This window comes from Crossiella sp. S99.2 (assembly GCF_023094165.1).
Classification (GTDB): Bacteria; Actinomycetota; Actinomycetes; order Mycobacteriales; family Pseudonocardiaceae; genus Crossiella.
In genome coordinates this window covers 761,973-819,643 of the sequence record NZ_JALMDK010000002.1, presented here as the reverse complement: position 1 = coordinate 819,643, position 57,671 = coordinate 761,973, and the positions used below count along the sequence as shown (strand labels likewise).

At 67.7% G+C, this 57,671-nt stretch carries 46 protein-coding genes (2 of these 46 cut by a window edge); 14 read left to right on the top strand and 32 right to left on the bottom strand.

From position 1 onward, the window contains the following. On the bottom strand, positions 1–491 hold the beginning of the coding sequence (locus MZC64_RS10375) for an AraC family transcriptional regulator (protein ID WP_247763224.1). The gene continues 553 nt to the left of window position 1, outside the view; the window shows 491 of its 1,044 coding nt (coding positions 1–491); the start codon lies at positions 489–491; the stop codon falls past the left edge of the window. 131 nt (positions 492–622) lie between these two features. Between MZC64_RS10375 and MZC64_RS10370 the strand changes: the two genes are divergently transcribed. Next, positions 623–1,288, top strand: coding sequence for a DNA-binding response regulator (locus MZC64_RS10370; RefSeq protein WP_247763223.1), 666 nt, complete (start codon positions 623–625; stop codon positions 1,286–1,288). Here the strand turns inward: MZC64_RS10370 and MZC64_RS10365 are convergent. Then, positions 1,272–2,558, bottom strand: a complete 1,287-nt coding sequence (locus tag MZC64_RS10365) for a beta-ketoacyl synthase (RefSeq protein WP_282105001.1) — start codon at positions 2,556–2,558, stop codon at positions 1,272–1,274. The two genes, MZC64_RS10370 and MZC64_RS10365, sit on opposite strands and share 17 nt — an antisense overlap. 192 nt (positions 2,559–2,750) lie before the next feature. Between MZC64_RS10365 and MZC64_RS10360 the strand changes: the two genes are divergently transcribed. Both MZC64_RS10360 and MZC64_RS10355 read left to right on the top strand, forming a co-directional pair. Next, the gene (locus MZC64_RS10360) at positions 2,751–4,463 is read left to right on the top strand and encodes a fatty acyl-AMP ligase (RefSeq protein WP_247763222.1); all 1,713 of its coding nucleotides are present in this window, start codon (positions 2,751–2,753) and stop codon (positions 4,461–4,463) included. An 8-nt stretch (positions 4,464–4,471) separates the two neighbouring features. Then, complete coding sequence (locus MZC64_RS10355; RefSeq protein WP_247763221.1) at positions 4,472–6,172, top strand: fatty acyl-AMP ligase; 1,701 nt, start codon at positions 4,472–4,474, stop codon at positions 6,170–6,172. Positions 6,173–6,231: 59 nt separating this feature from the next. Here the strand turns inward: MZC64_RS10355 and MZC64_RS10350 are convergent, their stop codons facing one another. Both MZC64_RS10350 and MZC64_RS10345 read right to left on the bottom strand, forming a co-directional pair. Further along, entirely contained in the window at positions 6,232–7,014 is a 783-nt protein-coding gene (locus tag MZC64_RS10350; RefSeq protein WP_247763220.1) for a polysaccharide lyase, read from the bottom strand. Between the two features lie 259 nt (positions 7,015–7,273). Beyond that, on the bottom strand, positions 7,274–7,831 hold the full coding sequence (locus MZC64_RS10345) for a phosphoribosyltransferase (protein ID WP_247763219.1): 558 nt from the start codon (positions 7,829–7,831) through the stop codon (positions 7,274–7,276). Between the two features lie 252 nt (positions 7,832–8,083). Here MZC64_RS10345 and MZC64_RS10340 point away from each other — a divergent pair, with 252 nt between their 5' ends. From MZC64_RS10340 to MZC64_RS10315, 6 genes are all read left to right on the top strand, one after another. Beyond that, positions 8,084–10,129 carry a hydantoinase/oxoprolinase family protein gene (locus tag MZC64_RS10340; protein WP_247763218.1) on the top strand — a complete coding sequence of 682 codons (2,046 nt, stop codon included), beginning with the start codon at positions 8,084–8,086 and terminating at the stop codon, positions 10,127–10,129. Next, positions 10,126–11,787: a hydantoinase B/oxoprolinase family protein gene (locus MZC64_RS10335; protein ID WP_247763217.1), complete on the top strand. Its 1,662-nt coding sequence runs from the start codon at positions 10,126–10,128 to the stop codon at positions 11,785–11,787. Before MZC64_RS10340 ends, MZC64_RS10335 begins: the two co-directional genes overlap by 4 nt. A 66-nt stretch (positions 11,788–11,853) precedes the next feature. After that, a complete protein-coding gene (locus MZC64_RS10330; protein ID WP_247763216.1) occupies positions 11,854–13,185 on the top strand; it encodes a hypothetical protein in 1,332 nt (443 codons plus the stop codon). Then, positions 13,182–14,273 (top strand): DUF917 domain-containing protein, encoded by a 1,092-nt coding sequence (locus MZC64_RS10325; protein ID WP_247763215.1) that lies wholly within the window; start codon positions 13,182–13,184, stop codon positions 14,271–14,273. The genes MZC64_RS10330 and MZC64_RS10325 overlap by 4 nt, the downstream gene beginning before the upstream one ends. After that, a complete protein-coding gene (locus tag MZC64_RS10320; protein WP_247763214.1) occupies positions 14,270–15,751 on the top strand; it encodes a CdaR family transcriptional regulator in 1,482 nt (493 codons plus the stop codon). Before MZC64_RS10325 ends, MZC64_RS10320 begins: the two co-directional genes overlap by 4 nt. A 291-nt stretch (positions 15,752–16,042) precedes the next feature. Further along, positions 16,043–16,756, top strand: a complete 714-nt coding sequence (locus tag MZC64_RS10315) for a leucine-rich repeat domain-containing protein (RefSeq protein WP_247763213.1) — start codon at positions 16,043–16,045, stop codon at positions 16,754–16,756. A gap of 14 nt (positions 16,757–16,770) precedes the next feature. Here MZC64_RS10315 and MZC64_RS10310 read toward each other — a convergent pair whose 3' ends face one another. After that, positions 16,771–17,631: a hypothetical protein gene (locus tag MZC64_RS10310; RefSeq protein WP_247763212.1), complete on the bottom strand. Its 861-nt coding sequence runs from the start codon at positions 17,629–17,631 to the stop codon at positions 16,771–16,773. A 687-nt stretch (positions 17,632–18,318) separates the two neighbouring features. On the opposite strand from MZC64_RS10310, the gene MZC64_RS10305 reads away from it, so the two are divergent. After that, positions 18,319–18,582, top strand: a complete 264-nt coding sequence (locus MZC64_RS10305) for a hypothetical protein (protein WP_282105000.1) — start codon at positions 18,319–18,321, stop codon at positions 18,580–18,582. 89 nt (positions 18,583–18,671) lie between these two features. Here the strand turns inward: MZC64_RS10305 and MZC64_RS10300 are convergent, their stop codons facing one another. The 11 genes from MZC64_RS10300 to MZC64_RS10250 all read right to left on the bottom strand — a co-directional run bounded on the left by MZC64_RS10300 (position 18,672) and on the right by MZC64_RS10250 (position 41,262). Beyond that, a complete protein-coding gene (locus tag MZC64_RS10300; RefSeq protein WP_247763211.1) occupies positions 18,672–18,932 on the bottom strand; it encodes a hypothetical protein in 261 nt (86 codons plus the stop codon). A gap of 71 nt (positions 18,933–19,003) precedes the next feature. After that, positions 19,004–19,795, bottom strand: coding sequence for an IS21-like element helper ATPase IstB (gene istB / locus MZC64_RS10295; RefSeq protein WP_247763210.1), 792 nt, complete (start codon positions 19,793–19,795; stop codon positions 19,004–19,006). Beyond that, positions 19,792–21,408: an IS21 family transposase gene (gene istA / locus MZC64_RS10290; RefSeq protein WP_247763209.1), complete on the bottom strand. Its 1,617-nt coding sequence runs from the start codon at positions 21,406–21,408 to the stop codon at positions 19,792–19,794. The genes istB and istA overlap by 4 nt, the downstream gene beginning before the upstream one ends. Positions 21,409–21,978: 570 nt before the next feature. Beyond that, a complete protein-coding gene (locus tag MZC64_RS10285; protein ID WP_247763208.1) occupies positions 21,979–23,445 on the bottom strand; it encodes a hypothetical protein in 1,467 nt (488 codons plus the stop codon). A gap of 2 nt (positions 23,446–23,447) precedes the next feature. Then, entirely contained in the window at positions 23,448–24,938 is a 1,491-nt protein-coding gene (locus MZC64_RS10280) for a DUF4365 domain-containing protein (RefSeq protein ID WP_247763207.1), read from the bottom strand. Between the two features lie 157 nt (positions 24,939–25,095). Next, the gene (locus MZC64_RS10275; RefSeq protein WP_247763206.1) at positions 25,096–25,929 is read right to left on the bottom strand and encodes a hypothetical protein; all 834 of its coding nucleotides are present in this window, start codon (positions 25,927–25,929) and stop codon (positions 25,096–25,098) included. A 121-nt stretch (positions 25,930–26,050) separates the two neighbouring features. Then, positions 26,051–27,226, bottom strand: coding sequence for an McrC family protein (locus tag MZC64_RS10270; RefSeq protein WP_247763205.1), 1,176 nt, complete (start codon positions 27,224–27,226; stop codon positions 26,051–26,053). Next, complete coding sequence (locus MZC64_RS48590) at positions 27,223–29,463, bottom strand: AAA family ATPase (RefSeq protein WP_247763203.1); 2,241 nt, start codon at positions 29,461–29,463, stop codon at positions 27,223–27,225. Before MZC64_RS48590 ends, MZC64_RS10270 begins: the two co-directional genes overlap by 4 nt. A gap of 2 nt (positions 29,464–29,465) precedes the next feature. After that, positions 29,466–33,392 (bottom strand): Eco57I restriction-modification methylase domain-containing protein, encoded by a 3,927-nt coding sequence (locus tag MZC64_RS10260; RefSeq protein ID WP_247763201.1) that lies wholly within the window; start codon positions 33,390–33,392, stop codon positions 29,466–29,468. After that, positions 33,392–36,208 carry a helicase-related protein gene (locus tag MZC64_RS10255; RefSeq protein WP_247763199.1) on the bottom strand — a complete coding sequence of 939 codons (2,817 nt, stop codon included), beginning with the start codon at positions 36,206–36,208 and terminating at the stop codon, positions 33,392–33,394. Before MZC64_RS10255 ends, MZC64_RS10260 begins: the two co-directional genes overlap by 1 nt. Continuing rightward, positions 36,205–41,262, bottom strand: coding sequence for a DEAD/DEAH box helicase (locus MZC64_RS10250; RefSeq protein WP_247763197.1), 5,058 nt, complete (start codon positions 41,260–41,262; stop codon positions 36,205–36,207). The genes MZC64_RS10255 and MZC64_RS10250 overlap by 4 nt, the downstream gene beginning before the upstream one ends. Before the next feature lie 829 nt (positions 41,263–42,091). Here MZC64_RS10250 and MZC64_RS48585 point away from each other — a divergent pair. Next, positions 42,092–42,721: a NucA/NucB deoxyribonuclease domain-containing protein gene (locus tag MZC64_RS48585; protein WP_247763195.1), complete on the top strand. Its 630-nt coding sequence runs from the start codon at positions 42,092–42,094 to the stop codon at positions 42,719–42,721. Further along, positions 42,718–43,230, top strand: a complete 513-nt coding sequence (locus MZC64_RS10240) for a hypothetical protein (protein WP_247763194.1) — start codon at positions 42,718–42,720, stop codon at positions 43,228–43,230. The genes MZC64_RS48585 and MZC64_RS10240 overlap by 4 nt, the downstream gene beginning before the upstream one ends. Before the next feature lie 41 nt (positions 43,231–43,271). On the opposite strand, the gene MZC64_RS10235 is transcribed toward MZC64_RS10240, so the two are convergent. Both MZC64_RS10235 and MZC64_RS10230 read right to left on the bottom strand, forming a co-directional pair. After that, positions 43,272–43,511 carry a hypothetical protein gene (locus MZC64_RS10235; protein WP_247763192.1) on the bottom strand — a complete coding sequence of 80 codons (240 nt, stop codon included), beginning with the start codon at positions 43,509–43,511 and terminating at the stop codon, positions 43,272–43,274. Between the two features lie 87 nt (positions 43,512–43,598). Further along, positions 43,599–44,369: an NYN domain-containing protein gene (locus MZC64_RS10230; RefSeq protein WP_247763190.1), complete on the bottom strand. Its 771-nt coding sequence runs from the start codon at positions 44,367–44,369 to the stop codon at positions 43,599–43,601. Positions 44,370–44,591: 222 nt separating this feature from the next. Here MZC64_RS10230 and MZC64_RS10225 point away from each other — a divergent pair, with 222 nt between their 5' ends. Next, positions 44,592–45,557, top strand: coding sequence for a hypothetical protein (locus MZC64_RS10225; RefSeq protein ID WP_247763188.1), 966 nt, complete (start codon positions 44,592–44,594; stop codon positions 45,555–45,557). A gap of 92 nt (positions 45,558–45,649) precedes the next feature. On the opposite strand, the gene MZC64_RS10220 is transcribed toward MZC64_RS10225, so the two are convergent. The 12 genes from MZC64_RS10220 to MZC64_RS10165 form a co-directional block, all read right to left on the bottom strand. Next, positions 45,650–45,997 carry a hypothetical protein gene (locus tag MZC64_RS10220; RefSeq protein WP_247763181.1) on the bottom strand — a complete coding sequence of 116 codons (348 nt, stop codon included), beginning with the start codon at positions 45,995–45,997 and terminating at the stop codon, positions 45,650–45,652. A 695-nt stretch (positions 45,998–46,692) separates the two neighbouring features. Further along, positions 46,693–46,950 carry a helix-turn-helix transcriptional regulator gene (locus tag MZC64_RS10215; protein ID WP_247763179.1) on the bottom strand — a complete coding sequence of 86 codons (258 nt, stop codon included), beginning with the start codon at positions 46,948–46,950 and terminating at the stop codon, positions 46,693–46,695. A 31-nt stretch (positions 46,951–46,981) separates the two neighbouring features. Beyond that, positions 46,982–47,329, bottom strand: a complete 348-nt coding sequence (locus tag MZC64_RS10210) for a phosphotransferase (RefSeq protein WP_247763176.1) — start codon at positions 47,327–47,329, stop codon at positions 46,982–46,984. A gap of 639 nt (positions 47,330–47,968) precedes the next feature. Next, entirely contained in the window at positions 47,969–48,796 is an 828-nt protein-coding gene (locus MZC64_RS10205) for an inositol monophosphatase family protein (protein WP_247763174.1), read from the bottom strand. 82 nt (positions 48,797–48,878) lie between these two features. Then, positions 48,879–49,220 (bottom strand): hypothetical protein, encoded by a 342-nt coding sequence (locus MZC64_RS10200; RefSeq protein ID WP_247763173.1) that lies wholly within the window; start codon positions 49,218–49,220, stop codon positions 48,879–48,881. 61 nt (positions 49,221–49,281) lie between these two features. Beyond that, entirely contained in the window at positions 49,282–49,716 is a 435-nt protein-coding gene (locus MZC64_RS10195) for an NUDIX hydrolase (protein ID WP_247763171.1), read from the bottom strand. A gap of 87 nt (positions 49,717–49,803) precedes the next feature. Next, positions 49,804–50,511 carry a 7-carboxy-7-deazaguanine synthase QueE gene (locus MZC64_RS10190; protein ID WP_247763169.1) on the bottom strand — a complete coding sequence of 236 codons (708 nt, stop codon included), beginning with the start codon at positions 50,509–50,511 and terminating at the stop codon, positions 49,804–49,806. 11 nt (positions 50,512–50,522) lie between these two features. Further along, a complete protein-coding gene (locus MZC64_RS10185) occupies positions 50,523–51,086 on the bottom strand; it encodes a 6-carboxytetrahydropterin synthase (RefSeq protein WP_247763167.1) in 564 nt (187 codons plus the stop codon). Positions 51,087–51,380: 294 nt separating this feature from the next. After that, on the bottom strand, positions 51,381–51,782 hold the full coding sequence (locus MZC64_RS10180; protein WP_247763165.1) for an RNA polymerase-binding protein RbpA: 402 nt from the start codon (positions 51,780–51,782) through the stop codon (positions 51,381–51,383). Further along, entirely contained in the window at positions 51,783–52,037 is a 255-nt protein-coding gene (locus tag MZC64_RS10175; protein WP_247763163.1) for a helix-turn-helix domain-containing protein, read from the bottom strand. Positions 52,038–52,064: 27 nt separating this feature from the next. Next, the gene (locus tag MZC64_RS10170) at positions 52,065–52,319 is read right to left on the bottom strand and encodes a hypothetical protein (RefSeq protein WP_247763161.1); all 255 of its coding nucleotides are present in this window, start codon (positions 52,317–52,319) and stop codon (positions 52,065–52,067) included. Then, positions 52,316–54,493, bottom strand: a complete 2,178-nt coding sequence (locus MZC64_RS10165; RefSeq protein WP_247763159.1) for a hypothetical protein — start codon at positions 54,491–54,493, stop codon at positions 52,316–52,318. Before MZC64_RS10165 ends, MZC64_RS10170 begins: the two co-directional genes overlap by 4 nt. A gap of 362 nt (positions 54,494–54,855) precedes the next feature. On the opposite strand from MZC64_RS10165, the gene MZC64_RS10160 reads away from it, so the two are divergent. Continuing rightward, entirely contained in the window at positions 54,856–56,133 is a 1,278-nt protein-coding gene (locus tag MZC64_RS10160; protein WP_247763157.1) for a helix-turn-helix transcriptional regulator, read from the top strand. A gap of 11 nt (positions 56,134–56,144) precedes the next feature. Here the strand turns inward: MZC64_RS10160 and MZC64_RS10155 are convergent, their stop codons facing one another. Further along, the gene (locus MZC64_RS10155) at positions 56,145–56,789 is read right to left on the bottom strand and encodes an HAD family hydrolase (protein ID WP_247763156.1); all 645 of its coding nucleotides are present in this window, start codon (positions 56,787–56,789) and stop codon (positions 56,145–56,147) included. 56 nt (positions 56,790–56,845) lie between these two features. Further along, positions 56,846–57,671: the 3' portion of a methyltransferase, FxLD system gene (gene fxlM, locus MZC64_RS10150; protein ID WP_282104997.1), read on the bottom strand. It continues 395 nt past the right edge of the window; only the last 826 of its 1,221 coding nucleotides appear in the window; its start codon lies off the right edge, out of view — the gene reads right to left on this strand; it ends in the stop codon at positions 56,846–56,848.

The window sequence follows — 57,671 nt, the reverse complement described above, 5'->3', positions numbered from 1 at the left end:
GCCGCGGTCAGTTCCCGCTCCACCACGAACCGGCGCAGCGGCGGCGGTAACGCCTGATCGGCCACGGTCATCCGCACCTCGTCGGCCACCTCGCGGACACCGATCCCGGCCAGCGCGTAGGTCAGTCCGAGGTGCCGCACGCCCAGCACCGCCGCCTCCCGCAGCGTCGCGCTGGCCAGCATGGCGAACCCCCACACGCCGTAGCTGGGCAGCCGTAGCCTGCCGCCGACGGCGAGGCCGAGTCCGGGCGGATTCCCGGTGGCGCGCACCAGGTTCCACGCCACCAGCAGTTCGGCGCCGGCCGGGATCCGGGCCGCGCCGTCACCGAGGGCGGACTCGGCGACCCCGCTCTCCCGCAGGCAGTCCGCGGGCGGCACGCCGTGCTCGGCGCCCACCTCCAGCAACGCCCGCACTCCCGCCAGCCCGCGCCGCGCGGCCGGGGGCTGGCTGAAAAAGTCCGCATCCTGTCCGGCAAGGCCACTGGCCGACACGGCCGATCTCCCTAACGTCGAAAGGGCAGCCGACCCGGCGAAGTGTATCGGGAATTCGGCCACCCGGGAGTCGCCGCCGAATGGAGCAATGACGTTTGCGCACGGCTCGAATGCTGACAGGAGAAAAGCACATGGAAACACAGACTTCATTACCGGCGATTTCCGGAAACATCCGGCGGGTGGTGCTCGTCGACGACGAGGACGTGGTGCGCCGCGGGTTCGGGCACGTGCTGGGCGCGACCGCGGACCTGGCCGTGGTGGCCGAATGCCGGGCCGACGCCGCCGCGTTGCGCCTGCTCGGCCGCTGCCGGCCGGAGGTGGTGCTGGTGGACGCCGAACCGGAGTTCCTGCACGCGGTGGCCGAGGCCGCCGGCGCCGCCGGGATCATCGCGCTGGGCCGCTCCGAGGAACACCTGTTCCGCCTGTTCGCCGCCGGGGCCAGGGGTTTCCTGCGCAAGAGCGTCGGACTGGCCGAGCTGGTCTACGCGGTGCGCGCGGTCGGCGACGGCCAGAGCTTCGTCTCCCCCTCGGTCACCCAGCTGGTGCTGGACCACCTCGATCTCCCGGCGCACGGCCAGGACTACCTGGCATTGAGCACGCTGAGCCCGCGGGAGACCGAGGTGCTGCGGGCACTGGCCGACGGCCGGTCCAACCGGGAGATCGGCGCGGAGCTGTACCTGGCCGCGGCCACGGTGAAAACGCACGTCTCCCGCATCCTGCGCAAACTCGGCCTGGCCAACCGGATGCAGGCCGCGCTGCTGGCGCACCGGCTCGGCCTGGTCAAGCCGCCTTGGTGAAGGCCAGCACCACGTTGTGGCCGCCGAAGCCGAAGGAGTTGGACAGCGCGGCCGGCACCGGGGTGTGCCGGGGCGCGCCGGTGACGATCTCCAGGCCGACCTCGGGATCGGGGTTGTCCAGGTTGCGGGTGGGCGGCACCAGGTCCTCGCGCACGCTGAGCACGGTGCAGATCGCCTCCACCGCACCGGCCCCGCCGATCAGGTGGCCGGTGATCGACTTCGGTGCGGTGACCAGCGGATGGGTCCCCACGGCGGTGCGCACCGCGGCGGCCTCGATCCGGTCGCCGACCTGGGTGCCGGGCGCGTGCGCGTTCACGTGCGTCACGTCCTGCCTGCTCAGCCCGCTGCTGTGCAGGGCCTCCTGGATCGCCCTGATCTGCCCGTCCGGGGCAGGCGCGGTCATGTCGTGCGCGTCCGCGCTCATCCCGGCCCCGGCCAGCCGGGCGTGCCCGCGCCGGCCCCTGGCGCGGGCGAACTCGGCGCGTTCCAGCACCAGCGCGCCCGCGCCCTCACCCATGACGAACCCGTCCCGGCCCAGGTCGAACGGCCGGGACGCGCCGGCCGGATCGTGGTTGCGCCGGGACAGCGCGCCCATCCGGGCGAAGGCCGCGATGGACAACCGGCCCACGCACGCCTCGGTGCCGCCGGCCAGCACCACGTCCGCCCGCCCGGCCCTGATCATCGCCAGGCCCAGCGCGACCGCCTCGGCCCCGGAGGCGCAGGCGCTGGTCGGGGCGTGCGCGCCACCGCGGGCGCCCAGCGCGAGGCTGACCGCGGCGGCGGAACCGTTGGGCATCAACATGGTCACCGCGAACGGCGAGATCCGGTCCGGGCCCCTGGCCGCCACCACCTCGTGCTGGTCCAGCAGGGTCCGGCCGCCGCCGAGGCCGGTGCCCAGCACCACCGCGAACCGCTCCGGGTCCACCTCGGGACGGCCCGCGTCCGCCCATGCCTGCCTGGCCGCGACCAGGGCGAGCTGCTGGCAGCGGTCCAGCCTGCGCAGCTCGATCCGGCCCAGCTCGGCGTCGGGTTCCCGGCGCAGCCGCGCGCCCAGCCGGACCGGGAGGTCGCTGGCCCAGTCCTCGGCCAGCGCGGTCACCGGCGAGCCGCCGTCGAGCAGGCCCTGCCAGGTCTCGGCCACGTCGCCGCCCAGCGGGGTGGTCATGCCCAGCCCGGTGACCAGCACCTCGGGGCCGGCGGCCAGTTCCGGCAGCAGCCGGTGGCCGAGGGAGAACTCGATGAACTCGGAGACGGAACCGCCGTGCGACATCGGGTGCTCCTTCAGGGAAAGCGAATGGCGAGTGACCCCGAAGCTAGTGAATTCCGGCGCGGCCCCGGCAGTGGCCATCGGATTGACCCGGATCGGCCAGTACGCCTATTCCTGGCCAGCCCAGCGACCGATTCCGCGCGATTCCGCCGGGAAATACGGTCGAGGCAGCGACGAACAGAACTGGAGTTGTCCATGACGCTGGTCGAGCTGTGCCGGGCCCAGGCGGCCCGACGAGGCGAACAACGGCAGTTCACCTTCCTCGACGACACCGGATCGCCCGCCCAGACCCTGACCTGCGCCCAACTGGACCTGCGGGCCAGGGCGATCGGCGCGGTGCTGGCCGGGCGGGCGGCGCCGGGCAGCCGCGCGGTGCTGGGCTACCCGCCGGGCCTGGACTTCGTCACCGCGTTCTTCGGCTGCCTCTACGCCGGACTGGTCCCGGTGCCCGCGCCCGCACCGGTGCGCACCCGCGGCGATGCCCGCCACTTGCGACTGCGGGCCATCTTCGAGGACTGTGCCCCCGACTTCTTACTGTCCACAGTGGACGCTCTAGCGCGGGCCGACGCGCTGCTCACCGACACCGCACCAGAGCACCGGCCGAAACCCTTGGCCACCAACGAGATCCCGGACAGCGCGGCCACCGGCTGGCAACCGCCGGCGATCACCGGCGACAGCATCGCCTACCTCCAGTACACCTCCGGCACCACCGGCCGGCCGCGCGGGGTGGTGCTGACCCAGCGCAACGTGCTGCACAACCTGTCCCTGATCACCGCCAACGGCTCCCGCCCCGAGGAGGATCTGGACACACTGCCGCCGGTGGTGTCCTGGCTGCCGGTCTTCCACGACATGGGCCTGGTTTCCGGGGTGCTGCAACCGGTCTACCTCGGCTTCGGCTCGGTGCTGATGTCCTCCCAGTCCTTCGTGGCCGCGCCGGTCCGCTGGCTGCGGGCCATCTCCGAGCACCGGGCGGCGGTCAGCGTGGCGCCGGGTTTCGGCTACGAGGAATGCCTGCGCCGGGTGCCTGCCAGCGCGGCCGAGGGCCTGGACCTCAGCTCCTGGCGGCTGGCGGTGATCGGCGACGAACCGGTGCGGGCCAGCACGATCGAGGAGTTCAGCCGCCGGTTCGCGCCGGCCGGATTCCGGCGCTCGGCCTTCTTCCCCAGCTACGGCATGGCCGAGTCCACCGTGATGGTCAGCGGCGGACCGGTCGAGCCACCGCCGATGATCCGCGGTTTCGACGCGGCCGCGCTGGCCCGCGGGCAGGTCAGGGTGGCTGGGCGGGGCAGGCTGGCCCGGCGGCTGGTCGGCCTCGGCCAGGTGCGCGCCGGACTGGACGTGGCCGTGGTCGACCCGGCCACCCGCGCGCCCTGCCCGCCGGACGTGGTCGGCGAGATCCTGATCTCCGGGCCCAGCATCGGCCAGGGCTACTGGGACACCCGGCGCGCGGCGGCCACCCCGTTCGGCGTCGGCGTGCCCGGCCGGGACGGCAGCACGTTCCTGCGCACCGGCAGCCTCGGTTTCCTGTGGGAGGGCCAGCTCTTCGCCACCTGCCGGGTCGGCGACCTGATCATCGCCGACGGCCGCCAGCACTACCCGTACGACCTGGAGAGCACCGCAGGCCTCGCTCATCCGGCCATCCGCGGCAACCGGTGCTGCGCCTTCGCCACCCCCGAGGGCGTGGTGCTGGTGGCCGAACTCGGCCGGTCCGCGGGCGTGGTCCCGGCCGCGGTGGTCGAGGCGGTGCGGATCGCGATCCGGATCGGGCACGGCCTGGACCTGGCCGCGGTGGTGCCCGCCCCGTTCGGCGCGTTGCCGTACACCACCAGCGCGAAGCTGCGCCGGGCCGAGTGCCGGGCCCGCTACCTGCGCGGCGTGCTGCCCGTAGTCACCTCCGGACCGAAGTGAGGGCCGTGATGCACACCGAGTTCAGCACCCTGGTCGAACTGTGCCGGGACCGGGCGGAGCGCGCGGGCAACCACCGGTTCCGGTTCCGCGCCGACGGCGAGGTGGAGACCGACAGCGTGTCCTTCGCCCAGCTCGACGTGGCCGCGCGGGCGGTCGGCAGGCGGCTGGCCCAGCTGGCCCCGCCCGGCTCCCGGGTGCTGCTGAGCTTCCCGCCCGGAATCGAGTTCCACCTGGCCTTCTTCGGCTGCCTCTACGGCGGGATGATCGCGGTGCCCGCGCCGGAACTGCTGCCGGACCGGCACGCGCTCAAGCTGTCCAAGGTCGAGTCCATCACCTGGAACGCCGCCCCGGCCATCCTGATGTCCACAATGGACAGACTGACCGCGCTGAACGGGTTGCTGCGCCGGGGCGCGCTGGCCGGCCTGACCGCGCTGGCGGTGGACGGCATCGACCTCGACCTGGCCGGGCAGTGGACCCCGCCGCCGACCACCGCCGACTCGGTGGCCTACCTGCAATATTCCTCCGGCTCCACCGGCGATCCCAAGGGCGTGGTGATCCGCCACCGCACCGTGCTGGCCAACCTGAAACTGTTGTGCGACAACACCCGCAGGCCCAGCGAGGACTTCGGCGCGCCCCGGCCGCCAGTGGTCTCCTGGCTGCCACTGCACCACAACATGGGCCTGGTCGGCAGCGTGCTGCTGCCGCTCTACGCCGGGCACGACGCGATCCTGTTGCCGCCGTTGACCTTCGTGCAGCGGCCGAGCACGTGGCTGCGCACCATCTCCGGCCTGGACCGGGCGGACAGTCCGGCGCCGAACTTCGCCTTCGAGCTGTGCACCCGGCGGATCACCGCGGACCAGCGGGCCCAACTGGACCTCAGCGGCTGGGAGGTGGCCCTGGTCGGCGGCGAGGCGGTGCGCACCGAGACCCTGGACGACTTCGCCGAGGCATTCGCCGACTGCGGATTCCGCCGCGAGGCGCTGCTACCGGGCTACGGCCTGGCCGAGTCCACCGTGATGGTCACCGGCGGCCCGGCCGGGCGCGGGCCGGTGCGGCTGCGGGTGGACGCGCTCGCGCTGACCGAGGGCCTGATCCGGCAGGTGGTGCGCGGTGGCCGGGTGCTCACCGCCTGCGGACAGGTGCACCCGGACAGCACGGTGTGCGTGGTGGACCGGGACAGCGGCGCCGAACTCGGTCCGGACCGGGTCGGCGAGATCCTGGTGCGCGGACCGGGCGTGGCCGCCGGGTACCACAACTCCGGTGAGTCCGACGCCTTCACCGCCACCGTGCCCGCCCGGCCCGGCGAGCTGTTCCTGCGCACCGGCGATCTCGGCTTCCGGCACAACGGCCAGCTCTTCGTCACCGGCCGGGCCAAGGAGGTGATCATCATCGCCGGGGCCAACCACTACCCGCAGGACATCGAGGCCACCGTGGCGGCCAGCCACCCGGCCGTGCGCGAGTTCGGCTGCTGTGCCTTCTCGGTGGACGACGGCAGCCGGGAGAACCTGGTGGTGCTGGCCGAGATCGCGCCGGAAGGACCGGTGCCGCCCAACGAGATCGACCTGGCCATCCGGGCCGCGGTGCACGGCGAGCACGGCCTGCGGGCCGGTACCGTGCGGCTGCTCGCCCCCGGCACACTCCCATTCACCGCCAGCGCGAAGATCCAGCGCGCCGAATGCCGCACCCGGTTCCTGGCAGGCACCCTCTAGAACGCCCGGTGGGCGGGCAAGGGACGCGCCGGCCTGGGTAACCGGCGCGTCCCGTCCGCTCAGACCTGCTGGTACGCCTTGAGATCGCGCAGCAGCAGGTGGGTGTCGTTGATGTTGGCCGCGTCGCTGAGCGAGCGATAGATGCCCCACTTGGGCCGCAGCCGGTCGCCCAGCCAAGTGTCCACATTGGACTTGCGCACGTCCAGCACGGTGGCGCCGCCGTTGCGCAGCACCCAGCGCACCGAGCCGTTGCCGTCGCCCACCTTGATCTCCACCTCGGTGTCGATCCACCTGTTCTGCAACGGCGCCAGGTCGGTGTCCCCGACCGTCACGTCGCCCTCCCACACCTTGAACTCGATGGTCGAGCGGGTGCCCTTGCGCCGCAACGACATCACCGTCACCGGCGCGGAACCCAGGCCGGGCATCTTGGTCTGCATGATGTGGGTGAAGCTGGTGGTGGCCTTCAGCGAGCTGGGGATGAACATCGAGTAGGTGAACCGCCAGGTCTGGCCGTTGAACAGGTCGACGTTGGCGCCGCCGCTGCGCATGCCGCGGACCTCGTTGCGCTGCCGGTCGGTGGAGGTGTCCCGGTCCCGCTTGTGCATGTCGAAGCGGTAGGTCTCGCCCGAGGCGTAGATGTGCTTGACGCCGGGGTGCGAGTTCGCCCGGTCGTCCTCCACCCCCTCGAACGCGCCCAGCCCGTCCCGGCTGGGCACCGGCGCCCAGCGCTGCTGCCAGGCCAGTGGCGCGGCCAGCGCGCTGGGACCGGCCAGGGACAGCGCGGCGGCGCCGCCGAACAGGGACAGCGCGGTGCGGCGGCTGACTTCGCGTGCGTTGCTCACGGTCTTCTCCTCAGTTCCGTCGTCAGGGATGGCGGCGGACCCTGAGTAAGCGCTTACATGCTGACGGCACAAGGAAAAGACTGTCAACGATTCACGGTTCTGAACGCACCGCCCGTGGACCCGCACCCCGCTTGTGGGGAGGTCAGCGCGCGTGAGCACGGGACCCACGGACGGTGTGGCGCCGGTGCCAGGAGCTGGGGGTCCCCGGACACCGGGTGCGGCCTGACCCCATTCCCCGTCGGGGCAGACCGCCGTCGGTTCAGCGCATCCTGGTGAGCGAGACCAGGGGAACGCCGGTGGACTCGATGTGCATCCGGCTGCGGCCGTCGGCGTCCTCGGTCAGCGCGGCCACCCCGACCACGTCCGCGGCCTCGTCCCGCAGCACCGAGATGAGGCTGCCGATCGCGTGGCAGTGGGTCAGCGCGGAATCGACGATCAGTACCCGGCGGCCCTGCAGCCTGCCGTAGGTGAAGATCTCCGCACTGCGCCGCCGCGGCACGCCGTGCCGTTCGGTGTCCAGCTTCCAGGCCAGGTGGTACGGCAGGCCGGAGGCCATGGCCACCGCCAGCGTCGGCACGATCCCGCTGGTGTCGAAGCCCAGCAGCACGTCCGGCCGGTCGTGGTGCGGATCGCCCAGCCAGCTCTGCCAGAGCGCGTGGCCCACGGCCAGCAGCCGGGACGGCTCCACCGGGTGGGCCACCCCGTCCAGCTCGTGCACCACCCTGGCCGGTGGCACGTCGGAGGGAAGGTCGAGGCACAAGATCTGGCACGCCTGGAAGTCCACGCCCGGGGCGGGAACCTCCTCCAGGGTCGTCATGGCGGTCCGACCTCCTCCTGCCTCGCACCGAGGCGCCTGCACACCGGTCGAACTGTAGGGACCGGGCGCGAGAGCCGGATTGGGCAGCGAGCACACCTGGGACCAGGCCGACTGTGCGCCGGGCTAGTCATGGGATGTCTGGGCGTGATCAGGGTCTCCTATTCCCGCATATGCAGGCTGCCCTGCCCGCCCGCCCACACCTGGTCCGATTGCACAGCCTGGAAGAACGCGCTCTCACTATGGTTCACCGCCATGGGTCGTCTCCGGGTCTCCATGGACATCGGCGGCACGTTCACCGACGTGGTCGCCTACGACGAGCAGACCGGCGGGTACCGGGTCGGCAAGCGCCCGACCACCCCGGGTGAGCTGGCCACGGGGGTGCTGGACGCGCTGAACACGGTGGTCGATCCGCTGTCCGGGATCGGCTTCCTGGTGCACGGCACCACCCAGGGCCTCAACGCGCTGCTGCAGCGGCGCGGCGTCCGGGTGCTGTTGCTGGCCTCGGCCGGCGCGGCCGACGTCTACCACATCGCGCGCGGTCCCCGGTCCCGGATGTACGACCTGCATTACCGCAAACCCGAGCCGCTGGTGCCGCGCCGGGACATCGTGCCGGTGCCCGGCCGGATCGACCCCGAGGGCGCAGAACTCACCCCATTGGACGAGCAGGCAGTGCGGGCCGCGGCGGCCAGGGTGCGCGCGGAGGGCTTCGGCGCGGTCGCGGTGTCCTTCCTGTTCGGCTACGCCAACCCGGCGCACGAGCTGCGCGCCGGCGAGATCCTGCGCGAAGAACTGGGCGCGGACTTCGCCATCTCGCTCTCGCACCAGAGCGCGAACGAGTGGCGGGAGTACGAGCGCACCTCCTCCGCGGTGGTGGAGGCATACATCGGCCCGGTGGTGCGGGACTACCTCGGCGGCCTCACCCGCGACCTGGCCGCACAGGAGGTGGCCGCGCCGCTGCACGTCATGCAGTCCTCCGGCGGCATCATCTCCGCGCACTCCGCCCGCGAACGCCCGTTGCAGACCCTGCTCTCCGGCCCGGTCGGCGGCACCATGGGCGGGGTCGCGCTGGCCGCGGCGCTGGGCCGGGACAACCTGATCTACGTGGACATGGGCGGCACCTCCTTCGACGTCTCCCTGGTCATCAACGGCCGGCCTGATATCACCCCGGAGATCCGGCTGGATGGCCTGCCGATGTTGCTCAGCGCGGTGGACATCCACACCGTCGGCGCCGGTGGCGGCTCGGTGGCCTGGACCGAGGCCGGCGGCCTGCGGGTCGGCCCGCGCTCGGCCGGGGCCGCGCCCGGACCGGCCTGTTACGGCAACGGCGGCAGCGAACCCACCGTCACCGACGCCAACCTGGTGCTCGGCCGGATCGAACCCGGCTCCTTCGCCGGCGGCGAGCTGACCCTGCGCCCGGAACTGGCCGAGGCCGCGATCACCAAGCTGGGCGCGGAATTCGACCTGGGCACGCCGGAGATGGCCGAGGGCGTGTGCGCGGTGGCGAACGCGACCATGGCGGGCGCGATCCGCACCATCACCGTCTCCCGTGGCATCGAACCCCGCGAGTTCACCCTGGTCGCCTTCGGTGGCGCGGGCCCGATGCACGCGGTGTTCCTGGCCCGCGAGCTGGGCATCGGCGAGGTCGTGGTGCCGCGCTTCCCCGGCGCCTTCTCCGCCTGGGGCATGCTGCAGACCGAGATCCGCCGCGACCTGGTCGAACCGCATTTCCGGCTGGACGCCGACCTGGACGGCGCGGCCATGTCCGCCCGCCTGTCCGCGATGGCCGGCACCGGACTGGCCTGGCTGGCCCAGGAACAGGTCCCGGAGGCGGCCCGGCGCAGCACGCACTCGGCCGATATCCGTTACGCCGCACAGGAATACACCCTCACCGTGCCGCTGCTCAGCGCGACCGAACCCACCGGGCCGGACTTCCTGACCGCCATCGCACAGCGGTTCGCCCAGGTGCACCAGGCCCGCTACGGCCACGCCAACCCCGGCGCGCCGATCGAGTTCGTCGCGCTGCGCACCACCGTGCAGGGCGACCTCGGCCGCGCCGCCCCCGAACAACTCGCCGCGGCGACCGAACCCCTTGGGCCACAACGACAACGGCCTGTCTTCTTCGACGGCGCCTGGCACGACACCCCGATCCTGCACCGCGCCGACCTGGCCGCCGGGCACACGCTGGCCGGTCCGGCGATCGTGCTGGAGGACACCGCGACCACCGTGGTGCCACCGGGATTCACCCTGTCCGTGGACTCGCTCGGCTCGCTCGTGGTGCGCAGGGAGGACCAGCCATGACCGTCGACCCGGTCACCGTGGAGATCATCCGCAACGCCCTGGCGGCGGCCGCGGAGGACATGAACGCCACCCTGATCCGCTCCGCCTACACCCCGGTGATCTACGAGTGCGGGGACTGCGTGGTCGCCCTGCTCGACGACGAGCACCAGGTGCTCGGCCAGTCCGCCGGCTTACCGATCTTCCTGGGCAACCTGGAGATCTGCACCAAGGCCACCGAGGAGCGCTTCGGCCGGGACGCCTGGAAACCCGGCGACGTCTGGATCCTCAACGACTCCTACCTGGCTGGCACCCACCTCAACGACGTCACCCTGTTCGGCCCGGTGTTCGTCGGGGAGGAGCTGGCCGGGTTCACCGCCACCCGCGCGCACTGGATCGACGTCGGCTCCAAGGACCCCGGCGGCTCGATGGACTCGGTGACCATCTTCCAGGAGGGCCTGCGGCTGGGCCCGCAGAAACTGCTCGACGGCGGTGTCCCGGTGCACAACGTCATCGACACCATCACCACCAACGTGCGCTTCCCCTACCCCACCGCCGGCGATCTGCGCGCGATGACCGCGACCATCGAGATGGGTCAGCGCAGGCTGGCCGAGATCGTGGCCCGCTTCGGCCTGGCCACCGTGCGCGCGGCCAGGGACGAGATCTTCGCGCAGACCGAACGCCTCGAACGCGAGGTCATCCGGGCCATCCCGGACGGCGTCTACCGCGCGGAAGGCTTCCTGGACAACGACGGCATCGACCTGACCACCCCGATCCCGGTCCGGCTCACCGTCACCGTCGCGGGCGAGTCCCTGGACTTCGACGTGCGCGATTCCGCCGACCAGACCGTGGGCCCGATCAACTGCGGCGCGGCGCAGACCGTCTCCGCCTGCCGGGTCGGCTACAAGCTGCTGGTCAGCCCGGACGTGCCCGGCAACGGCGGCTCGTTCCGGCCACTGACCGTGCAGGTGCGGCCAGGGTCGGTCTTCGGCGCGCAGGCCCCGGCGGCCTGCCAGTGGTACTTCTCCCACCTGGGCCTGCTCATCGACCTGGTCGCGCGGGCCCTGGCGCCCGCGCTGCCGGACCGGGTGGCCGCGGCCAGCCACGGCGACTCGATGATCGTGATGTACGCGGGCGTGGACCCGCGCACCGGCCGCGAGTACGTCAGCCAGGAGGCCACCGTCGGCGGCTGGGGCGGCTGGCAGGGCAGCGACGGGGAGAGCGCGTTGATCAACAACGTGAACGGCTCGCTGCGGGACATGCCGATCGAGGTGCTGGAGAGCCGGTTCCCACTGCGGATCACCCGGTACGAGATCCGGCCGGACTCCGGCGGCGCGGGTCGCTGGCGCGGCGGCAACGGGGTGCTGCGCGAGTACATCGTGCTCGCCGACTGCACGGTCTCGCTCTGGTTCGAGCGCTCGGTGACTCCGGCCTGGGGATTGTTTGGCGGTAATCCCGCCGAACCTCCGGAGGTGACGATCAATCCGGGTCGCGCCGATGAACAGCGAATGCTGAAATGCAACGGTTTGCATTTACGCGCCGGCGATGTTGTCCGCTGTGTCACCGGTGGTGGCGGCGGATTCGGCGCGGCGCACAAACGCGCGCCGGAAGCGGTCCGGGCGGATGTGCTGGACGGTCACCTGACCGCTGAGCACGCACAAGAGGTGTACGGCGTCCACTGAGGACTTTCCGGCAGACAAGCCGATCCGGCATTCGACAACGCCCGCATTCCGGTGTACTGATCAGGAATGCGCATCGGAGTCCGTCTCGGGGTGAACCGTGCGCACGGTGCGCTGGCCCATGAGGGCCGGGTGCTGGCCACCGCGGCCGACGTGGTGGCGGGCCGCGGCGGGCGCCAGCTCAGCGGACTGCTGAAACAACTCGCCGCCTCCTCGCCGTCCATCGTCGATTCGGTCACCTGGGACGTCTCCGCGTTGTTCGAGCGCGCGCTGCGCCGCACCAGCGGAGTGCAGCCGGTGGGCGCGATCCGGGTGCTGCCGCGCGCGCCCCAGCACCGCGGCCATCCGTTCGAGCTGGTCCGCGCGCTGATCGCGTGGGAGGCCGTGGTCACCGGCGGGCACGACATCTTCGGCGCGGAGATGGCCGCGCTGGACCTGGACGGCGCGCTGAAGCAGGTGGAAACCGCCTACGCCCAAGGCATTCGCACGCTGACGATCACCGCCACCGGCGCCTCCGGCAGCGCCGAGCACGAGCAGGCCATCGCCGGCCGGGTCGCCGAGGAGTTCCCGGACCTGCGGGTCTGCCTCTCGCACGAGGTGGGCGGGCTCGGCCTGGTGGAACGCGAGGCCACCAACGTGGTCAACGCGGCCCTGCTGGACTTCTGCGAGGACCTGGTGGACCGCTGCGAGCGGATCACCGCCACCCTGGACGGCCCGCCGAGCTGCTGGTTCGCCACCGGCGACGGCGGCAGGGTGTCCGCCCGCCGGATGCGCTCGGTCCCGGCCCGCGGCCTGGCCGCCACCGCCGCGGCCGCCCTGCGCGGCGCGGCCCTGCTCTCCGGCCGCGCCGACGGCCCGATTGTGTTGACCGGCCCCAGGGAACTGCTCGTCGGCGAGGTCCGCGCCGGACTGCCCAGGGTCGAGGGCGATCTGCTCGGCGCGCTCGGCGTCCGGCTGGTCGCCCCGCAGGCGGTGCTCAGCACCCGCCCGGCCGCCACCGCCGACGCCGTGGCCGCGCAACTGCGTGAGCAGGAGGGCGCGGGCGCGGTCGGCGTGCTCGACGAAGGTGGCGAGGAGCTTGCCGAGCGCCTGCACCGGAAAACCCGTTCGGTGCTGGACCTGGTGCGCACCCCGGCCGACCTGTGCGCGGTCGGCGCGGCGGTGAGCGAGCCCAGCGCCTGGCTGGACCTGGTGGTCACCGCGGACACCGCCGAGGACCTGCAACGCCGCCAAAGCATGCTGGAACGGCAAGCGCTGTCCCTGGTCGCGGCCAGCGGCGCCCGGCCGGGCCGGGAACGGGTGATCCGCTCGGTGGCCACCTCGCTGGCCTTCCTCGGCCGCGACGCCTACCGGCTCTGGGTCTATGTGGGTAGCCGCCCAGAGCCGGAGCAGCGGGCATGACGATCACCCAGATCACCGCCGAGGACATCCCGGTGCTGCTGGCCGGGGCCCAGTTGCTGTGCTCCTCGGCAGGCTCGATCGCACTGGACGGCTACCGCACCGCGATCGAGGAAGTGTTGCGCCGCAACGGTCCGGTGCCGCTGGTGGCGCTGGACGACCTGCCGCCGGACGCGCTGTGCGTGTCCATCGGCGCACTCGGCGGCTTCGCCCCGATGATCGAACTGCCGCCCAACGGCGACGAAGGCGTGCTCGCGGTCCGCGCGCTGGAGGAACGCCTGGGCCGCAAGGTGGACGCGATCGTCTCGCTCAACTCCGCCGGTCCCAACGCGATCTTCCCGGTCGCCTCGGCCGCCGCGCTCGGCCTGCCGCTGGTCGACTGCGACGGCATGGGCCGGGTGCTGCCACTGATGATCCAGACCACCTACGCGCTGGCCGGCCTGCCGATCGGCCCGCTGGCCGGGGTCGGGCTGGCCGGGGACGTGCTGGTGCTGGACAGCAGTGAGCACCGCTCGGAGTTGTTGCTGCGCGCGGCGATGAAGGCCGCGGGCGGCTGGCTGCTGTGCGCCAGCTACCCGGCCACGGTCGCCGCGCTGCGCCCGGCCGCACTGCGCGGGGCGACCAGCCGCGCGCTGACCGTGGGCCGGATGCTCACCACCGCCGATGACCGCGAGGCGCTGCTGGCCGGGCTGACCCGGATCATGGGCTCGCGAGTGCTGGGCAGCGGCCGGGTGATCGAACTGGGCCACGCCACCCGCACCGTCGGCCCGCGGATCTACCCGTCCGTGCCGACCAGCATCGTGGTCGGCGAGTACGGCAGCGCGGGCAGGCTGATCCGGCTGGAAGGCCACAGCGAACTGCTGCTGGCGGTGATCGACGGCGCGGTCGCCGCGGCCGTGCCCGATGTGCTGTGCCTGCTGGACCGGCACGAGCTGAAGGTGGTCGGCATGGAGACGGTCGGCCTTGGCCACCACGTGGATGTGCTGGTGCTGCCGGTGTCCCCGATGTGGCACACCCCGGCCGGGCTGGCCATGGCCGGTCCGCGCGCCTTCGGTTTCCCGGTCCGGCACCCGCGTGAGGAGGACGCATGAGCCGCAGCCGCCTGCCCGAGCCGTTGAGCGTGGCCGAACTGGTGCATTTCGGCCCGCTGGCCAAGGCCCAGGTCTTCGCCGCGGACGATCTGGACCGCCAGGTCGCCGCGGTCGCGCTGGTCGCCGAACTGGACCAGATCCACCAGTGCGAACCGCATTCCGCGGTGGTCCTGCACGGCGCCGCGGCACTGGGCGCGTGGGCGCTGGAATCCGCGCTGCGGCTGGCCTGGGAACGCAACGCGGCCTGTCTGCTCGCCCCCGCCGAGATCACCGTGACCACCCCGACCGCCCAGCTCGCCGAACGCCTGCGGGTGCCGCTGTTCGTGGTCGCCGACCCGGCCAGGAGCGCACTGGAACTGGCCGCCGCGATCTCCGACACCGAGGCCGCCCGCGCCCGGCTGACCGCCCGCTGCGCGGTCCTCTTCGGCGAACGCGCCACCGCCCGCGACATCGTCGGTGTGATCAACACCGAGGTTCCCGGCGTGATCACCGCCCTGGTCACCGAGGACGGCCACGTGCTGGCAGGCCGCTCCGCCGCCGACCGCTCCCAGGGCAGCCACCGCGTCGAGGTCGCCGTCCCCGGCCCCGACGGCAGGCCCTGGGCCACCCTGGTCGCCCAGCTCGCCGCCTGGTCCCCCTCCTGGGTCGAAACGGTCCGCACCATCCTCCGCCTCGCCAGAGCCCCCCTCGCCGCCACCGTCGGCCGGGCCTGGCTCACCCCCGTTTTCCAAGCAGCCAAAGAAAAACTCCTGCTGCACGCCCTGCTCACCGCCCCCGACACCAGCACCGAACGCCAGGCCCGCGACATCGGCTGGCGCCTGGACGGCGACCACATCGCGGTCTTCCTCAAGCCCTCCGAACGCGTCCCCGGCCCCGCCGAGGTCGCCACCCCCGGTGTCGTGGTCGCCTGGCGCGAATCCTTCGGCGACCTGCCGCTGATCCCCCGCGAGGACGGCTGGCTGAGCTGGTGGACCGCGGTCCCCGGCGGCCCGGCCGAGATCGCCACCCGGGTGCACGACCACCTGGCCGCCGCCGCCCTGCCCATCCCCCTGGTCGCGGGCATCGGCGTGCCCGGCAAGGACCTGCCCGGCCTGACCCGCTCGATCAGCGAGGCCATCCTGGCCGCCGCCGTGGCCAGCCGCCCCGGCGGCAACCCGGTCGAACAGTTCGGCGACCTCGGCCCCCGGGCAGTGCTGGCCTGTCTCCCGGTGGACGACATCGCCGCCGCCGCCAGGGTCGCCCTGGCCGACCTGATCAACGCCCCCGACGCCGAAGTCCTGCTGACCGCCCTCACCGCCCTGCTGGACTGCGCCGGCTCCACCGGCCAGGCCGCCACCCGCCTGGGCGTGCACCGCAACACAGTGCTGGGCCGCCTGGAACGCATCCGCGCCCGCGGCATCGACCTGGACTCCCCAGACCAGCGCCTGGCCCTGCACCTGGCCTGCTACGCCCTGCTCAGCGCCGACACCCCGACATGACGAAGCGCCCCCTGGCGGGAGGCCAAGGGGCGCTGCGGTGGCAACCGAGGGAGTCGAACCCTGTGCGGCTTATGAAGGCGGCACCCATAACCGGCCCAGACCCTTCGGTGGGCGACGGTTGCCTTGCTGTGTTGTCCTGCTGTTCTGCCTTGTACAACGGTGGAGACGCCCCAGGTATTCATCGCTTACGCGGTTTTCCCCGGTGACCTCAGCCACTTCGCGCGAAGAAGCCTACCAACCAGTACGACCCACTCCGACACCGGGTCGAACTTTTCGATCGGACCCCCGCACATGATCCTCAACCTGGGCCACCGCAACCTCACCGCGGTCCCCCAGCTCCCCCCTGCCCTCACCGAGCTGTACCTGCACAACAACGCCCTGGAAACGATCCCCGACACCCTCGGCGACCAGTCCGCCCTGCGCATCCTCGACCTGGGCCACAACCAACTCCGCAGCCTGCCCACCTCCCTGGGCAACCTGACAAACCTGGAGTTCCTCTACGCCAGCGACGGCCACCTGACCGAGGCCCCCGACACCCTGGGCAACCTCACCAACCTCCGCTACCTGAACCTGACGCACCAGCAGCTCACCGAGTTCCCCTCCGCCCTCGGCAACCTGCGAAACCTGGTCGAACTCCGCCTCTACAACAACAAGGCGCGCACCATCCCCGCCACCTTCACCAACCTGCACGCCCTCCGCGAACTCCACCTGGACGACAACACCCTCACCGAACTCCCACCCCTGCCCGGCCTGACCGCCCTGCACACCCTGTCCCTGCGCAACAACGCCCTGACCACCTTCCCCGCCGCCCTGCTGACCCTCCCCCGCCTCCGCCACCTGGACCTGCGCGCCAACGGCATCAAGTCCCTCCCGCACGGCCTCCCCACACCCCCAGCCCTGGAAAAACTCGACCTCCGCTGGAACCCCCTGCAAGCCGAACCACCCTGGATCGCCGCCCTGGAGTCCGGCGGCTGCCTGGTCTACCGCTCCGGCGCCGCCGACTGACCCACACGATCGGACTACGACTTCAGCTCGAGCTGCACACCGACCGGCTTGCTCACCGGCATCCGGCGAACGTCAACGGTGAACTGCATCCGATCGGTCGCCTCGTCGACCTGGAGCGAGGCCACGTCACCACCCCTGGTGAAGCCGATCGGATCCCAGTACGCCTTGACCCCGGGCGGCAGCAGGATCCGGTACACGGCGTGCTCCACTGGTCTACCGAATTTGAAGGTGAAGCTGTCGGTCTGCTTCGACACCATCAGTGGAACGCACTTCCCTGGCCAGAACCACTCGACTCGGAATCGAACGTCGGCACCCGCTCCAACCGTGGTGTCAAAGTGCGACATTACGCTGATCCGCCCATCCGAACGCCAGTCCTTCGTCACACGGAACTGGGTCCCGATCCGACCGTCCGCATCCACCCTGCGCACCACGACCGACATCCTCTTTTTGTAGCGAAGGGGCTGCGGCCAGCCCGCGCCGAAGAACAGCCGGATGAATCGGGCATCGCCACCCTCGATCACCGCGTGGATCAGAATGTACTCCCGAGTGTCCCCATTCGACTCGATGATCGCTGTCTGTTCCCAACTCACCACGCGAAAGTTGCGCTCCCACGCCGCATCACCATAGGCGTGTACCAACTGCTTCTGCCCCTCAAGTTCGACGAGCAGCCTGCGCCTATCACTGACCAATGCGATCAGAAGCGACAGCACAATCAGAATCGTCGCGATCATGACCCCGGCCCGCACCGCCGTGTTGCCGAACAACACCCCGAGCACCGCTCCGAAGGACATCAGCCCCAAGGCTGCCCGAACGATGCCCCGAGCCCCCTCCTCAAGCAGGAAGCCGTCAAGCCAGTCCACGAACTTCTGAAACATGACCACCCCCACCCGCCATGCCTGTAACAAGCATTGTGGCGGAAGTAGCCAGCAAACCTGGCAAAAAGCACCCACCCGGCGCAGTCCACCTAATAGATCAGTCGCGCCGCTCAGCCCAAGCCCCTACTTCACCACCCTGAGCCCAGACCGCTCCCTCCGTCCCGCGCCACCTACCTCACCTCCACCCAGCCGAGCCAAATCCCACCGAGCCCAATACCCACCCCGCCCCCGATAATCCTCAACACCCTCGGCAAATGCCCGAGTCCCATAACGCTTCTCCAACCGCCAAAGATCACGCCGCAATGCACCGCAGGCGATCCCTCCCGTCGATCAACCCACGTCACCCGCCGAGGAGCCCCACCGACCCGAACCCGATAAACAACATCCCGAGGCCAAACCAAACCCGTCGAAACGGTATCGACACCAGGCCCCACCAACCGAATTTTGCCACCAACCGACAATAACAATTCAACCCAATCACCCATACCAGGCAAGGCACAACAAAGAAGGACCCAGGAAAATAAGACAGAACCAATTAACCAACCCAGGTGGCAACTTCCAGCAAACCCAACCCCGCTGGTTCAGAGCCGCTCGCACCGTGGGGGTCCGGGGGCTCGGGCCCCCAGGTCAAAGAACCCAACAAACAGCGAAAGCGCCCCGCGCTAAGCAGGGCGCTCCCGTTGTTGGGTGGACCTTGGGGGAGCTTACTACAACACAAAACCCCAGGTAGAAGCCCTGGAGGGGCTCCTCCGGAAGCTACCCGACCCCACCACACCCCCTCCGCCGGCCGTCGACCGGCTGAAACCAGGCCGGGCACGGCAGCTTGACACCGACCAGATCCAAGCGCTGATCGAGGGCTACCTGGCGGGCGCCACAACCTACGAGCTGGGTGCCCGGTTCGGCATCGACCGACGAACGGTCAGCAACATCCTCCACCGGAACGGCGTGTGATTTTGACGGTGTGAAGCGACGTCACTTATTCGTCGATTCGGACGTCACTTCCTCTCCCAAGCCATGATCGATGTCGGTGAAAGATGACGTCACTCGCGCCGACTCGGTGGCGTGGTCCGGAGGCCGTGTGCGGTGAACTCCAGGATGTCGAGGTAGGCGTCTAATCCGGTCTTGGCATGCCATCCGTGCCGGGTGGTGAGGAAGAGTGCGAGTTCGGCGCGAACCTGGGGGCTTGCTTGCCGGAAGAAGCCCGCGGTGAGTTCAAGCAGCCCGGGCAGGTGGTCCTGCTCGTCGTCGGTGTCCCAGGTTGCCCCATCCAGTGGGAGCTCGTCGGGGTCGGGTGTGAGCATCGGTCGTCCTCTGCTCTGGTGGGCTTCTCATCGGGGTCAGTGCTGGGGTGTCGTGGTTGGTGGGGAAACGGTCAGGTGCTGGCGCGTTCGGCGCGTGCGCGGGTTTGGGCGAGCCGGTAGGAGTCGGTCCCGGTCTCGATGATGGCGCCGCCGAAGGTCAGGCGGTCGACGATGGCGGCGCAGAGCCGGGGGTCGGTGAAGGTCTTGGTCCAGCCGCCGAAGGACTCGTTGGAGGCGATCGCGACGGAGTTCTTCTCCTCGCGCTCGGTGAGCACCTGGAACAGCAGTTCGGCGCCGCGCCGGTCGAGTTCCATGTAGCCCAGTTCGTCGATGCAGAGAAGATCGACGCGGCCGTAGCGGGCGATGGTCTTGGTCAGGATCTTGTCGTCGGCGGCTTCGACCAGTTCGTTGACCAGCTTCGTAGCCAGGGTGTAGCGGACCCGGAACCCGGCCATGGCGGCCTCGGTGCCGAGTGCGATGAGCAGGTGGGATTTGCCGGTGCCGGAGTCGCCGATCAGGCAGAGCGGCAGCCCTTTCTTGACCCACTCGCTGGTGGCGAGGGTGTGGATGACCGCTGGGTCGACGTTGGGGTTGGCGTCGAAGTCGAAGGCGCGCAACGACTTCTCACGGGGGAACGCCGCTGCTTTGATCCGCCGTTCCGAGCGGCGGCGAGCTCGGTCGTCGCATTCGGCCATCAGCAGCTCTGCCAGGAATCCGCGGTAGGACATCTGTTCGCGGGCCGCGGTTTCGGCCATCTCGCTGAACTGGGCGCGGATCGTCGGTAATCGCAGCATCCGGCATGCCTGGTCGACTGCGGCGTCGGCGGCCTGCTCGGTGAGTCCCCGGTGACGTGGAGCGCTCACGGGCTCGTCCCTTCTCCTGAGGTGTGGCCGCGCAACAGCTGGTCATAGATGGCGACCGAGGGCAGCGGCCGGGTGTCGGAGGGCAGCTGCGTCAGGCGGCGACGGGTCAGCGAGGTGACCTTGCCCGGCGTCGCGAACTCACCGACTGACGCCGTCGCGTCGGTGTCCTCGCCATCGGCGGCCTTGCGTGCCTCCAGAGCGACCGCGTCGGCGGTCAGCGCCCCGACGCGCAACGCGGTGGCAAGTCCCGCGACCACGTGCTCGTGGGCCATGTGCCGGTGCAGCAGAAGGACTTCGATCAGCGCGCGGGTGCCGACGGTCTCGCCGTGGACCTTGTTCGCCTCAGCCCACCATGCGTCGTGCACCGGGGTGAACTTGCCCGCCGAGCGGGCCTGTTCCAGTGCGGTCGCCCCGGGCAGCGCGCCGGGCTTGCGCACCAGCGCCTCCAGGTAGTGGTCCAGCTCCAGGCGGGTGCCGCCCTTGGCCAGCAGGCGTTCGTGCCGGGCGACTTCGATGCGACTGTCGTAGACGACCAGCTCGGAGGCGTGCAGCAGGACCCGCACTCGCCGCCCGATCAACCTCACCGGCACCGAGTAATGGTTGGTGCGGACGCTGATCTGGCTGTAGCGGTCGACCTGCGGGGTGAACCAGCGCCCGGTCTCGAACGGCTCGTCCGGCAACGCCCGCAGCAACGGCTTCTCGACGGCGAACATCTCGCCGATCGTGCGGGCCCGCAGGCCGATCCGGCGGGCCTCGTCGGCGGTGTCCCACTCATCGATCATGGCGTTCAGCTCGGCCAGCGAGTCGACCTCGGGGACCGGGACCAGGTGGTTGCGGCGGAACCAGCCGATCTGCCCTTCCACCCCGCCTTTCTCGTGTGCCCCTTCGATTCCGGGTTGGCAGTAGAAGGGCTCGACGCCGTGGTGCGACCGGAACGCCGTCCACCGCTCGGTTTCCACCCGTTGCCGGGAGAACCCCAGCACCTGGGCGACCGCGGACTTGAGGTTGTCGTAGCGGAGCTTGCCGGTGGGCACCCCGCCGAGCACCCTGAAGGCGTGGACGTGGCCCTCGAAGAACGCCTCCTGTCCACCGGATGCGGAGATCCGGTGCACCGCCCTGCCGGAGAAGGACAGGCGCAGGCAGAACAGGAAACAGCTGACCTGTTCCCCGCGCAGCCGCACCATGACCTCACCGAAGTCGACCTCGGCCTCCGCGCCGGGCAGGTGGGTCTGCGGGATGAACACGTTCACCGGCTCCCGACCGGTCTCGGTCCTGATCTCCGGTTTCCGCGTCGCGACATAGGCGCGCACGACTTGGTAGGACACCTCGGTCATCGCGTGCTCGTCGATCAGCCGGGCGAAGATCCGCGTCACGGTGTGCCGCTGCTTGCGGGGCGCGTCCAGATCCGCCCGCAGGATCGCGTCGATCACCGGCTTGAAGGGGTCGAGCTTGGAGGCCCGGGGCGGGTACTTCTTCCGTTCCTGCGGCCAGGCCGAGGACATCGCCTGGGTGACCGTGCGCCAGCCCACGCCGTACTTACGCTCGATCGCGCGGCCCGACATCCCCGCCCGGGCGTCCCGGCGGATCGCGGCGTAGAGCTCGACCTTCGACATGGGCGGCATAGGCGCTCCTCATCCCGAGCACGCCCATGCTCCCACCGCAAGCACCCAGGTGACGTCACAATTCACCGACACGAACTTCCGCCGGAGCCCAGTGCTGTCGTCGTTGCCTGACAACCGACGTCGAAGTTCACGTACAAAGCCAGGCGTGCAGATGCGCCGACGCGGCCTCTCCTCTGACGAAGTCGACGACGCCATCCACCTCTACAAACTTGGCTGGTCACTTGCACGGGTCGGCGAACACCTCAACGTCGACCACACCACCGTGCTGACCAAACTCCGTGAACGTGGCATCCCCACCCGCGACACTCATGGGCGACCCCGATCTTGAACGGAACGATCCACGGCTGTCTCTCGGTCGGGCACTAGCGGTGACGGCCGATCCAACCCACACCCGATCAACCAGACCGGCCTACAGCCGACGTCACGGGCCAACCGGCCGCCAGCACGGCCCGTCCCACGCCATCCATCCCAATCGCCAAACCGGCCCGACATCACTCCGGAGTCCGATCCGACCCAGCGATGGCGGCGGGAACCCTTCCGGTGCGCCCCAGGGCCGGTGTCCTACATGTAGTGCGCGTAACGAGTGGCGACAGCTTCGTCCGGTGGACAGAACCGCAAGACCGCCTTGACTTGGTTGGCAGTGCGCAATGTGACCGGAACCCTGCCGTCGAGGCGCGTTTGGTTCCAGTTCATCTTGGTCAGGGCCAGGATCTCGCTGGCTCGGTCTCGAGGACTGCGGCTGCTGTGCACAGAGCGGATACCGATCGGCTGGGGAACGTACATTCCGGGGTAGGTTGAGTAGAACTCGATGCTCCCGTTGGTGTAGAGGGCCACCTCGTTCTGATCGAGGGTAAGCAACGTTCCGCGCAGTGGTGGCGCGTTGCCGGGTCGGAAGAGCCGGGCGCCTTCACTGTTGGTGATCCAGCTCATGTCGAGTTCATCGAGGTCTCGTTCGTCTGCAGCTGCTTGGAATCCGGCGACCTCGGCGGGGGTGAAAGATGAAGTCTTGTGAAGTGCGACCCGTGCGGGCATGTGCCGGTGTTCCTGCCGGTAGGCGTCTAGTGCGCGCAGGAGCAGCGCATGAGCGTCGTCGTCGGTGAGGTGTGGTTGACGGTCTTCACGGCTTACCCTGGCGGGTCCACCGCGCACGATGACTCCGTCTCCGCGTTCGTTGAACACCTGCGCGACCGAGGTGTCGAGCGTGTTGCGGTCCCCGCTGTTGTAAAAGGCGACGCCGACATAGCAGGAGGTCAGGTCAGTGGGGTTCCGCGGGAGCCGCCACGGCACGCCGCCGGCCTTGTAATACAGGGCGACGTGGAGATTCCAGGCGCGGGTGGCCTCGTCTTGGCGGCTGCGACCAGCAGGCGGTGGGGTCGCTTCGTCCCACGTACTTCGCCGGATGATCTGGATTGGCTGTCGCACGTGCAGTAGCCGGGCCTTGAGGAGGTCGTGGAAGTTCGCAAAGCGCGGCAAGGCCAGGCCCTGGGCAGTCGGACCATCAGTAGTTGCCGCAGTCGTCGGGTTAACGGTTGATCGAGACTGGCGTCCGGTTCGACGTCGAGTGTCGGTGAGCTGTTCTGGCCGCGCCACCAACAGGACGTCGACGCGGTTCTCGTCCGCGAGTGCTTGGATCTCGTCGGTGTACACGTCGACTGCCGTTGTCAACGACTGAGCACCGGTAGCGCTGCCAATGGCCCTCAGAGACCGATCGCTGATCGCCCGAGTGTTGCGGTCGCTGAACACGAGGGTGGTGTGCAAGCCACAATCGATGTCGCACCCTGGAAAGCTGGGGAACAGGTGGGGATAACGGTCGTCTTTTGCGGCAATGGGCTCGCGGCAGCGTTCGAGCCAGGTTCGTATGCCGCCGAGTTGATCAGCTGGCCCGATGAGGCCGACGCGGATGGCACGGGGCGCTTCGTCTGAACCGAGGTCGGCGGGGCCATAGTTGCTGATTCCGAACCGGGGGTCGATGTGTCGTCCCGCGCCACCAAACTCCAGTTCGGGCTCATCGAGGACCTCGGCCTGCATGATCACTCCTGTCCTCGGTGGCGGGATGCCTGGCGCGGTCTAGGGTTCCTTCGTTGGCGCTTAGCTTTCTGGTCGGTGCCGTTATGAGACGGTGTGTCCGGCTGAGGCTGCAGCGCGGGGTCGGTGAACAGAGTGAACAGATCGTCGGTGTCGATGCCTGCGGCGGCCAGGTCGGCAGCGGCGGCGAGGTCGGACGGCAAGTCGCGCGACTCGTCGTCAGGCGTTGCTTCGACCGGGGCTGCGCCCCACCATTTGTCATCGATGCCGCGCTCGACAGTCACGGTGAGCAGGTCCCCGAAGCGGAGCTGGCGGCCCGAGTTGAAGAGATCCTCATCGCCGCGCAGGTAGCGAGCCCACATCTTGGTCCAGCTCGCGACGGCGGCGTGTCTGTCGAGCTTCTTGATGCCCGTGAGCAGGCTGTCGGCGTAGCGCGATTGGGTATAGCCGTCCGAAGTGAAGCAGTAGTCCGGCTCTAGCTGGCAGTACCACGTGCCGCCGATCCGCCGGATACGGGTACGTAATGCCGCATGGTGGTAGTAACCCACTCGTTCGGGGTCCGATTTCAGGAAGTGCGGCCCGAAGACTGTGCGTCCGGGCGTACCTGGTGCCTTCCCGACCTTGCGTGGTTTCAGTCCTGGAGTTGCCCTGAAGTGGAGGTGTTCGCGTTCCTTGTGCCAACGCAGATCGGGGTAGCAGTCTTGCATGGTCCGACTGATGAGGTCGGCGAACCGGTTTGTGACCTCCCGTTCTTCGCTGGTCGCCCATTCACTCGTTTCGTGTTCTTCGGCATCACCCTCACACAGGACTTGTAGCGGCGCTTCACGAAGGTTGGAGAAGGAGAGCACGAGCCCGTCGCGCAGGATCCAACCTGATCGCCGCTCCGTCTGGCCTGCCAGTAGGTCCCCGGCTGCGCGGTAGTCGGTCGCTGAGGTTGTTGCGAGGTAGATGTGCGGCGGAAATTCGTCGATCGGCAGCAGGTTGGTGGTGAGTGTCTCCGTGATGGACGGTGGCCGGAGGTACAGGCCCGATTCGCGTGGGAGACCGAGGCTTAGTAGCGCAGGGGCGGCGTCCGCGTCGAATCGCTGCGTGCGTTTGTTGACGAGGACTGTGCGGGTGGCGCGAGCTGTCGCGTCTGGGAATGCAGCGTGTACGTCTGCCCACCATGCTTGGTCCTGCTCTGGATGGGAAAAGATCAGGATGACGGGGGCGTTCCCCGAGAGCCACAGATCCAGGTCACGTTCATCGCACAAGTACCGAAATTCGTCGTCGGTCTCAAACGAGAACGGTCGGTTTTGGGCCTTGCTCTGAACCAGCAAGACAAGGTTCAAGAGTGCGCCGCTGTCCGGGTCTACCAGGTCGATATGACCGTCGATGCCGTGATCAACCCGCCGGGGATGGAACAGGTAGCCCATCTCAAGGCACCGGGTGCCGATCAGGGAGATGCCCTTCTCGCCGATGATCGTTTGGGACGTGACCGTCTTACGCTGGGCCACTAGACCTCCCGGTGCCGATGAACGATTCGTCGAGGTTACGCGTGACCCCCGACAATTTTGGCTGGCCAGCGCCTCCGGCGGGGGCCGACTGCTGGCGCCACGCCCCTTCGACCGGTGGTCGGTGGTGGCGGCTGCGGCTGGCTACTGTTCGCCGCGTTCAGAGCCTGTTGAGCAGTCCAGCTGTGGCGGTGACCAGGGCGAGGACGTCTTCGCGGGTCCACACGAAGTGCTCAGTCGTACCCGGATCGTCGTGTGCGGCTCCGCTGAGCAGGGAGAAGATGTCCTCGACGAGGAAGGCCCAGCGTTCGCGCTGGTCACGATCCCGAGGGGATTTCGAGCGAGCCTGCCGCACGGTGTCGGGTGTGCCGTCCGCAGCACGAATCGCCTCGACGGCCTTGCGTGTTTCGCCGAGCGCCTCTTCCAGGTGGTTGTCCCGGATGAGTTCGCGCGCCTTGCGAAGGCGCCGTACGGCGGTCGCGTGCTCATTGTCGCTGGTCAGTGGTACGAGGATCTCGACGTAGGAGCCGACATCGACGCGCTCCAGCTCTTGCGCCCATTCGCCACCGGGTAGATCGAACCCGAGTTCTCCCGTTCCACCGACCAGCTGTGCTGGGTCGCCGTCCACGCAGGTCACGCTCATCTGGAGTGTGACCCAGATGTGCTCGGCCCCTTCGCGCAACGACTCGGCCACACGGAGTTGCTCGTGGCTGACGAAGCCGGTCAGTGTGAGTTCTGTGGCCACCTGGCTTGGGTTGGTCAGGTGAGCAGCAGTCAGGTGGGTGAGAAGTCGTCGATCTCGGCTGGAGTTCTTGCCGATGAGCATCGCCGCGGACACCTGGTACGGCGGGGCGTCCTTGCGCTCGGAAGTCCTCCTGATGGTGACGCTCAGCTGTGCCTGCGCACCGCCGACTGCTGGCCAGAGCCGAAGGACGCGGCGAGCAGGCTCAAACGCCAGTGCCTCGGTAGATGCGATGTTGAGGTGAAGCGTCATCGGCGACAACCGTTCGTTCCAAGGGGAGGCTAACCGGCTATTGTCCACCTGGCACGGCTCGTAGGCTCGGATTTTGAGAGCGTGTCGATAGCACGAGGGTGCCGTCGCGGGTTTCGATCACTCAAACGATCGCGGCGGCTACAGCGTTCGCGATGCGGTTGACCTGATCGAGGATGTGTTCCGTCGGCCGAGCGAGGTCGAGTACCCAGGTACGGAGCCTGGTGCCGACCTCAACCACGGTGTGGGAACTGGGCGCGTCCCCCGAGGCGTATACGAGGTGCCCTTCCGGTAAGCCGAGGGCGGTGCAGTAGGCGAGCATCTGATAGAGATCGGCGTGCGGCCGATCGGCGTCCTTCACCCGCTTGTACTTGGCGTCAAGGACTGCGGCAGGCCGGGCCCGCCTTTCCCAGACGAGATCGGGGCGGATGCGCAGTTGCCGCATCGTGTCGAGATGACTGGGGTACTGGTCGCGCAGCCGGCCTCCGTAGGGTTCGAGTGCGCGGCGGAGCGTGATAGTGAGCCAGTCTTCGAATGCCTTGTTGAGGTCGAAAAGGAATCCGCTGGCCGCGGTGGATCCAGACGGCTGATCGATGCTTCGTCCGGAGAGAATGATGCGAGCCAGCCGGAGCGCCGGTTGGTAGTGGCGTGTCAGCCTGGTCGTCGGCGTGTCGGGCGGCTTGTCCCCAGCGACCAGCGGGGTGACGTCAGCCAGGGTGGTCAGCAGTTGACGAAGACCGGCATGGGTTGCCAGCGGCAGGCCGGGAACACGGAGCAGCCGGCGGGCTGCGGTCAGCAGGATGCGGTTCTCGGGGATGTCGACGGTGTAGTCGTCGTAGCGAACTTCCAGCGGCACGACGAGGCCGAGGCGACGGCGGAGCTGATCTGCTTCGCGCAGGCGGCCACGCAGGAGTGGAAGGGCTTCTTCGACGGTGCGGTAGCCCTGGAGTACTCCGTGAGTGAGGGCTCGGCGGGTCGCGGCGTGGAAGGACACGGCCACTGCGGTGACGAGGTCGTCGACAGTGGCGAGGTCCACGATGTCGTCGTCGCGCCAGCCGCTGGGATCATGGGCGTGGCCGAGGAGCCACAGCAGTCGGTGGATACCGATCTTTGGTGTGACTCGAAGTTCGACCTCGCCGCATCGAAGCACGCCAACGTACGAAGACGCCTTGAGAATGGTGCGGCCTTCCAGGTCTGCACTGACTTTGACCGCTCCGGTAGTGGCTAGCGCGTCGGCAACCGGCCGGGCGATCGGGCTGAAGGCTCGGGCTTGGTGTTCGGGCAGGGTCAGGCGCCTCACGTCGGCGGCTCGCCGATCTCCTCATCTAGTACGGGATTCTCACGCGGTCGGCTGCGTGGGGTGGTGCCGTTGCGAAGGGCATCAATGCCGTAGAGGGCGAGGAGGTCGACGTTGTCGCCGATGTGCCGTTCTTCCAGGAGCGGCATGATGTGGTGTTTCCAGATACGGGCAAGGCCGGCCTCGGTGCCGACGCGCGAGTTCATCAGGTAAGAGGGGCCGATGGCAGCGTCGCGGTCGGCAACCCGGTCGTTGAGGGCGTCCAGCAGGTCGGCGCGATCGGCTGGCAGGCCATGTGCGTGGAGCCACCGACGGAGTATGTCGGCGACTGGGGCTTCGCCGGGAAACAGTCCCTGCCAGGAGAATCGCCGTCGCATGGCCGAGTCGACGAGCGCGATCGACCGGTCCGCAGTGTTCATGGTGCCGATGAGGTAGAGGTTGGGCGGCAGCCGGAAGTCCTCTGTTGGTGAGTATTGCAGTTGCACGGAGCGGCTGCGATATTCGAGGAGGAAGTAGAGTTCTCCGAAGACTTTGGCGAGGTTGGCCCGGTTGATCTCGTCGATGATCAACACGTAGGCGCGGGTGACGTCCTTGTTGGCTTCGTTGACGAGCAGCTTGAGCGGTCCATCCTCCAACTCGAACGCCACGGTGCCGGGGGTACTGCCGCGTTGTGGTCGGAAACCTTCGAAGAAGTCTTCGTAGGAGTAGGACGGGTGGAACTGAACAAGGCGATGTTCGCCACCGGTCTGTTCGGCGAGGAATTGCGCAATCTCCTGCGCGAGGTAGGTTTTGCCTGTTCCGGGCGGCCCGTAAAGGATGATCTGATTCTTCTCCCGCAGAAGATCAACAGTCTCGGACAGCCACTCGAGGTCCACGAACAGGTCGTTGGCGAGTTCTGCGGTCGGTTCGGGCAGCACGACTGGTTCGCTGGCAGGTGGTTCCGGAGTGTCTTCGGTGGGGTCGATGTCGGGATCGATCCCTGCCAGTGCGGCGAACTCGGCGACCTCGGCACCAAGGGTGCTCACGGTCATTTGCCCCGAGAGCCGGTCCTTGGGCGGAGCGGTCAACTGGTCGCGGGTGAAGGGTGTGTCGGCGTTAGCCCACCTGACCGGACGTCGGCGACTGTCCAGATGCTCGGGTGTCTCGGTCCATGTCGCCGCGCCAGCAATCGTACCGACGTAGACCTTGGCCCCATCGACGGTGGCGATGATGTCGCCGTCATGCATTTGGTTGAGGAACCGATCGAGCACCCCGACATGGATGGAGCGTTGTTTGCTCGTGAGGTCCGGCTGCATCTCGGCGAGTTGGGCATCGATCTGGGATCGGGTGCGCCCGGATGGCAGCTCTCCAAGCTCGGGGTAAGCCAGGGAGCAGTAGCCTTCTGCCAACCACTCGGGGATCAGGTTGCGGCCATGCACGTTCGCTCCCCGCACGAGCCAGCCCCGTAGTTCCGGTTCAGGATCGCCGGCGCCGGAGCGTAGGCGCCACCGCCTCTCCAGATCACTGTCGTAGAAGTCGATGTGGTCGCCGCGTTGACGTTCCAGCTCGGCCCGCAGGGCGGCCAGGTCGCGATCCTCATCGCCGGTTGGGTGGGGCAGGTCCTCTGCGAGTCCTTCGATGATCTGATGCTTGTGACGCCGCGACGCGATGCGCTCGAAGGTGTCGGGAAAAGCCAGGTGCAGCAACACATTTCGCTGGCTGTATGCGCTGTTGACGGGGATTGAGTCTGCGACGTCTCGAAACGCCCACGGGTCGGCTAGCGCGTTCTGCCTGGCCTCGGATGAGAGTGCCTTCCATGCCACAACGAATCGCACGAGCCAGGCGAGCTGTCGATCGCGGTAGGTGCGGTAGGCCGTGCCAGCTCGGCCGAATCCGCCGTCCAGCGCACCGTCGAGGTCCGACGGGACATGGATCGGTTGGGGTGAAATCGCCAGGACCGTCGAGAGGAGTTCGCGTTTGGCCGCGCCGCCGAAGTCGTTGGGAGCGAGCAGATGCAGGTACACCAGCTCGGCGGCAAGTTGGATCGTCTCAAGTGGAGCGTCGACGAGCTGCCGCCCTAGTTTCTCCGCAAAGCTCCCCCCACCGAGCTCCGGAGCATTCACAAACCGCTGGCAGAGGTCGTCAGCGGTTGTCTTTGTCCACACCGGACGACCAGGCGTGAACGCGGAGTCGTCGCTAGCGAGGCCAGCTTGTATGACACGCTGGGCGGCGGCGTAGAGGCTGTTGTTCTGGTCAGGCACGGCTACGACCTCCGGTCCGGGTGGCGCTGTCCCTGTCCGGGCGCGGGATCGAGCGGGCTGACGAACTCGCCTTCGACCATCGCGTCGTAGGCGGCGAGTACCAGCCTTTTGGTACGGAACTCGCCGTGCTGCCGTTCCTCGTTCTTGCGCACGACGAAGAACGAGTCGATGACGTGCTCGGCGTCGCTTCGATCAAGTCCGTACAGGTGCAGGTATGCGGCGTCCAACTCGGCGCGCAACTGTGCGCGTCGCTCCTCGTTCCATCGGAACGGAGGTCCGTCGTCACCGAGGTCCTGTCCGTATGGTTGGAGGTCCCATGCCGTGTACGACAATTCCAGGACGCGCGGAACCACCCAGTCCGCCAACGTCGCCGCATTGCCGCGCTGCCACGGAGCAGCGGCATTGTAGACGGACGGTGGAACGACGGGGAGTTGCTTGACCAGCGAGTAGATAACTGAGGCTCCGGAGAGTTTTTGGCGGGCACAGTAGTCGAGAACGAGCGCGGACAGGTTGGCTTGAAGTCCAGCAACTGGCTTCTCTCCGGGCAGGGCAAGCGGGAACTTGTGGCCTACGGCGGTGCGCGGGATAACTGTTGCGATTAGTGTCCGCTCATCAGTATCTTTCGCGATATCTCGCCAACCGAGCAACCAATGGTTGGGTGACCTTCCGGCCAGCGCGGCGTCAACGTCAGCCGCAGGGATCCAGTATCGCGGCCAAGCAACAGAGCCTGGGTCATCGTGTTGCTCGGGCGTGAGCCTTGGCAGCGTGCCCTTGTTGAGTTGAGCCTGTGTGGCCTCAGCATAGGTGGCGTAGCGATGGTCGAAGTGGTGTGTCATCTTGGCTTCGTACAGCGGAAGCATTGTCGCATTGCCTCGCATGAACGCGCCGTTGTTGGGTTGCCAGCCTTCGCTGCGTAGAGATGGTTCATCACGGAAACTACCCGAGTCGTTCGCCATGTCCAGCATCCGCTGAAATGAGACGTTCCACGGGTTTCCGTCGGCGAGTTTGTCGTGCCACAGCACGGGAAGGCGACCGTGGATGCCGATGGTGATTTCTGCGTCGCGTCGGCTCCGGAAGATCGGACTGGTTCCGCTGTTGGGGTTCACTTGGAGGATCTCAGACGGTTGGAGCGAGAACCGTCGGTCACCAATCTGATGAACGTGACGGGTGGAGAATGCAAAGGAGGCGGTTGGGATAGCTTGACCGCCCGTGGCGACGAGGACCGCGAAGCGAAACCTGTTGGTGACGCCGGGAAAGATCTTTGCTTCGTTCTCGAAGTCAAGGAAGGCGGCCAGGGTGCTGCTGTCTATGAGCCGACGGAAGAACGGCGCTGTAGTTTCGCCAGTGGCTATGCCGGTCGGAAGCACGACGCCAAGGCGTCCTCGTTTGGAGGTGAGAGCTAGCGAGGTTTCAGCGAACAGGGCATAGGTGTCGATGTCGCCGTGTCCTGTGAGCGGATAGCGGTCAGAGCCTCTGGCGAATAGGCTCGCTGCATCTGCGTCTCGAACGGCCGCTTGGTAAAGGCTCCATAGAGCGGGCCGCGCTGCCTCGAGCTTGCTGATCATTTTCTTGCGGGCAGCTGCGTTGGCGGCTTCGGCAATCTCAGGGGCGCTGACCGCGAAGTACTGTTGCTCCTTGAGCTTCAGTTTTCCCCATGGCGGGTTGCCGAGGATGCACGAGAACCCTTCGGGTAGCACGTCGGGGAACTCAAGATGCCAGTGGAAGAAATGGTACTTGTCGCGGAGTCGGCGCACCTGGTCGAGTTGGTCGGACGTGATCCCGGATGACCCCTGGTTGGTGATGCGGCGGATGTCACCCGCAGTGGGACCGGGAACGGCCTCTGGCTGGTGGTGCCAAAGGAAGGCGGCGCACCAGGCATCGGCCGCTAGTCGGGCTTGAGCCAGTGCTGGTTCTTCTTCCGCGGCCTGCCATGCAGCAGCCTTGGCGTGCACGTCGATCAATGTGTTTTCAGGGGCGTCAGCCAGCTCCTGGAACGCCCTGCCGAAGTCTTGCGATGGTGCACCGAATACGAGCTCCACCTGTTCGGAGTGGATGGTCTCATCGCGGTTGCGGCGCTTGCGCTTCGACAATGTGGCCGAGTCATCGCCGAGAAGGGGCGTGAAGGCTGCTTCTGGAAGGCCGTTGTCGATGAGTTCCGGCGTTGTCCCGAGTAGTGCGTTGCCGACCTTGATGTGGGCGTCGAGGAAGGACAGGGGACGACCTGGTTCGAGGGCTTCGAGCCAGAGCGCCACTTTTGCTAGCTCGGCGGCGAGCGGGTTGAGGTCGACGCCGTAGAGGCAGTGGCTGATGACGTCGCGCATGGCGTCGCGAAGCGCGGGTTCAGCAGGTTCGGCCTCGCCAGTTCGGTGCGCAGCGAGACGCCGCGCGATGCGTCGGCCGGCGGCGACGAGGAAATGCCCTGAGCCGCAGGCGGGATCGCAGACAGTGATGGCCAGTAGCGCGGCTTCGGGGTCAGGGCTTCTTGCTGCTTCGTCGAGCACCGGTTTCAGCGTCTCGTCGAGCAGGACATCGACAAGGTCCGAGGGGGTGTAGTAAGAACCGGTCTTCTTGCGGTCGTTTCCTGGTGCTACGTCGAGTGTGTAGCAGCCGGTCGCGGCGTCGTAGTCTGGGACGAGTTCGAGGAGTGATTCGTAGACGCTGCCGAGTTCTTCGGCGCCGAGGTTGCGGTAATCCACTGCTCGGGCCATGCCGGTCTCGTCGCGGGTGAGGGACAGGGCACGGACGGCGGCCAGGAGGTCGCGGTTGGTCAGGGCTGCGTCTTCCAGAGGTCCGAGCGCACCCTTGTCGTAGATGCCGCCGAGTCCAGGAAGGCCGAGCGCCGGCAGACCTTCTTCGTTGCCGAGGCCGCGGGTGATCAGGCGAAGTGCGGTCCATTGGTCGGTGTGGCGTTCGGTCGTGTGGCGGCGTTGGGCTTTGCGGCGTAGTCGGTCGGTGGAGAAGTGCTGGGCATACCGTCGTCGTTGTTCGGGTGTGGCTTTGTCGTGGTGGAGGAGGTTGCGGTCTTCGGCGACGAACAGGACGAGCAGTTGGTAGACCACACGCAGCACCAGCCGGTGGTAGTCACGTGGGGTGAGCGTGCCTTGGCGCAGTTGGTCCCGGAGCGCGGGTGTTGCGGTGAGGAATCCAGCACCGAGGATGTTGAGTGCCTGCCTGACTCCGGCGGAAAGGCGTTTGAGGGCACGGGTTCCGCGGGTGGTGGAATCTTCGCGCCACCGTTCTAGCCAGCAGGTGTTGGGGGCGGCTGACGGGTCTGGTTGCGGTTCGACGCGGCTGGCGTGGCAGAGCTGCCACATCAAGGTGAAGTCGGCGAAGACTTCGCCGTCGAGCATGCCGGCGAGGTCGAATTGGACGTATGCCTGGCGGACCAGTGCTGCCGAGTCGCGCAGCAGGCGTAGCTCGAGCCCGTTCGTGAGGATGCCCCACAGGTGGTCCTGGGAGCGGTTGAGGAGTTCTTGCATCATGGAGTGCGGTGCTTGGCGGGCGGCGCCGGGCACTCCGGGTGTGCGGTGGTCGAGGTTGACGCCAACTCCGAGCAGATGTAGCGGAGTCCGTTGCCACAAGTGGCTTAGCGGGTAGGTGGTGTCGGCGACGGCGAGGCCGCCTGCGGGGACGGCGGGAAGGCGTCCATAGCCGAGTTCGTCGAAGAGGACGCGGAGCCATTGGGAGCGGGTGGTTTCGACCTGATGGCCGGGATCTTCGCCGGGTGGAACGGTGCGTCGGAAGGCCAGCCAGGCTCCCCGGAGTCGTTCCCATGAGCGGTTGGCCGCTTCGCGCACCGTTTCGGACTCGGCGAGGCCGTAGGTGCTGGGTTTGAGTCCGTCGAGTTCGCCGGTGGTGATGGCTTCGAGGGTTTCGGGCGGAAGTAGACCGCCGACGGTGCGGATGGTGCTGACGGTGTGAGTGCGCATCAGATCCCCGCGGGCAGGTAGAGGTACACGCCAAGAATGTCGGCGGGGCGTTGGGCCGTCACGGTGAGTCCGCGGCGGATGAGTGCGCCGGTGCTGCCAGCGGCTTCTCGCACTCGGCGGTGGCTGGCGAGGAGTTCTGCGGCCAGTCGGTCTCCCTCGTCGTTCAGGTGCGGGGTAAGTCGGTCCAGGCGTGCTTGAACGCGACGAATGTCTTCGGCGGCGAGGTCGCGGGGGACGTTGCCTGCGGGCCGCGCATCCAGGAGCGCGGTGACCTCCTGGTCGGGCAGCCATTCGGGGGCGGCAGCAGTGCCGCGATAGGCCAGCAGGCGTGCTTCTTCCACGACCATTGAGCGTCGTTCGGTTGCGGTGGGCAGGGTCAGGTGCAGGCGGTAGCGCAGCAGGAGCAGCACGGTGCGCGTGTCGACGGCGTCGGTGAGGAGCACGCCACATCGCCGGGCGGGACGGTCGGTGCCCGCTTCGGGGTCGAGTGCGGTGTCGAGGACGTAGCGTGCGAGGGTTTCGACGGTGGGGTCAGTACGGGCTAGTACGGCCCCGCCGTCCGGTGCGGGTGGGGTTCGCACGAGCGGAAGATCGCTGGGGCCTCCGAGTTCCTCCCGCAGGGCGATGGGCAGCCCGTCCAGCGCAGCGATGTGCCCATCAGGTGTGGTGGTCAGGGTGGCTCTCAGCGAGCTGAGGGCGTCGACAACGAAGGTTTCGGTCTCGGCCGGGCCGCCGAGCGCGGCGCGGAGAGCGTCGACTTCTCGGGAGACTTCATCAGGTTTGATCTGTTCTTGGGCGAACAGGCTACGGGAGCGTTTCTCGCGTTGAGCTGCGTCATCCCACCGCTGGTGCAGACTGGTGCGCGCGGTCTCCTCGACCCCTTCGAGTTGGAGTTGGCCGCCGGTCTCGGCACGCAGCACGCCTTCCAGCACAGCTGTGAGGACGGCATCGCTGTCTTGCGGGATGGGAACGGCGACCCCGGTGTCGGCTTGGATGGCGCGGTGGCGGCGGAGCAGCACGTCAAGGACGAGGCCGTCGATGCCGTTGTCTTCGCCGTAGTAGGTGATTGCGTAGACGTTGGTGGCACGTTGTCCGAATCGGTCGACGCGGCCTTCACGCTGTTCCTGGCGAGTGGGGTTCCAGGACAGGTCGTAGTGCAAGACTGCTGTGAAGTGGTCTTGGAGGTTGACGCCTTCGGACAGACAATCGGTGGCCACGAGGACGCGGCGTTCGGCTTTGCCGAGTTCGGCGACGCGGCGTTCGCGTTCTTCCGGTGGTTGCGCGCCGGTGACCCAGGCGACTTCGACGTCCGGTAGGGCTTGGCGTAGCGCTGTTCCGACGTACTCGGCGGTGGCGATGTAGCGGCAGAACACCACGATGGCGTCGCCAGCCTCGACTCGGTCGCGGACGAGCCCGATGCCCTTCTTGAGTTTCGCGTCCCGAGCGCCACGCAGGCGATCGGCATCCTTGGCCAGGCGCAGAAGGCGCGCCCGTGGGGTGTCTTCCGCGGGAAGCGCCCCGGCTGTGGTATCTCGGCCGTCGATGGCTTCGTCTTCGTCCGGGAGGTCCAGGACGCCTGCCTGGCCTCGGATATCGGCTTCCTCAACGCTCGTCACGTCGTCTTCGCCGCTGCGATTGCGCAGGGTCGCGGCGGCAGCGGCCGGTGATGAGGCCATGGCCCTGAGCAGCGCGAGGATCGACCACCAGCGGACCCGTTGGTGCACCGGGCCTCCGGCCGAGTCGCGCACCGTCTCGCGTGCGTAGCGCAAGACCTGGTCGAACAGCTTTCGGTAGTCCGGCGTCAGCCGGTAGGTGTCCTCCAAAGCGATGCGGGTGGGGAACGGGGTGTCTTCGTCGAGGTAGGTCTTGATGTCGCCGCGTTGGCGTTGTACGACATGGCGGGCGATGCGTTCACGGTCTCGGCGGCGCGCATCGCCGGACAGGTCTTCGGGCAACTCCGCGAGAGACCTGTCCAGCAACCCGAGGAGCGCGCGGAACGCTTCTGACTTGCCGCTGTGCGGGGTTGCGGTAAGCAGCAATAGATGCCGGTCAGGGTCGGCGGCCAGACGAGACAACAATGTGTAACGCTGCTGACTGGCGCGAGCGGTGCGCCCGTCGGCGGCACCGACGCACGTGTGGGCTTCGTCGACGATCACTAGCCCAGGACAAGCCCGGATGAACTCGTCGGCGCGTCTGGTCGACTTGATGAAGTCGGTGGACACCACCGTGTACGGGTAACGCTCGAACAGCGACTCTCCAGGTGGAAGGTCGCGTTCCAGGCGTCCGGCGGTGGAGGGCAGTACCAGTTCGGCATCGAGCCCGAACTTGTCGGCCAGTTCCCGTTGCCACTGTGGGGCCAGCGCGGGGCTGCACATGACGGTGAATCGGTCAACGCTGCCCTGGGCGAGCAATTCAGCCACAACGAGTCCGGCTTCGATGGTCTTGCCGACACCGACGGCGTCGGCGATCAAAAGCCGTACCGTGCCCATGCGCAGCGCCATCAGCAGCGGCACCAGTTGGTAAGAGCGGGGGCTCACGGCGATCTGTGCGAGACTGCGGAACGGGCCACCGCTGGAACGGAACCCCAGCCGTAGCGCGCTGCGGAGTAGTCGTGCGCTGACCGCGTCACCGAGGTCGTCTGGGTCCGGCGGTGCGAAGGTCGCGGATTCGACTGGCTCGAGGTCGGGCAAAACCCCGGCGATGTCGTCCGCACCGCCGCCCAAAGGTCGCAGTAGCAGCAGATCATGGGTGCTGTCGGGCAGCACTACCCAGTCGCGGCCACGGGCTCGCACCAGGGAACCAGCTGCCCAACTCACGAACGTCCACCTCCGAAAACGGTCGGCATCCTGTCGATGGCCGCAGCCCAGTCCTCGCCCGCGCGGAGCCGCAGAGCGTGCCATCTTGGGCGGGCCAGCAGCCGTTCCTCGGCATCCTCGTCGGTCAAGGGGTCGTTCTGGTCGTCGTCGATGAACACGCCGTACCGTCCGATATCCAGGTCGTACACGAAATGCGGTCGGGCTTGTGCGTCTTCGACGAATACGTCGGTGGCGTCCGGGAGCCGCGCACCCCTGGCAAGTAGCAATTGAATGAACGGGTGGTCGCTCGTCGTGCCGTTGGGAGGGGTCAGGGGCGCGACGGTGCCTGGAGCGGGCGCCGCAGGGACGGTGGTGGCATCGGCCAGGTCTCGCAGCATCGTCACGATCGAGTGGCGGTCAAGCAGGATGTGGTCGGGTTGGTTGCCGTAGGACAGCAGGCAGTCGTAACAGGCCCGTTCGCAGCGCTCGGTGCCGGGTTGAGCGGAGCCTCGGTCGTGACCGTCCTGATCGAAATGCAAGATGTCGAGCGCTTCACGGGCGACGAGTCCGAGGTCGTAATGTTCGCCGGCGACGAGGTTGCGCAGTACACCGGCTCCGCCTTCGGCGGACTCGTACAACAGGATGCGGCGTCGTTCTCGGTTATTGGGCAGGGCTTCGGCGGCGAGTTCGTTGTCTTCGAGGTCGAACCCGGCTTGGATGCCACGTTTGAGCGCCCACTGCAAGGTGGCCAGCCGCTCCGGGGAGATCTGGTCCGACCAGTGCACGACCAGGGTGTTACGGCGGTCTTCGACGAACGGAATGACCAACTCGGGTGGCACACCCGCCGCTGCGGCGGCGGCGCGTCCTTGGCGGTTCTGTCGGGGCCGTGGCTCCCACCGTCCGGTGGTGGGGTTGATGAAGTAGCCGTCGGGCGTGCCAGGGGCTCGCCGCCGCAGACCGATGTTCATCCTGCGGATGGTGGCGGTGTCGGCGTAGGTCAGCCGCGCGAGCTCGCGCCCATCCGCGGTCACCACCCGAGCTTCACGTCGAGCATCGGGTCCGGTAGTCGGCAGCCCGACCGCAGTGACCAAGTCGAAGCCCTGGCGGCGGCGTTCTTCCTCGTCAGAGGAGATGCGCTCACGGCGGCGGGTGGTCGCGGTGGTCATGCGCAGCAGGTTCGGGACGGATGCTCCGAGGTCGGCATGGCAGATGGTGCACCGGTCATCGGAGTCGTTCCACAGCGTGCCGCAGTGTTGGCAGCGCTTGGCTCGCTCCAGTGCTAGCCGGCCGTCAGCATCGCCGCGAGACGGCAGCGACACCTTCACCACCTCGTAGCGGGCGCCCTCGTGATAGACGAAGGCACCCGGCCCGAACTCGCTGATTGCCAAGAATCGCGGTCGTGAAAGGTAGTCCCCCTCCCGGCGGCGGCCTCCCGCTCGCGCGGGGATGAATGCCGACACGGGCAGCCGGGGGAATGAGTAACCGGGAAGGAACCCTTCGGTGGCGAAGTAGCGGTAGCTGTAGAAGTCGCTGTAGCCCAGCTCATCGGACTCGTTGCGCAACAGGTTCAGCTTGGTGGCGGCTTCGAGATACTGCGCCCTGGCACTGTTGACGGCATCAGCCGATGCAGCGGCGTCGGTGAGTACCCGGTTTGCCGCCGCCATTTCTGCGCGCGCCGCTCGGAAAGCATCGCGCCAGCGGTCACAGGCGCGGTCGAATTCCTCGACGGCCTCTTCGACTGTGCGCCGGATCCAGTCCTCGTCGAACCACGGCGCGTCGGCAATCTCCTCGACGGTGCCCAGCACCTGGCGAGCCCGACGCAGCGCCCGTTCAGCTGCGGCGGGATTTGACATGGTGTGCCGCACTGTTGGGTCGAGTTCCAGACTGGGGTCGTCACCGCCGACGTCCAGCAATTCCACCAAGGACCTTCCTAGCGGCTGGTGTGTCTCCGCAAGCCAGATCGCGTGGATGTGTGAGCGCACGAGGTCGGCGTTGGCAAGGTCGAGGCGTGGCGGTGCGACGGCGCCAGCCACCATCCGCTCGGAGCGGTGGAAGTAGTACTGATCGTGCGCGCTACCGGTGGTGCAGTAGGTGACTACGATCGCGGGTTGTCCGGCACGACCTGCGCGGCCAGACCGTTGGGCGTAGTTGGCCGGGGTCGGGGGAACGTTGCGGAGCACGACCGCGTTCAGCGTGGCGATATCAACGCCTAGCTCCATCGTCGGAGAGCAGAACAGGGCTTGCAATCCAGCATGACGGAAGGCTTCCTCGCGCTGTTCGCGGATCGGGGCTGGGACCTGCGCGGTGTGTTCAGCCGACCGCAATCCCGTCAACCCGGTTGCGAGGGTGCGGTAGAAGTCGACAAAGTACGGGTTGGGAACGGCGCCGGTCTCACCCGGCGCGCTGCGCAGAGGGTCCGGGGCGCGCGTAACGCCATCGCCAGCCAACCATCGCAGTGCAGCCGCAGTGAGCTGGTACGCGCGTTCTCCCCGATCTTCCTCGACGACCGTGACCAGACCGTAGAGCGCCAGCGCGTCGAGCATTCCGACGATGGTCAGCTCCGTGTCGGCCGCTGAAATCCGTGGCCCGTCTCCCCGCAACTGGCGGCGCAGGTACCGGCCGTAGGCAGACAGGCCGGAGATGAACGCATCGCCCCTAGTGTCGTCCTGCCGTCGGGAGCGCGGCCAAACCCGGCCAGCGAGAAATCGCTCCTCCTCCGCGATCGTCCAGGGATCACGCAAGTGCTGGTCAGAGAGATTGCGCACGACCTCGAAGCCGTCGGCGGTCAAGGCTGCCACCCGGATGGCCAGCGAACGGCGCATCTCGTCCAGCAGAACACGGGCCAAGGACTCGCGTTGCTCGGCGGACACATCGGCCAGCAGGCCACCGCGCCAGACCTCCGCATCGGTGCAGGCTTCGTCCAATGCGACGTAGTCGATCCTCAACAGGGCCGACTGTTCGAGGTTGGGCATCGTGATCCGCCAGCCACGCTGCAGATCCTGATAGAGCCGATAGGCGACCGCTTCACGAAGTGCCCGTTCGGCTTCTTGCCGTGCCAGCCCACGCACCTCCGGTTGGAGCGCGTATTCCTCGCGCGGCAGCCCGAGCGCCTGAACGACCGCGCTGGCCATCGTGTCGTGTCGCAGCCCATCCGGGCCGGCGTCGGTCACCGCCCGGTGCAGCGCGCTGCGTAGCAGTCCGACTTGGACGAAGTCGTTGAAGTGCCCTGCCTGTAGTGAGGCGTCCTGGCGATTGTCGGTGAAGGACAGCACCTTCCGCGCGTCGTCGGGGAGTTCCTCCCCCCGTAGCGCACGCACCAGGCTCGAAGCCAACACCGTCGTCGCTGAGCTTCGGCCCTCGGAGCCGAGGCTGGACAACTTCGCGAAGTCTTGCTGACGCGCGGATTCGTAGGACACGCGGCAACGCAGACAGAATCGGAAGGGCGCCGACACGAAAGCAGCAGGGACACCGCCATGCCCTTGCACATCCTCGCGTCCATCCGGCTGCACCAATACCCGGTCCGGCAGGTGGTCAGCCTTAGTCGGATCGACTTGCTCCGCGCCGGGACGACCGACCAGCCATCCATTGGGAAGCCGCTCCATCACCTCGGTCATGTCAGTGGGCCACGGCGTCGTGGTGTCCACGTACAGGTAGCCAGCACGGGCATCGCCTGCCGCGTCGTCGGGTAGCCGGGGCCGAAACCCGTCCGATGTGCGGATGACCGACAGGTACTCTTGGCCACATTCCCGGCAAAACGCGAGCGGAGCGAGAACAGCGTCCGGGCGGCCCGGCACCGCGAGCTGATAGCGGGTAGTGAGATAGCGGTCGGCCTCTGGCTCGATCGAGCAGTAGACAGTGTCGCCCTTGCCGATGAACTGGTGCAGGCGGAACGCGAAGAGGGACCGGCCGAAATCGTCGAGCTGTTCGGCGCCGGCCAGCAGCACCTGTCGCAGCGCTGCCGTGCATGTGTCGCTATCCAGCTTCGTGCGACGAGCCAGGTCCGTGGCCGCGTCGGACAGTTTGGTGGGAGGTTGGCGGACGAGTCGCCTGTCGACCGTCGTCACGCCGAATGTGGACTCGGCCCACGCAGCCAATGGATCGTCTCGGAGATCCTCGGCGCCCCCCACGTTCTCGACGGCGGCACGTAGGGCGTCGTCGTCCGGGTCGGGGTTGCTGCGGGTGGCCCGGCGCAGTGTCTCGCCGATCACGTGCTGCGGTTCTACGCGCGTGCCGAACAACCGCTCGGCGACCTCGGCGATCGCGGCACGCTGTTGATCCAACGTGCCCGGCCCGGCGAGCGTCGCGGAAGTGCCGACGTACTGGACCGAGGGGCTGCCGCACGCATCGCGTACACGCCTGACCAGCATCGCGACGTCCGCGCCCTGACGACCGCGGTAGGTGTGCAACTCGTCGAGCACGAGGAACCGTAGTTCCCCAGCCTGATCGACCAGCCGGCGTCGCTCATCCGGGCGGGTCAGCAGCAGATCGAGCATCACGTAGTTGGTCAGCAGCACGTCCGGTGGATGCTGGAGGATCCGTTCCCGCTGCTCGTCGCTCTCCTGGCCGGTGTAGCGGGCGAAAGTCACTCGTCGATCGGTGTCGCCCAAGAACTTGGCCAGCTCCAGCTCTTGGCTGTTGGCCAGCGCGTTCATCGGGTAGACGACGATGGCGCGTACACCACGGCCGCTGCCTTCGCGCAGTACGTGGTCAACGATCGGAACGAGGTACGACAGGCTCTTGCCCGAACCGGTGCCGGTGGTCAGCACGTAACTCGCACCAGACTGGGCCGCGGCTACCGCGTCCCGTTGGTGCTGGTGCAGTTGCAAGCAGCGGCCCCCCACCTGGAAGATCCGGACGCACTCGGGATGCAATACCCCGTCCGCAACCAGCTGCTGAACGTCTCCACCCTCGGCGAACGCGGGGTTGAGTGACAGCCACGGCTCCGGCCACAGCAATCCGGCTTCGAGCTCGCGGTCGACCAGACTGCGGACCCGCTCGTCGCGGACTCGGAGGAACCCGTCAACGTAGCGGCGGTAATCACCAACGAGTCGATCACGCACCGCGAAAACATCCACCGTGTCCCTAACCCCCGATTCCATCCCGTGGCGAACTCCAGCCTCAACAGAGAGTAGTAGCGCAGTCCGACAAAACGAGCGACCACGACCCCCGCAAAGGCGCCGGGTCCTGGGCAAAGCCCCCTGAATGGCCCAGTCCGCGGCCCGCGCCTCGGTTCTCATACCGCACGGCCGAGTTTCCTCTGATCGCCGAACTCCTCGCAGTGACCCGGGTGCGGGTCAGCAAAGTCTGTCGCCCCAGGTCAGAGGGGGTGTGACCGGCGCCGAACGCATCCGAACAGGGCGCGATCGGCAGAGACGTTCGGGGCGTGGGATTCTGGTCAAATCGGGCATCAACCGCTCATGCGAGGGCGAGGCAACGCCAGGGTTGACGCAACACCCCTCCGAAGGCGGTCAATCTGCCCAAAACCGCTGGTCAGGCGCCATGGACGCAGGAGCAGCAGGGGTAAGCGGACTCAGCTGAGTCTTTTGACCGGATCGACCCGAGCGGCTGTGAGATGCCCATAACGGTCGTCAGCGGCGTCACATCGGCGCACAACTCCAGCGGCAGCACGACTCACCTTATCGAACATATGCGCGAGCAAGGTGGTGGCTCGATGACGTGGGCAGATCGTTGATCACGGCGTCGCCGGCCTACTTCGCACTGGATGACGCTCGCACGCGGTTGAGGATGGGGCCGTCATGCGGCTCGTACGGCTCGTCGTCCAACTCGGCCAGTCCGAGCTGAGTCGGCTGCTGGTCAAGCGCCAGATCGCATGACTGCCTGACATAGCGAGGCTCACCCAGTTAGCGGATAGTCACGGTCAGTAGCAGCAATGAGGATCTTTCTGTGGCTACCAAGACCAAGGGTGGACTGCTGTTACCCGTCCTGATCGTTGCTGTGGTGGCCGTGGTCGCCGTTCCGGGATTGCGAGACAAGGCTCTTGGCTTGTTCAGTGGTCTCACCGGCGGCACAGAGTTGGTGGGAACGGGTGAGACTCAGTTCATGGTCGCCTCATCGGCGGCATCCCAGGTGCACAAATGCACCCCGCAACAAGGGCTGGCCGACCAGCAGTGCGACGACCTGAAGTTCGTGATCTTCGATGCGGCGCGAATGCCGTTCATCACACGCAATATCTCGACGGCATGGACAGCGGGCAAGCCAGGCGTGCTGACGAAGGATGCGACCGCGGAAGCTGCCAACCGCAAACAAGTCTGTCTGGCCAGCTTCCCCAGGCCGCACGGCGGGCAATGCGACGAGTTCCCCTTCGCTGCTACTCGTCAGGGTGGAGCTGGCGCACAGGAGCATGAGGTTCCCGCACGGGAAAACCAGTGCCAGGGCGGCACTCTGTCCACCCGGTATCGTGCAGCCGGGATCAAGGATGGGGATGACTTCCTCGTGGTCATCATCCACCCGGACCAGATCGCCTCCGGCCCGTTCCAGGGGATCGACATCGCGAAGGACCTGACCTGCGGATGACTCAGCCCACCGTGACGACTGACCTGGACGTCGAGATCAACCATGGCCAGGTCTACATCTACGCGCAAGCTCCCTGGGCTGACGATCCGAGCAACAACGCTGTCTTGCGAGCACTGGACGACGCGCGGCAGTCAGGTCGATTCGTCGGCGTGGCAGATGCGCTGATTGATCTAGTGACCCCGGTCCAGTGGAATTTCCACGCGCCGATGCGGATCGAGATCTGGTCTCTTGAACCTCCCGCGGACGACGATGCCTGGGATCAGGTGGTGGACGTCGACCTCGACGTGCCAAACGGCAGGCTGTGGTTCGAGGGGTCTGGTGGGCGTGAGCCGATTCCCTGTGATGTGCCGGCAGGCACCTACCGCGCCCGCGTGTCGGGGCGCGGTTACACCGAGGCGGCTGATGGTGCCGAGGGGCTAGATTCGTACCGACTTCGGCTGTGGCCCCGTGGCGATGAGACCTCGCCAGCCCTTCGGAGGGGCTGGCCAGGCTGGCAGAACATCACCTGACCTGCCGCTCGCTCATCCGTCCACGTCGTGGATAACTGGTATCACGCAGTGCGCCAGGGCCGGTCCCGGTTCTGCATTCTTCCCAGGAGTTGTGTGTAGTAGCCGTCGTCGCGAGCTTGCGCGTAGCCGCCTTGGGCTGCCGAGCGGTTGCCCAGTAGCGACCACGCTGCGCTCGCCGCGTCGCGAACTCCGGGGTCGCCACCGTGGCCTTGAGAGATGTCGGAGAGAAGGGCGAGGAGCGCTTCGGTCTCGTCGCCGCTGAGCAGCGTGTCGGCGTCCAATGGTCCGCGGCTAGACATTTTCGCCTTCCTAGAGCTGTGGCCTCAAGATCAAGGCCAGGGTGTCGGTTCCGGCAGGCGGCCCGTGGCCTACTCATCGGACCGGCGTCGCGTGTCGCGGGTGTAAATGACTGCTGACTTGCCGTCGCCGGGGCTACGGCGATCCAGCTCGAACAGTGTGGTCGCGGTGATCAGGTCGCTGAGCTTGGCATAGCCGTAGTTGCGGGAGTCGAAATCCGGGCGTTGCTTGGTGATGATGTTGCCTACGGATGCGAGCGGAGCCCAGCCGTCGTCGTCAGAGGCCGCCTCGACGGCGTTGCGGAGCTGGTTCACCAGCGCGGTGTCTGCCTTGAGCTGTGCGGCGGCCGTGGCGGCTTTCGGCTTGGGTACGGCTTCCGGCGGTGCGGTGGGACCGTGGGCGTACGTGAGGTTCTCGGTGTAGATGAACTTGTCGCACGCCGCAACGAACGGCTGGGGTGTCTTGCGCTCGCCGAATCCGTACACGGTAAGGCCGGACTCGCGCAGTCGCGCGGCGAGTCGGGTGAAGTCGCTGTCGCTGGAGACGATGCAGAATCCATCGAAGCGACCCGAGTACAACAGGTCCATCGCGTCGATGACCATCGCCGCGTCAGTGGCGTTCTTCCCGGTCGTGTAGGCGAACTGCTGAATGGGCTGGATCGACTGGGCCAGCAGCTGGTCCTTCCACCCCTTGAGACTCGTGCCGGTCCAGTCGCCGTACGCGCGTTTGACATGCGCTGTGCCGTACTTGGCGACCTCGGCCAGCAAGCCTTCGGTGATCGACGGCCGCGCGTTGTCCGCGTCGATCAGCACCGCGAGCCTGGCTGCGTTCTCGCCGGCCATGGATCATGCACCCCCTTGTAGTCGTCGACCCCTGCGGTGGCAAGGCGCCAGCCCTGCGCCACCGACCCCGTTGGATCATCCACGGCCGGGTGGTTCGCTCCGATGAGCCACCCCGCTGACCAGCCCGCATGTCACTCGTTACCGTGACACGCGCGCCGCGAATGCGCACGCGACAAAACGCCTGGTCATACGGTCTCTCCCGAGACCGCACAGAGGAGTTCCATGTCCGCCAGCAGCACGTCGTACCTGGCGTTCGTGCCCCAGCACGCGCCCACCACGCACAGCGTGCTGGCCATGATCGATCGTGGTGATGGAGCCGAGGCCGAGACGCTGGTCAGCTTTTCCGATGCCCCGTCGGCCACCATGCTGGCCGCCGCACTCAACGGCTTCCTGCTGCACCAGGTCACCGCCGAGCGGCGTCTGGAAGCGGTGCTGGACGGTGCACCCGATCCGGTGCGGAAGGCGGTCTCCGCGCTGCTGCCTGTCCTGGCCACGGCCACCGCCGATGACCCGGCGGCCCTGCGAGTGGCCCGGCAGCTCCCGACTGTCGGAGACGGTGGCTTTTTGCTGTTCCCGACGACCAACTGCCCTGGCCGGTGCGAGTTCTGCGGGACGTGTCGTGACGATTGCGTCGGCTGCTCGGAGTGCGTCGACGGCGGGTGCGAGGTCTGCCTCCCGGTGACGCTGACACCGCGCACGGCCGCGGTGCTCGGCCATGCACTGGCCATCCTCGCCGACGAGGCGTACGACTACATCTACCGGATCGGATTGTGCCGCGACGGAACGCCCGGCCCGCTGGGCGCGGTGGTCCCCTGCGTCGCCGACCAGGACGAATGGCTCCTTCGCCGCTACGCTCGCGCCTTCGATGACCTCGGCTCGGATCTCCAGATCGGCCGGTTTCCCACACCGACCTGCACCGCCGAGGAGATCGCGCTCGACCTAGCGATCCAAGATGCCGAGCGGCTCTACCACGACGAAGACGAACTCATCGCGGATTTGGAGACCGAGCTACCGGCCTCGCGATCTGACTACAACTGGGACACCCTGCAGGACGTTCTGTTCCAGGACAAGGACTACGAAGGGCTGCTCAGCTACCGCATCCCGCTCGAATGTGACGAGGCCGAGCGGTGGTTCGAGGAGTTCGGCAATGTTCCGCCGCGCGACCGTCATCGTGGCTTCCGCCGATAGCTGTTGCCCTGTTCGCCGTCCGGCGCGCCTTCTGGCGAATGACCTTGTCTTGAGATCGCTAAACGCCCTGGTGACGACGGCCGGCCGCGGACTCACAGCCGTCGCAAACCGTCCAAAACTCGCTGGAGGAACCCGAGATTCGGCTCGGTGCTCTGCCGTATCGCCCGCGTCGCTGCGGCTCTCTCGTTCGCGAAATCGGCGTCACTGGTCTCGTCTGGTGGCTCGTCGTCGAGCCTCCCGACACGCGGCAGGTACGCGGTGACTGCGTCGTGCAAGTCGCCCTTCGGCGGGAACAAGAATTCTGTTGGCATGGTTGGGTTGTCATCGCCAGGAACGAACCGATGCAGCCCGACATACTCATCCGGAGGGTCGCGGATGAGCGGTTCTCCGGTGTCGGCGTAGCGGCGAACACGCGCGCCATGTGCGGCATCGGCGGCCACGCGGTCATCGCCGACGCCTCACCCATCTAAGCGGGCGAAGACCTGTGTCGTAGTTGGGAGCAATCATGGTTGCGGCAACGCTCTCCGGGCGTCGTCGCCCTTATTGTCCGTCGTGTCAGATCTACCGTGCTGTCAACGCAGTGAATCGTTCATGCGCGAGAGCTTCCAGAGCGCTGATGCGGCGGGCATGAGGCGCCGATGCGGCGGCGAGCGCAGTGACCTGCGGATTATCCCAGCTGTAGGTGGACATATGCGCGGGTTGGCGGCAACGATGGACCTGTCCGAGTCCCAATGAACGAGACGACCTGGCCCGACGCGAAACGGTCAAGTCCTGTGTCGTACACGTAACGCTTGCCAGCCAACGGGTCTGATGTAGTCCGGATGATCGGCGGGGATGATCAGCGTCGCTTCGGGATCGTCACTTAGCCGTTTTTCGTTCGCCCATCGGACTTGTGCGGACGAAAGGGCAGGTGGTCGAAAGTAGACTTGCCGGTTGGCGCGCCATGCTCGCGCTTGCGCCACTGCCAGGAACGCCAGCAGCGCAACGAGTAGTGAACCGAATGCGCAGCCAGCCACAATCCACGCGACCGCCATCCCGACGTCTAGTTCCTCGCGGACGTGACCGAGGTGGCGACCTGCGCTGCGGGCCGTGGCATCGACCTGAGCCAGCGGCGTAGAAGTCCAATCAGGCCCAGTCACCTCGGCCAGCTTCGCTGGCGCAGCAACAAACCCTTGGTCAGTGAGCTGGTAGTAGCGGCGACGTGGCCGACGGGGTTGGCTGGGTCAGCGTCTTCCCAGCGGGAGCACACCAACCCTGCGGTCTGCAATCGAAGGAGGATCGGGTAGGTCGTTCCGGGCATTCGCCTGGTTCGTTCGTAGATCTCCAGGCCGTACAGTTCTTTGTCCGGCTCGGCAAGGAGAGCGCTCAAGACGGCTCGAGTTTTCTTCGTCATCGGGGCACCTCTGCGTGGGCTGGAATGGCGGCTATCCGTGGTCGCCTGTAATCAGGCTTCGGGTGCGGTGTAGCTGCTGCTCGAGTGCGGACGCATTGGTGTCGCGTCGTTTCCACCGGACGGCCAACCAGCGCAGGGCGGCGGTGCGGCGCGCGGCGACGAAACGGCGGCGCGCCTGGCCGTCGGTGACCCCGAGCTCTGGAAGGAGCGCGAGCCACAGGTCGTCGTCGATCGCACGCGCGCTGGGATGCTCGATGAGTTCCGCCGCGTCGTAGGCAGCGTCGGAGTGTCCTGCGAATTCCCAGTCCAGGGCGTAGATGGTGCCGATGAAGTCGTGCCAGTGCCAGTTGTCGAGGTTGCCGTCGCCGTGGGAGAGCACACGTGGGGCCGGTTCGGCGAGCCACGGCGGCGTCGCCGCGGTCGTGCCAGGTCCCGATCATCGCGGCCATGTCGCGGCTGAGCGGTTCGTCGGGGTACTGGCGGAGTCGCTCGGGCCACGTGGTGATGCGCCGGATGAAGTCGCTCGCCGAGTCCAGTCGGCCCAGGCTGGCGAACGGTCCGAGCGGAACCTGGCGGATCTGGTCGAGGGCGGTGACCATCGCGGGGAGGGCGGTGCTCGGCCTGTCCAGCGCGGTGATGGGCCGTCCGGGTACGAACCTCAAGCCGACGGCGGGCAGTTCGGGATGCGGGTCGTGCCACAACGCCGTGGACGTGGCGTTGACGCCGTGGTCGGCGAGGTGCCGCAGGGCGGTCCATTCGCAGCGGGCGCGGTCGCGCTTGTCGGTGCGGTAGAGCTTGAGGCACGCCGGGCCGCGAGGGCTGCTCCAGCGGTAGACGCGGTTGTTCCGGCCGCCGGTGATCGGGATCAAACCGTACTCCGACAGGTTCGTGTCCAGAGCTTCAGGTCGCTCTCGGTGCAGGGCGCGCAGCTCGGTCAGCAGGTCGTGCGGGATGGTGTCGCGGTCCAACGTCGCGTACTCCGGTTCGGGGTGCTCGGGCAGTAGCGCTCGCGGGGCGTTCACGGGGTGCCCGCCGGCTGCGGCCAGTAGGTCGTATTGCGGGCGACCTCCATCATCGGCAGGAGCGCCTCTGCGAGCGCGGGCGTGGTCGCCAGTGTGCAACGTGAACGGGTGGAGTGTGGGCTGCCGTCGGCGTCGAGGACGAGGGCGCCGGCTTCGCGCGCGATGATCGCTCCGGAGGCGGTGTCCCAGGCGCGGTTGCCGAACAGGATGCTGGCGTCGAGGGTGCCGTCGGCGACCCAGACCAGTTCGAGCGCGGTGGTGCCCAGGCGGCGGACTCCTTGGGCTTGGCCGGTCAGACGCTGGTCGAGGTCGCTGCAGAGCCGGTCGCGGGTGCTGGCGTCGGGTCCGCTTCCGTAGTCGCACATTCCGATGAGCGCGTTGTCGAGGCTGGCGGTCGTGGAGACGGTGATGGGGTCCCCGTCTCGGTAGGCGCCTTCGCCCGTGACGGCCCAGTAGCGGTGTCCGAGGAACGGGACGGCCGTGACGCCGAGCAGCGGTTGGTCGTCGTGGACGAGGCCGAGGGCGATGGCGCACAGCGGGCTGCCGTGGGAGAAATTGATGGTGCCGTCGATCGGGTCGAGGACCCAGTAGGTGTTCTCGTTGCCGGAGGCTCCGTTTTCCTCGCCCACGAAGCCGACGGCGGGATCCCAGTTGCTCAGCCGGTCCCTGATGAGGTTTTCGACTGCCACGTCGATGTTGGTCACGACATCGCGGTCGCCTTTGGTGGTGATGTGGGTCGGCTGGTGGCTCAGAGCGTGTTGGACGGCGAGATCGATCGCGCGCTGCGCGGCCGTGAGCGCGTGATCAAGATTTGGGGAGGGCATTGAGCGGCGTTCCTCGGATTCTGCGTGACACGGGCTTTGGGCCGGAGCGCCAACTGGTCGGTGCGTACGGCGAAGTTGTGGCTTATGCGGTCCATGGCAGAGGGCGACGTGCGATGACGAGCCGGGGCGCGAGGCGGTCGCTGGGGACAGGCAGGGAGATGAGGCCATCAATGACCTCGGTGAGGGTGCCCTCTCGTTGCCAGGTGACGCCGCCGGTGTGGTCGTTGCGGAGGCCGGCGGCGTCGGTGGTGTAGCGGACACGCAGGGCGTCCGCCCACCCTTCCGGCCAGGTCCGCACGCCATGCACCTCAACGAGTTCGCCGTCAACGACGGTGGGCAGAAACATCCAGCCCGCGCCGCGAAGGTCGATGAGCCGCTGCAGCTCGGGATACTCGGTTAGGGCGGCAGCCTGTTCTGGGGTCATGAGGCACTCACCGCGACTACGCGCGCTGCGAGGTTGGTCAGGAACGCGGGGCCGAGGCTGCTCATGGCGTCCACGCCCGCCACGGGTGTTCGGCCGACAGCGTGCCTGCGACTAGCCCGTCCCGGACCGCTTGGGGGCGCAGAGCGGAGAGTTCGTGTTCGTTGGCCCACCGATGCGGTTGCGTCGAGTCGATGAGGCGGTCGGCGTCGGTGAGCGTCACGTCGAACAGAACGACCATCTCGGAGGCGGGCGCTTCGCCAGGCTCGTTGGTGCCGTGTTCGACAACGGCGCAGAAGTCCAGCTCGGCGATGGTCACGTCGAGCTGGTCGAGCAGGGTTCTGCGGAGCGCCTGTTCGACGGGTTCACCGGCACGAACCGCGCCGCCGGGTAGCGCGTCGTGGCCTGGGTACTCGACGAGGAGCAGGCGGTCGTTCTGCCCGACAAGTGCGTAGACCCGGACGCGGGGGCCGATGGCCGGGGTGTCGGGTTCGCTCATCGTGGACCGCCTGTCGTTGGGAGATGTTCTGGAGTGCGAGCGACGCCGGGCGCGAACTTCCGACCGGCGAACTCGTTTGTGGTGATGTCAGCGGCCACGGTCGTTCTCCCACAGCAGTGTGTGGAGCCGGGTCGACAAGTTCCAGCGGCGTGCCAGGACCGGATCGGCCAGCATCCGCATCCGTGCAAGGACGGTGGAGCTGTCCGTGCCCTCCGGCATGACCCAGACCGGGTGAAGGCCGTAGGCGTCGACAAGTTCCTGGATCTCGTCCAAGTCGTCGAGCTCTTGGACCACGAACTTCCAAAGGGCCTTCCCGCTGTCGGCGAGGTCGCGCAGCACTGCGGGGCGGATGCGTTGATGGCGGCGCAGCCCCGAATGCGCGAGCTTCGGCGAGACGTTGAACCGTGTCACCGCCGACGTGATCATGTCCGTAGGCGCGATGGTGCCGGATGTCTCGATCTCGACGTCGGTGGCGAGGGCACGCTCGCGGATCGTGCACAGCAATCGCCCCACGGCGTGCGGCTGCAGCAGCGGTTCGCCACCCGTGACTACCAGCAGATCGGCTGGATCGGCGGCGAGCCAGGACAGGATGTCCTCGATCGAGAGGATCCGCTGTTCGTCGGCGAGGTCGCAGCGGATGGCGTCATGGGTTTGCGGGCTATCACACCAGATGCACGACAGGTGGCAGCCGAACAGCCGGATGAAGTGGGCGTAGCGACCGGTGCTCGGTCCCTCGCCTTGGAAGGTCGGACCGAACGTTTCGTTGACCACAAGTTCCTGGTCCACATCGGACACAGCGGGTAGCTTCACGGTGCGTCCGCCGGTCCGTAGGTCGCGGTGTTGAGGTGTGTTTCGCGGACGAACACCCGGCCGACGCGGGCACCGGGAGCGCAGGGCAGCGCGACGAGCGCGGCCTGGCTCACGCGTCGTAGCAAGACCGCAACAGCTTCGACGGTGGGCCAGGCCAAATCGGTAGCTAGCAACTCCGCATCGTCGACCGTCTGGCAGCTATCTGCGCCGAACCGGAAGACTTTGCACTTCGCGACGTAGAGGTGCACGGCGAGTGGGTCTTGGGCGCCGAGCATGGTGCCGTGATCGAGGTGGGTGTCGATCCACTGGCGGACTCCGGCTTTGAGGGCACCGAACTCCACGACGGTGGCATCGTCGCTCAGGGCTGGGGCGATCACCGGCACTGCGACCCGCCAGGAATGTCCGTGCAGGCTGGTGCACTTGCCCCCAAGGTGTGGCAGGCGGTGCGCGGTTTCGAAGGTGTGCTCGATGGTGATCTGGTGGGCTGTCGGCGCGGGATCGTTCGTCACGAGGTTCGCCGGGTGGGCGCTGGCGTGGTCGGTTGTCGCGGTGCCGTGCATCGTGAGCGCCAGATCCTTTCACCACCTGCGCGTTCCCGCACGCGCGTACTCACCATCGAGGGCTGGGTGTGGCCTGCGGCGGAAGACCGAGGGGGGAAGGAGGAAGCCTTCCGCCGCAGTCCGGTCCAGTCAACGACGGTTGATCATCGTTATCCAGAGCGTGCGTGCGGCGTCGATGAGGCGCGAATGGGGCGTCGACCGCCCTGACCAGCCAAGAAACGCGGCATCAGCGTTGACGCGCGGCACGTGTTCACCCGGTCAGGACCGAAATGTAACCCGGCTGATTGAGGACCGTCAGCCGTCGTAGCGGAACGAATACGTCTTGTCCCCAAATTGCACACAGCCGGGCTGCGCGCCTCCCTGTCGGCGGATGGCCGCAAGCGTCTCCGCGAGCAGAACCTCCAACTCGGCCACGCTGCGTCGCTCGTACAGCATCGTCAGGTGGGTGCGCGGGGGCTTGCCCTTGCTCTTGGCCTCCGCCGAAGCAGTGGCGTCGATTCGGGCGCAGCCTTCGACGCCGTGCTGCCGACAGCTCCAGCTCGCAGGCAGCTCTGCCCCCACTGCGAAGTGCACCGCGAACTCGTGCCCACGCGTGCACGCGAACCGGGCGGTCACTCGCGGGACAGGTCCGGTGTAGCGATCGGGTTCCACCGTCGTGTGGCCCCAGCGGTAGCCACGCAGCGTTCCTCTCGACATCTACCCGGCTCCGATCTGCCGACTCGAGCGCGCGGTCCGTGTGGTTTGGCTGCGCCGACGGTGGGGACCGCCGCCGCGTGCGCGCAGCTGGACTCCGGACTCGGACAGGATCCGATGTACAAAGCCGTACGAGCGCCCAGTCAGCCTGGCCAACGTGCGGATGCTGGCACCCTTCTCGTACTTCTTCTTCAAGTCCGCGCCCATACGAGTCCGCGCGGAACCGGTGACCCGCTTCCCCTTCTCGACCTTCGTCACTGGTGGCATGACCGACCGCTTCCCAGGTCAGGCATTGCCGTTCGTGGAGGGGCCGGAGACGAGGCGGTCAATGACCTCGCGGGCCGCCGGAAGTTCATAGGCCGCGGCGAGGAGCACGGCCGCTGGCCACGACGCCCCGACGGTGATCGTGAGGACAACGCATCGGGCAACATGAGAGCTGAGTTTTCCGGCCGCCCATGTGCCGCGAGTGCGGCTCCAGACAACCGCGCCAACGCCAACAGCGACGCCGACGTACAGGATTGCCAGATTCGGGATGATCATTTGTTCGCATTTCCTTCCGTGTTCTCGTCTTCCGCGCCAGGCGTGTCCACATGCGAGCCGTGCGTCGCCGTGTCGCCGAGTTCGTCGCGGAGCTTCAGCACAGCCTCGCGATCGGCCGCCGCGCCCGGTCCCGCGTCGGCGAAGAGTGCCAGCGCGTTGCCGTAGCAACGATCCGCATCCGCGTTGTTGCCGAGCTGGGCGTGCGCCCGACCCATGACGCTGTAGGCGTGACCTCGGTAGCGCGACGAACCGCAGGACGCCAAGGCGTTGTCGATCCGGCGAAGGGTGAACAGAGCGGCGTCCGGCTGCCGAGCCGCGACGTGGACCTCGGCAAGGTAGGTGATCACTCGGGCATGGCCGGACTGGTCACCCAGGGCTTCCATCAGATCGGCGGCTTCACGAAGGTGCCAAATGGCTTGGGGCAGATCGGCGATCTCGGGGTGAGCGTATGCCTGGCCGATTCGCCGATGCCGCAGGGCGATACTGCGGCGGTCACCCCGTTGCTCGTCGAGGAGCAGAGCACTGCCGAGATCCTCCAGCGCGGTACGCGGTTGCCCAGCAGCTGTCAAAGCGCGCGCTCGGGTGGATAGGGCCGCCGCCTGTACCCAGCTGTCGCCGAATGCGGTTGCTCGCTCGATCGCCGTCGTGCAGGCCGTGATCGCCGCGTCGTGGTGGGCGCGGTTGGACTCGCCGAACCCCAGCCGGGTCAGGAACACCGCTTCGAGGATGTGCTTGCAGTGCTGGGCGGAGACGATGCCGAGCTGTTGCGTCTGGACCAGATCGTCGGCGAAGTAGCTGGGGCGCAACGGGTTCCAGACGGCTTCGGCAAGCTGGAACACCAGCCCGTCCCAGCCCTGCTCTGCGGCGAGGTATTGGGATGCAAGCACGTTCGCCCGTTCGAGGGCGAACCAGTTCAAAGCATGTTCGACGTTGGAGAACGGCTCGGTGTCCAGCTGTTCGTACACCGGGCTGAACCGCCGCGAGCGAGGGTTGATCGCCATGTCGGCGGCAGCTGTGCGCCGTAGGTACCACTCGATCATGCTGCGAAGAGCGGCCCGACGCACGCTCGTGTCGTCATGTTGCTCAGCCAGTGCCTGGGCGTGCTCGCGCGGCAAGTCGTGCTGACGAAAGCGGCCGGCGGCCACCGCGGTGACGAGGTGGGCATCCGCCAGCCGGGTCAGCCCATGTTCGACGTCGGCGACGGGCTGGTCGAGGGCCGCGGCGAGTGGGTCGGCGGTGAACTCGGCGCCAGGGTGCACGGCTAGGAGCCGGTACAGGCGCGCGGTGTCGGCGTCGAGGTCGTCGTAGCTCATCTCGAGGATTCCTCCCACGGATGCCTCGTCCACGTGCAAGGCCAGGGTGGCGCTGTGGTCGGTGTTGAGACGGGTGATCAGGTCGGCCGGGCTGCGGTGTGGGTTCGCGGCCAGGTGCAAGCCGGCCACGGCCAAGGCGAACGGGTGGCCGTGGCACCGCGAGGCCAAGGCTCGAAGCTCTCCCAGCTCGCCGGGCGGCGGCTGGCCGAGCAGCGCGGCCAGCATGGTGCCGCCCGCGTCCGGGGTGAAGTAGGTCAGATCCACCGGGTGGAACCCGGCGAGGAGAAGCCCCCGCAGCTGGCGGCGGCTGGTGGCGAGGATGGTACTGCTCGGCGAGGCCGGGATCAGAAGGCGGACCTGCTCGGCGGCGAAGACGTTGTCCACCAAGACCATTAGCGACTTCTCGGCGGTGACGCTGCGATAGAGCGCGGTCAGTTCGGCCGGGTCGTCAGGCAGATCGTCGGGCGGGATGCCGAGGGCTCGAAGCCAGCCTGCCAGCACCTGGTGAGGACGGACGGGCGGTTGATCACGCCACGCGCTCAGATCCGCGTACAACTCGCCGTCCGGGTGGCCAGCGCGCTGACCGAGGAGCCAGCGGACCGCCAGTTCGGTCTTGCCGATGCCTGCCAGCCCGGTCAGCAGCGCCCTGGTCGAGGTCGATCGAGCGGCGAGTTCATCGAGTGTGGCCAGCTCTCGGGCACGGTTCGTCCACACCGGATGTGGGGGCGGCAACTGGTGCGGGGTCGGCATCCGCGTGGCCGGTTGCCCCATGGCGATGGTGTGAGCGATCACGGTGCGCGCTTGCAGAACGGATCCGCTCACCGTCCCGTCGACGTCGTTTCGGTGCCCAGGCTCGGTCACCGAGGTGCTCCGAGCACGCCGACGGCGAGGCGCACAGGGAGCGCCATGTGGAATTGGGCTTTGCGGTGGGTCACGGGGGTGCTCATGGTGATCCCGCTTTCACCACGGCGTTCTTGTTGCGCGACATTGCCAAGGAATGCGTCATTTCCGGGAGAACAGATGCCGGATACTGAACGGACAGGAATCGTGGCTCCCCAGTTCCGCTGCCGTGTCGGTGTTGTCGAACGCCAGTAGATCGCCCGCTGCCGTCGGCCACCAGAGCGCACGTGGGGCGGCGATGAGGCGCTGATGCGGCGTTGACCCTCGTGATCTGCGCTAACCGGGCCGGGTAGCGTGACAGCCGCACACCAGGGGGTGAGGAGATGGCAATCCAACCGTCCAGCCCGTTGGCCGACTGCCGCCACGCCGCTGGCTACACGCAAGAGACCTTCGCCGACAAGCTGGGTGTCGACCGAACCACAGTCGGGCGTTGGGAACGCGGTGTGCAGTCTCCCCAACCGTGGCAACGTCCCGACCTTGCCACAGCACTGGACGTCAGCCTAGATCATCTCGACGACCTGCTCCGGCGAACGAAACGGCACACAAATCCGTCAGCCGTTCTCGAACCATTCCTCACGCCCGGTCCTTCATTCTTCGTGCCTCTCGCTGATCATCAGCCGGGACCGGTCAACGTGTTCTCCGGTGATGACGCTGTGCACGCCGCCATCCCGCGGCTGCGGCGGGCGCTCGACAGCATCGATCTCCCGGACGACGGTCCGACCCGTTCCTTCGCCGAACTCGCGGCCGAGGTCGCAGGAATGATCGAGCACCGCCTGCAGGCGCGCTACGTCGAGATGGCTTGGCGTCTGCCCGGCCTGATCTCCGAGCTGGCGCGGGCGCACGCCGATGCCCGGCACGGTGTACGCGACACCGCCATGCTGCTGACCCTCGCCTTCCGAGCAGCCGATGGCGTTGCTTACAAGTTCGGCTACCTCGACCTGTCGGCCCGGATCATCGACCTCATGCGTGTGTCCGCCCTGGCAGCCGAGGATCCGCTGCTGGTGGCCGCCGTCGCCTACGTGCGCACTGAGACGTTCTTCGCCACGGGCGACCTGGCGTCGGCGTCGCGGCTGCTGATGGCCGCGGCGGACGATCTGTCGGCTGACCTCGGCGCGTCGGCGTCCTCCGCCGCGGCCTTCGGCGCCCTGCACATGCGAGCCGCTGTCGTCGCCGGCCGTGCTGGCAAGCCCGACGCCGCGTGGGATCACCTCGGCGAAGCGCATCGAGCCACCCGGCAGGTGCCTGAAGGCGTCTACTTCGGCACGGCCTTCGGACCGGCGTCGGTACGCATCCACGAACTCGCAGTCGCCGTCGAGCTGGGCGACAGCCCAGCGGCGGTGGAGCGAGCGGCATCCTGGCACCCACCAGGTCATCTCCCGGCCGAACGACGCTCGCACTACTACATCGATCTCGCTCGCGCCCAGCTTCGCCTCGGCCACCACCACGACGCCTACCTCGGACTGGAAGCCGCCCGCCAGGTCGCCCCCCAACACGTTCGTGAGCACCCCCAGGTTCGGCAGACGCTGTCCGCGCTCTTGCGAACCCACGGATCACCAGACGACCGCCTGTTGGAGCTGGCTGCCTGGGCTCGCGCGCGTTGACGACTGCCGGGCTACTGATCCAGCAGAAGGGCAGGCAGCTCGGCGAGCGAGTCGATCACCCAATCGGCGTTCTCCCTCGCCACTGGGTCGTCGGCCCAGAGGTATCCCCATGGGCCACGCCGGATCAACGCGACACGGAGACCGGCCGCCTTCGCGGGCAGCACGTCGTTGTCACGGTGGTCACCGACGTAAACGATCTGGTCAGCCGGGCCGGGTGCGACGTCGACCACCCGCCTGAAGAAGCCGGGGTCCGGCTTCGCCACACCCCATTCGCCGGACGTGCCGACGTAGTCCACGGGCAAGTCCAATGCGCGCAACAGCTGGGCAGCTCGCGGGGTCTGGTTGCCGGCGACACCGACCCACAAGCCTCCAGCGCGGAGGGCCGCCAGGCTGGGCCGCACGTCCGGGTACAGATCGCTGTCGTCGATCTGCTCCCCGCACCCGGCCTCTTCCCGCAACTGTCGCTCACTGGCCAGGTCAAAGCCGGGGCGGAAGTACTCGAACGTCTCGGCGTTGTCCCGGCCCGCCGCCGTCACAGCCCCGAGGACGGTTGAGAACGTATGAGGAGACACGCCCACCCAGTCGGCCCAGGCACGCCACTCACGTGAATCGTCCAGCAGAGTCTCACCCACGTCGAACACCACCGCACTGACCATGTCCCCATGAGATCAGAACGGTCTGCCTCGTCGGTTGGTGCCTTACCCCGTCGGGGTCACTCGGAGACGCAGTCGTAGGTGAACACGAACCTGCTGTGAGTCTTCTCGAACACGGGGCGGCCAAGCTCGCTGTCCGGGATGTCTGCGGGGTAGATGACCAGCCTGGGCTCGTAGCGATCGCGTTCGGGAGACCAGGCTCGGGTCTCGTCACACAGGTGCTCGGTCAGCTCGGTAGCGGCCGGGCCATGACCGATCGCACCCAACTCCCAGTGCACATCGTCCCCGGTCTCCAGCCTGCGGGCCGTCAGGTAGACGAGCGAGCCGCCGTCAACCAGCGCCGGACGCCAGTACCCGCCGATCGGGTTGACTACCTTCGGGACGGCGTCAGGGTGCGCGCTGATGCGGCATACGCGCTGGTCGGTGACGGTAAGCCGTAACCAGAACCCGTCATGTCCCTCGTTCGGCGCAATGGTGACGCCGGACCAGGCGGTGGTGGGCGGCTGGTCGAGTACTCCACTTAGCGTGTTGAGGTCCACGGCTTGGTCGCGGTCCCAGTGGAGCTTGACCGTGTCGTCGGAGTTGATCGGGCCGCTGAGCTCGCCCTCGGTCTCCCCGCGGAGGTACACGAAGCCGCACAGGTGCAGCGAGTCGGAGACTAGGCGGCCGTCGGTGTAGATGAAGCTGACGCTGCGTCCCTGGCCGCGCCACCGCAGCGGGGCGACCAGCCGTGCTCCGGGGGCGAGTTGCTGCCACCACGGGGCGGGGATGTCCCAAGGCGAGACGGTGGCGATCATGCGGTCGTACGGGGCGTGATCGGGGTAGCCGAGGCCGCCGTCGCCGGTGATCACGTGAACGTCGCCGTAGCCAGTGGCGGCCAGCGCT

Bases quoted from the DNA above. Each gene is read 5' to 3' on its own strand.
- MZC64_RS10370 (WP_247763223.1), top strand. From the start codon at position 623: ATGGAAACACAGACTTCATTACCGGCGATTTCCGGAAACATCCGGCGG.
- MZC64_RS10365 (WP_282105001.1), bottom strand. From the start codon at position 2,558: ATGTCGCACGGCGGTTCCGTCTCCGAGTTCATCGAGTTCTCCCTCGGC.
- MZC64_RS10360 (WP_247763222.1), top strand. From the start codon at position 2,751: ATGACGCTGGTCGAGCTGTGCCGGGCCCAGGCGGCCCGACGAGGCGAA.
- MZC64_RS10355 (WP_247763221.1), top strand. From the start codon at position 4,472: ATGCACACCGAGTTCAGCACCCTGGTCGAACTGTGCCGGGACCGGGCG.
- MZC64_RS10345 (WP_247763219.1), bottom strand. From the start codon at position 7,831: ATGACGACCCTGGAGGAGGTTCCCGCCCCGGGCGTGGACTTCCAGGCG.
- MZC64_RS10340 (WP_247763218.1), top strand. From the start codon at position 8,084: ATGGGTCGTCTCCGGGTCTCCATGGACATCGGCGGCACGTTCACCGAC.
- MZC64_RS10335 (WP_247763217.1), top strand. From the start codon at position 10,126: ATGACCGTCGACCCGGTCACCGTGGAGATCATCCGCAACGCCCTGGCG.
- MZC64_RS10330 (WP_247763216.1), top strand. From the start codon at position 11,854: ATGCGCATCGGAGTCCGTCTCGGGGTGAACCGTGCGCACGGTGCGCTG.
- MZC64_RS10325 (WP_247763215.1), top strand. From the start codon at position 13,182: ATGACGATCACCCAGATCACCGCCGAGGACATCCCGGTGCTGCTGGCC.
- MZC64_RS10320 (WP_247763214.1), top strand. From the start codon at position 14,270: ATGAGCCGCAGCCGCCTGCCCGAGCCGTTGAGCGTGGCCGAACTGGTG.
- MZC64_RS10315 (WP_247763213.1), top strand. From the start codon at position 16,043: ATGATCCTCAACCTGGGCCACCGCAACCTCACCGCGGTCCCCCAGCTC.
- MZC64_RS10310 (WP_247763212.1), bottom strand. From the start codon at position 17,631: ATGTTTCAGAAGTTCGTGGACTGGCTTGACGGCTTCCTGCTTGAGGAG.
- MZC64_RS10300 (WP_247763211.1), bottom strand. From the start codon at position 18,932: ATGCTCACACCCGACCCCGACGAGCTCCCACTGGATGGGGCAACCTGG.
- istA (WP_247763209.1), bottom strand. From the start codon at position 21,408: ATGTCGAAGGTCGAGCTCTACGCCGCGATCCGCCGGGACGCCCGGGCG.
- MZC64_RS10285 (WP_247763208.1), bottom strand. From the start codon at position 23,445: ATGCAGGCCGAGGTCCTCGATGAGCCCGAACTGGAGTTTGGTGGCGCG.
- MZC64_RS10275 (WP_247763206.1), bottom strand. From the start codon at position 25,929: ATGACGCTTCACCTCAACATCGCATCTACCGAGGCACTGGCGTTTGAG.
- MZC64_RS10260 (WP_247763201.1), bottom strand. From the start codon at position 33,392: ATGCGCACTCACACCGTCAGCACCATCCGCACCGTCGGCGGTCTACTT.
- MZC64_RS10240 (WP_247763194.1), top strand. From the start codon at position 42,718: ATGACTCAGCCCACCGTGACGACTGACCTGGACGTCGAGATCAACCAT.
- MZC64_RS10230 (WP_247763190.1), bottom strand. From the start codon at position 44,369: ATGGCCGGCGAGAACGCAGCCAGGCTCGCGGTGCTGATCGACGCGGAC.
- MZC64_RS10225 (WP_247763188.1), top strand. From the start codon at position 44,592: ATGTCCGCCAGCAGCACGTCGTACCTGGCGTTCGTGCCCCAGCACGCG.
- MZC64_RS10215 (WP_247763179.1), bottom strand. From the start codon at position 46,950: ATGACGAAGAAAACTCGAGCCGTCTTGAGCGCTCTCCTTGCCGAGCCG.
- MZC64_RS10205 (WP_247763174.1), bottom strand. From the start codon at position 48,796: ATGCCCTCCCCAAATCTTGATCACGCGCTCACGGCCGCGCAGCGCGCG.
- MZC64_RS10200 (WP_247763173.1), bottom strand. From the start codon at position 49,220: ATGACCCCAGAACAGGCTGCCGCCCTAACCGAGTATCCCGAGCTGCAG.
- MZC64_RS10195 (WP_247763171.1), bottom strand. From the start codon at position 49,716: ATGAGCGAACCCGACACCCCGGCCATCGGCCCCCGCGTCCGGGTCTAC.
- MZC64_RS10185 (WP_247763167.1), bottom strand. From the start codon at position 51,086: ATGCACGGCACCGCGACAACCGACCACGCCAGCGCCCACCCGGCGAAC.
- MZC64_RS10180 (WP_247763165.1), bottom strand. From the start codon at position 51,782: ATGTCGAGAGGAACGCTGCGTGGCTACCGCTGGGGCCACACGACGGTG.
- MZC64_RS10170 (WP_247763161.1), bottom strand. From the start codon at position 52,319: ATGATCATCCCGAATCTGGCAATCCTGTACGTCGGCGTCGCTGTTGGC.
- MZC64_RS10160 (WP_247763157.1), top strand. From the start codon at position 54,856: ATGGCAATCCAACCGTCCAGCCCGTTGGCCGACTGCCGCCACGCCGCT.
- MZC64_RS10155 (WP_247763156.1), bottom strand. From the start codon at position 56,789: ATGGTCAGTGCGGTGGTGTTCGACGTGGGTGAGACTCTGCTGGACGAT.